This is a genomic window from Arthrobacter sp. efr-133-TYG-104, from assembly GCF_030208915.1.
In the GTDB taxonomy this organism is placed as follows: Bacteria; Actinomycetota; Actinomycetes; order Actinomycetales; family Micrococcaceae; genus Arthrobacter.
In genome coordinates, this window is the sequence record NZ_JARVTA010000014.1 from 1 (window position 1) to 49,241 (window position 49,241).

Annotated in this window: 43 protein-coding genes and 1 tRNA gene; 20 read left to right on the forward strand and 24 right to left on the reverse strand. The window is 63.0% G+C overall.

Annotated elements, in window-relative coordinates:
* Positions 1–39: 39 nt before the first annotated feature.
* The 3 genes from QRN04_RS11575 to QRN04_RS11585 form a co-directional block, all read right to left on the reverse strand.
* Positions 40–294, reverse strand: a complete 255-nt coding sequence (locus QRN04_RS11575) for a hypothetical protein (protein WP_284976185.1) — start codon at positions 292–294, stop codon at positions 40–42.
* A 151-nt stretch (positions 295–445) separates the two neighbouring features.
* A complete protein-coding gene (gene dcd, locus QRN04_RS11580; protein WP_284976186.1) occupies positions 446–1,021 on the reverse strand; it encodes a dCTP deaminase in 576 nt (191 codons plus the stop codon).
* Positions 1,022–1,201: 180 nt separating this feature from the next.
* Positions 1,202–1,429, reverse strand: coding sequence for a hypothetical protein (locus QRN04_RS11585; RefSeq protein ID WP_284976187.1), 228 nt, complete (start codon positions 1,427–1,429; stop codon positions 1,202–1,204).
* Positions 1,430–1,565: 136 nt separating this feature from the next.
* Here QRN04_RS11585 and QRN04_RS11590 point away from each other — a divergent pair, with 136 nt between their 5' ends.
* On the forward strand, positions 1,566–3,071 hold the full coding sequence (locus QRN04_RS11590) for a CAP domain-containing protein (protein ID WP_284976188.1): 1,506 nt from the start codon (positions 1,566–1,568) through the stop codon (positions 3,069–3,071).
* Between the two features lie 7 nt (positions 3,072–3,078).
* Here QRN04_RS11590 and QRN04_RS11595 read toward each other — a convergent pair whose 3' ends face one another.
* The gene (locus QRN04_RS11595) at positions 3,079–3,522 is read right to left on the reverse strand and encodes an SRPBCC family protein (protein ID WP_284976189.1); all 444 of its coding nucleotides are present in this window, start codon (positions 3,520–3,522) and stop codon (positions 3,079–3,081) included.
* A 284-nt stretch (positions 3,523–3,806) separates the two neighbouring features.
* On the opposite strand from QRN04_RS11595, the gene QRN04_RS11600 reads away from it, so the two are divergent.
* Entirely contained in the window at positions 3,807–5,189 is a 1,383-nt protein-coding gene (locus QRN04_RS11600) for a M15 family metallopeptidase (protein ID WP_284976190.1), read from the forward strand.
* 74 nt (positions 5,190–5,263) lie between these two features.
* Positions 5,264–5,334, forward strand: a tRNA-Gly gene (locus tag QRN04_RS11605).
* A 58-nt stretch (positions 5,335–5,392) separates the two neighbouring features.
* Here the strand turns inward: QRN04_RS11605 and QRN04_RS11610 are convergent.
* Positions 5,393–6,793, reverse strand: a complete 1,401-nt coding sequence (locus tag QRN04_RS11610; RefSeq protein WP_284976191.1) for an MFS transporter — start codon at positions 6,791–6,793, stop codon at positions 5,393–5,395.
* A gap of 157 nt (positions 6,794–6,950) precedes the next feature.
* Here QRN04_RS11610 and QRN04_RS11615 point away from each other — a divergent pair, with 157 nt between their 5' ends.
* A complete protein-coding gene (locus QRN04_RS11615; protein WP_284976192.1) occupies positions 6,951–7,805 on the forward strand; it encodes a LysR substrate-binding domain-containing protein in 855 nt (284 codons plus the stop codon).
* A gap of 22 nt (positions 7,806–7,827) precedes the next feature.
* Here the strand turns inward: QRN04_RS11615 and QRN04_RS11620 are convergent, their stop codons facing one another.
* From QRN04_RS11620 to QRN04_RS11630, 3 genes are all read right to left on the reverse strand, one after another.
* The gene (locus QRN04_RS11620) at positions 7,828–8,034 is read right to left on the reverse strand and encodes a hypothetical protein (protein WP_284976193.1); all 207 of its coding nucleotides are present in this window, start codon (positions 8,032–8,034) and stop codon (positions 7,828–7,830) included.
* Between the two features lie 30 nt (positions 8,035–8,064).
* A complete protein-coding gene (locus tag QRN04_RS11625; protein WP_284976194.1) occupies positions 8,065–9,126 on the reverse strand; it encodes a YihY/virulence factor BrkB family protein in 1,062 nt (353 codons plus the stop codon).
* A gap of 129 nt (positions 9,127–9,255) precedes the next feature.
* Positions 9,256–10,512, reverse strand: coding sequence for an ROK family transcriptional regulator (locus tag QRN04_RS11630; RefSeq protein WP_284976195.1), 1,257 nt, complete (start codon positions 10,510–10,512; stop codon positions 9,256–9,258).
* 143 nt (positions 10,513–10,655) lie between these two features.
* On the opposite strand from QRN04_RS11630, the gene xylA reads away from it, so the two are divergent.
* The 8 genes from xylA to panD all read left to right on the forward strand — a co-directional run bounded on the left by xylA (position 10,656) and on the right by panD (position 20,108).
* Positions 10,656–11,843 (forward strand): xylose isomerase, encoded by a 1,188-nt coding sequence (gene xylA, locus QRN04_RS11635; RefSeq protein WP_284976196.1) that lies wholly within the window; start codon positions 10,656–10,658, stop codon positions 11,841–11,843.
* An 81-nt stretch (positions 11,844–11,924) separates the two neighbouring features.
* Positions 11,925–13,355 carry a xylulokinase gene (gene xylB, locus QRN04_RS11640; protein WP_284976197.1) on the forward strand — a complete coding sequence of 477 codons (1,431 nt, stop codon included), beginning with the start codon at positions 11,925–11,927 and terminating at the stop codon, positions 13,353–13,355.
* Positions 13,356–13,424: 69 nt separating this feature from the next.
* Entirely contained in the window at positions 13,425–14,408 is a 984-nt protein-coding gene (locus QRN04_RS11645) for a LacI family DNA-binding transcriptional regulator (protein ID WP_284976227.1), read from the forward strand.
* Positions 14,409–14,561: 153 nt separating this feature from the next.
* Positions 14,562–16,343, forward strand: coding sequence for a ribulokinase (gene araB, locus QRN04_RS11650; protein ID WP_284976198.1), 1,782 nt, complete (start codon positions 14,562–14,564; stop codon positions 16,341–16,343).
* Positions 16,340–17,047 (forward strand): L-ribulose-5-phosphate 4-epimerase, encoded by a 708-nt coding sequence (locus tag QRN04_RS11655; protein WP_284976199.1) that lies wholly within the window; start codon positions 16,340–16,342, stop codon positions 17,045–17,047. Before araB ends, QRN04_RS11655 begins: the two co-directional genes overlap by 4 nt.
* A gap of 75 nt (positions 17,048–17,122) precedes the next feature.
* Entirely contained in the window at positions 17,123–18,652 is a 1,530-nt protein-coding gene (araA, locus tag QRN04_RS11660) for an L-arabinose isomerase (RefSeq protein WP_284976200.1), read from the forward strand.
* Positions 18,649–19,545, forward strand: a complete 897-nt coding sequence (locus tag QRN04_RS11665; protein WP_284976201.1) for an aldose 1-epimerase family protein — start codon at positions 18,649–18,651, stop codon at positions 19,543–19,545. The genes araA and QRN04_RS11665 overlap by 4 nt, the downstream gene beginning before the upstream one ends.
* A gap of 131 nt (positions 19,546–19,676) precedes the next feature.
* The gene (gene panD / locus QRN04_RS11670; protein ID WP_284976202.1) at positions 19,677–20,108 is read left to right on the forward strand and encodes an aspartate 1-decarboxylase; all 432 of its coding nucleotides are present in this window, start codon (positions 19,677–19,679) and stop codon (positions 20,106–20,108) included.
* On the opposite strand, the gene QRN04_RS11675 is transcribed toward panD, so the two are convergent.
* From QRN04_RS11675 to QRN04_RS11690, 4 genes are read right to left on the reverse strand one after another with little or no spacing between them, the layout of a single operon-like run.
* Complete coding sequence (locus QRN04_RS11675) at positions 20,105–21,454, reverse strand: flavin monoamine oxidase family protein (protein WP_284976203.1); 1,350 nt, start codon at positions 21,452–21,454, stop codon at positions 20,105–20,107. The two genes, panD and QRN04_RS11675, sit on opposite strands and share 4 nt — an antisense overlap.
* 10 nt (positions 21,455–21,464) lie before the next feature.
* Positions 21,465–21,797: a cupin domain-containing protein gene (locus QRN04_RS11680; protein ID WP_284976204.1), complete on the reverse strand. Its 333-nt coding sequence runs from the start codon at positions 21,795–21,797 to the stop codon at positions 21,465–21,467.
* Between the two features lie 28 nt (positions 21,798–21,825).
* Positions 21,826–22,617: a MoaF C-terminal domain-containing protein gene (locus tag QRN04_RS11685; protein ID WP_284976205.1), complete on the reverse strand. Its 792-nt coding sequence runs from the start codon at positions 22,615–22,617 to the stop codon at positions 21,826–21,828.
* A gap of 19 nt (positions 22,618–22,636) precedes the next feature.
* Entirely contained in the window at positions 22,637–24,097 is a 1,461-nt protein-coding gene (locus QRN04_RS11690) for an APC family permease (protein WP_284976206.1), read from the reverse strand.
* A gap of 199 nt (positions 24,098–24,296) precedes the next feature.
* Here QRN04_RS11690 and QRN04_RS11695 point away from each other — a divergent pair, with 199 nt between their 5' ends.
* Both QRN04_RS11695 and QRN04_RS11700 read left to right on the forward strand, forming a co-directional pair.
* The gene (locus QRN04_RS11695) at positions 24,297–24,896 is read left to right on the forward strand and encodes a TetR/AcrR family transcriptional regulator (protein ID WP_284976207.1); all 600 of its coding nucleotides are present in this window, start codon (positions 24,297–24,299) and stop codon (positions 24,894–24,896) included.
* Positions 24,897–25,005: 109 nt separating this feature from the next.
* A complete protein-coding gene (locus tag QRN04_RS11700) occupies positions 25,006–25,932 on the forward strand; it encodes an AEC family transporter (protein ID WP_284976208.1) in 927 nt (308 codons plus the stop codon).
* A 19-nt stretch (positions 25,933–25,951) separates the two neighbouring features.
* Here QRN04_RS11700 and QRN04_RS11705 read toward each other — a convergent pair whose 3' ends face one another.
* Both QRN04_RS11705 and QRN04_RS11710 read right to left on the reverse strand, forming a co-directional pair.
* Complete coding sequence (locus tag QRN04_RS11705; protein ID WP_284976209.1) at positions 25,952–28,588, reverse strand: trehalase-like domain-containing protein; 2,637 nt, start codon at positions 28,586–28,588, stop codon at positions 25,952–25,954.
* A gap of 100 nt (positions 28,589–28,688) precedes the next feature.
* Entirely contained in the window at positions 28,689–29,678 is a 990-nt protein-coding gene (locus tag QRN04_RS11710) for an LLM class flavin-dependent oxidoreductase (RefSeq protein WP_284976210.1), read from the reverse strand.
* 269 nt (positions 29,679–29,947) lie between these two features.
* Here QRN04_RS11710 and QRN04_RS11715 point away from each other — a divergent pair, with 269 nt between their 5' ends.
* Complete coding sequence (locus QRN04_RS11715) at positions 29,948–30,940, forward strand: ABC transporter substrate-binding protein (protein ID WP_284976211.1); 993 nt, start codon at positions 29,948–29,950, stop codon at positions 30,938–30,940.
* 44 nt (positions 30,941–30,984) lie between these two features.
* Here QRN04_RS11715 and QRN04_RS11720 read toward each other — a convergent pair whose 3' ends face one another.
* Complete coding sequence (locus QRN04_RS11720) at positions 30,985–31,914, reverse strand: threonine/serine dehydratase (RefSeq protein WP_284976212.1); 930 nt, start codon at positions 31,912–31,914, stop codon at positions 30,985–30,987.
* Between the two features lie 77 nt (positions 31,915–31,991).
* Between QRN04_RS11720 and QRN04_RS11725 the strand changes: the two genes are divergently transcribed.
* Positions 31,992–32,456, forward strand: a complete 465-nt coding sequence (locus QRN04_RS11725) for a GNAT family N-acetyltransferase (protein WP_284976213.1) — start codon at positions 31,992–31,994, stop codon at positions 32,454–32,456.
* A 315-nt stretch (positions 32,457–32,771) separates the two neighbouring features.
* Here the strand turns inward: QRN04_RS11725 and QRN04_RS11730 are convergent, their stop codons facing one another.
* Genes QRN04_RS11730 through QRN04_RS11750 form a run of 5 tightly spaced genes read right to left on the reverse strand, consistent with a single transcriptional unit; the run spans position 32,772 to position 38,085 of the window.
* Positions 32,772–34,118: an NtaA/DmoA family FMN-dependent monooxygenase gene (locus tag QRN04_RS11730; RefSeq protein ID WP_284976214.1), complete on the reverse strand. Its 1,347-nt coding sequence runs from the start codon at positions 34,116–34,118 to the stop codon at positions 32,772–32,774.
* Positions 34,119–34,126: 8 nt separating this feature from the next.
* Complete coding sequence (locus QRN04_RS11735) at positions 34,127–35,215, reverse strand: LLM class flavin-dependent oxidoreductase (RefSeq protein ID WP_502868792.1); 1,089 nt, start codon at positions 35,213–35,215, stop codon at positions 34,127–34,129.
* Positions 35,212–36,237 (reverse strand): ABC transporter substrate-binding protein, encoded by a 1,026-nt coding sequence (locus QRN04_RS11740; protein WP_284976216.1) that lies wholly within the window; start codon positions 36,235–36,237, stop codon positions 35,212–35,214. The genes QRN04_RS11735 and QRN04_RS11740 overlap by 4 nt, the downstream gene beginning before the upstream one ends.
* A 10-nt stretch (positions 36,238–36,247) precedes the next feature.
* Positions 36,248–37,123 (reverse strand): amino acid ABC transporter ATP-binding protein, encoded by an 876-nt coding sequence (locus QRN04_RS11745; RefSeq protein WP_284976217.1) that lies wholly within the window; start codon positions 37,121–37,123, stop codon positions 36,248–36,250.
* Positions 37,120–38,085: an amino acid ABC transporter permease gene (locus QRN04_RS11750; RefSeq protein ID WP_284976218.1), complete on the reverse strand. Its 966-nt coding sequence runs from the start codon at positions 38,083–38,085 to the stop codon at positions 37,120–37,122. The genes QRN04_RS11745 and QRN04_RS11750 overlap by 4 nt, the downstream gene beginning before the upstream one ends.
* Before the next feature lie 296 nt (positions 38,086–38,381).
* Here QRN04_RS11750 and QRN04_RS11755 point away from each other — a divergent pair, with 296 nt between their 5' ends.
* From QRN04_RS11755 to QRN04_RS11770, 4 genes are all read left to right on the forward strand, one after another.
* Positions 38,382–40,361, forward strand: a complete 1,980-nt coding sequence (locus QRN04_RS11755) for an FAD/NAD(P)-binding protein (protein ID WP_284976219.1) — start codon at positions 38,382–38,384, stop codon at positions 40,359–40,361.
* Positions 40,358–40,876: a GNAT family N-acetyltransferase gene (locus tag QRN04_RS11760; protein ID WP_284976220.1), complete on the forward strand. Its 519-nt coding sequence runs from the start codon at positions 40,358–40,360 to the stop codon at positions 40,874–40,876. The genes QRN04_RS11755 and QRN04_RS11760 overlap by 4 nt, the downstream gene beginning before the upstream one ends.
* 9 nt (positions 40,877–40,885) lie before the next feature.
* Positions 40,886–42,499, forward strand: a complete 1,614-nt coding sequence (locus QRN04_RS11765) for a helicase HerA-like domain-containing protein (protein ID WP_284976221.1) — start codon at positions 40,886–40,888, stop codon at positions 42,497–42,499.
* 104 nt (positions 42,500–42,603) lie between these two features.
* Positions 42,604–43,635 (forward strand): hypothetical protein, encoded by a 1,032-nt coding sequence (locus QRN04_RS11770; RefSeq protein WP_284976222.1) that lies wholly within the window; start codon positions 42,604–42,606, stop codon positions 43,633–43,635.
* 56 nt (positions 43,636–43,691) lie between these two features.
* Here QRN04_RS11770 and QRN04_RS11775 read toward each other — a convergent pair whose 3' ends face one another.
* The 4 genes from QRN04_RS11775 to QRN04_RS11790 form a co-directional block, all read right to left on the reverse strand.
* Positions 43,692–45,665 (reverse strand): NHL domain-containing thioredoxin family protein, encoded by a 1,974-nt coding sequence (locus QRN04_RS11775; RefSeq protein WP_284976223.1) that lies wholly within the window; start codon positions 45,663–45,665, stop codon positions 43,692–43,694.
* Positions 45,662–47,827, reverse strand: coding sequence for a bifunctional copper resistance protein CopD/cytochrome c oxidase assembly protein (locus tag QRN04_RS11780; RefSeq protein ID WP_284976224.1), 2,166 nt, complete (start codon positions 47,825–47,827; stop codon positions 45,662–45,664). Before QRN04_RS11780 ends, QRN04_RS11775 begins: the two co-directional genes overlap by 4 nt.
* A 204-nt stretch (positions 47,828–48,031) precedes the next feature.
* On the reverse strand, positions 48,032–48,319 hold the full coding sequence (locus QRN04_RS11785; RefSeq protein WP_284976225.1) for an HU family DNA-binding protein: 288 nt from the start codon (positions 48,317–48,319) through the stop codon (positions 48,032–48,034).
* A 182-nt stretch (positions 48,320–48,501) separates the two neighbouring features.
* Positions 48,502–48,687 (reverse strand): hypothetical protein, encoded by a 186-nt coding sequence (locus tag QRN04_RS11790; protein ID WP_284976226.1) that lies wholly within the window; start codon positions 48,685–48,687, stop codon positions 48,502–48,504.
* Between the last annotated feature and the right edge of the window lie 554 nt (positions 48,688–49,241).

Below are 49,241 nucleotides of genomic sequence, written 5' to 3' on the forward strand. Positions count from 1 at the left end.
AAACCAGCTGACCCGCACGGGGTCGAGAAACTCCACCACTCAGCGGGACGTGACCCATCCCCACAGCAACGCCGCGGTTTCCCGGCAACAGAGAGCACCCTCACTCATGCCGGTGAGGAGGCGGGCCGTATGGGCAAGGTCCTGCTCCTGACCCCACGGAACCCGGATACCCCTGCTCGCAACATGCAGGTCGCTGTTCCACGCGCGATGCTCCGGGATGCCTGCGGCACGTTGTTCGGGAAGCGTGAATGAGCGGCCGCGGAGCTCGTCCGGGAGTGGCTGCGGAATCCTCATCAGCCCATTGTTGGCGCGCTCGAGGAAGCCCGAGAGGTTACCCACAGTGTGGAGGAGAAGTGGAGCCTAGGAGGCTGCCGCGAGGGGCGACATCTCGGCCGAAAGAGCCCACCAAAGCGCCGAGAGCTAACCCCTCGGCAAAAGGGAAGGGCTAGATGGCGGTCCTGTGGAAGTTCTGGTGGCTGCGGCTCGCCGTGGGCCCACGTTGACCTTGGTATCGGTTGCCGTATTCGCCGGAGCCATAGGGGTGCTCGGCGGCAGAGGTCAGCCGGAAGAAGCACAACTGGCCGATCTTCATGCCGGGCCACAGCTTGATGGGCAGCGTAGCGACGTTAGACAACTCCAACGTCACATGCCCCGAGAAGCCAGGATCGATGAAACCGGCAGTCGAGTGGGTCAACAGTCCGAGCCTGCCCAAGGAAGATTTCCCTTCCAGCCGTGCGGCGATGTCATCGGGGAGGCTCACCATTTCATACGTGGAACCAAGGACGAATTCGCCCGGGTGCAAGATGAAGGGCTCGTCGCCGTCGACCTCCACCAGGCGGGTCAGTTCAGGCTGCTCCTCCGAGGGATCGATGTGCGCATATTTGTGGTTGTCGAAGAGCCGGAAAAACCGGTCAATTCGCACATCCACAGATGATGGCTGGACCATCGCGGGGTCGTACGGTTCAAGAACAATCCGTTGGGAGTCTATTTCGGCACGAATATCGCGGTCAGAGATCAGCACAGCATCAAAAATACCCCATCCATTGTCCGGGCCGTCCCGTGGGACTATAGTTCCGGGACGTAAACAACCGCGCCCGTACTTGGGGGCAACGAGCATTCGCGGGGTTATTGTGAAAAAACTGGCAGCGCCGGCCGCTATTGTGCTGGGCGGAGCGCTGGCCCTCCTGGTAGCCGCATCTGGTCAGCTCTTGCCTGCGACACAAGCAATTCCCTCCCCGGCCCCTCCCGCAAGTGCCGCGCCCACCGGATTGGCGGCGTCGAAGCCAAGCACGACGCCGGTTCCGGCACCTTCCGTCGCGACGCCCACAGCCGCGAGCACTAGCCCGGCCGTGGAGGCCGAACCGGGCCCAGAGACGAACAACGCTCCCGTGAGAAGTCGGCCGATTGCCGTGGACCCTGTGTACGACACCCCGCCTCCAGTGCCGAACATTGGGCCGTTGCGGGGGCCCGACGCTCCCTCCACTCCAGTAGCGGGCCCGGGCCAACCGCCTGAAACCGCCATCTCCGAACCTTCCCCAAACTTGCCCGCGAGCACGGCAACCCCCGTGCCCACGCCGTCGGCAGGAGCAGCAGGCCCGGCCGCCGTCGTACCTTCAGCAGGGCCAACCACGGCGCCCGCCACCCCCTCACTCAAAGCGGCAGCCCCGACCCCGGCCGGCGTCCCGACCACGTCACCGACCGCAACTACGTCACCAACGCCAACACCAACCAGCACTCCCTTCCCCGGCAAGGCGCCAAGCAGCCAACCGGACCTGGAGAACGGTGCCCTTGCCCTGCTTCCTGATGACAACCGGGCAGCAATCCTCACCGTTTTCAATGCCATCAACAGCTACAGGGTCTCCCTCGGGCTGACGGCGTTGAAGTTCAATGCCACCGTTGCGGGCATGTCCCAAGAGTGGTCAAACAACATCGCCTCGCGGGAAATCATCCAGCACCGTGCCAACTTTTGGACGGACCCGCGCGCCCTGAACCCGAACAATGGCGCAGGTGAGGTGATCGCCGTCCGTTGGGACCGGGACGCCGCGCAACTTGTGGAGTGGTGGAAGCATTCCCCTGGACACGATGCCTTGTTGCGCGATCCGCGGTTCAACGTCATGGGCATTGGGATTACCTACACGGACGGCAACCCGCAGACCACACCGAACCGGTACACCATCTGGGGGGTGGTGAACTTCTTCGGATACACCACCCTGCCGCCAGGAACCACCACCAGCCCAGGCGGTGGCGGCGGCGGTGGCGCTGTGACTCCCCCAGTGGATCCAGTGGGAGTCTGCGAACCCAGTGACAAATACCAGCCACCCACCGTGAACTTGAGTGCTGCATCGATCGGTAGTGCCGCGGACCTCGTGTCCGTCGCTTCCGACGGAACCGTGTACTCCTACCCTTCCACCGGCAACGCCACGTACGGTGCTCCCCGGAAAATCGGGGTGGGGTTCACAGGCCTGAAGGAACTCTTCGTCTCCGATTGGGATCGCGACGGCGTCTTCGACCTCATCGCCCAGCGCACGGACGGCACGCTGTTGGTATATCCGGGCAAGCAGTCGGGCGGCTTCGGATCGCCCGGCATCCTGGGGCAGGGCTGGCAGTCTTTGAACATCGCCGTCGGTAACTGGTGTGCCAATAACCGCCTTCCCCAGATCGTGGCGATGGACGGATCGGGCGGGCTGTGGCTGTACAAGAATTCCGGGCTTTCCTACATACGCTCACAAGCTGCGATCGGAACCGGAAATCCCGCCACGCGCCTCAGCATGGTCGATTACGACGCAGATGGGTTCCAGGACATCCTGACTGTGGAGGCCAACGGCTCGCTAAGGCTTTACCGGGGCAGCGGCTTGGGCACCCCGAAGCAAGAGAGTCGGCCGGTGGTTGGCGCGGCATGGACCGACTACACCGCTCTGCGTGCCCTGAAGGGCGTCTCCGGAGCCGGCTCCACCGGCGTCGCAGGCTTGGGCAGTAACGGCGTTTTGGAATATTGGGACCTCACCTCGGGCCGATTGACGACGCCGGTCACCGTGGGCGGAGGCTGGGGCGGCTTCAAGCTGGCACAGTAAAGAGGCGCTAATCCGCCGGGCGTGACTCGATCACCGTTTTTAGCTGCTCCAACTGTGCAACTTCTGACTCCATGGTTTTCTGGACCATGCTGTTCATCAGCTTTTGCAGGCCTTTGGGGTGATACTCGAGGGCGAACCGCAGCCGGGTCATGGCTCCCTCGGTGCTGAGGAAATAGCCGCCCGTAGGCCGGGCCGGACCTGCCACAACGTTGAACCGGATTTCAGCTCCGGGACGGGCCTCGGTAATTTGGAAATCCGCGGCGATCGGGCGCCCAGCGGGACCTGCCACGGTTTGCTTGTACACCGCGCCGTTTTCACCAAGGACTCCTGACTGGAGTGCCACGCTGCGGACGCCGGGGCGCCACAAGGAGTTGTTGGTTCCGTCCATCAGGAACTTGTAGACGGTCATGGCGTCCTTGCTAATCAACACTTCGTAGTCTGCAAATGCCACGGAAACCTCTTTCGGCGTACGGTTCGGGGAGGTAGCCGGGTCCCCCTCCACAGCAGCCATCACTCATAGAGTAGCCAGCGCTGAGCGGCAATCACCATATGATCCCCGAGCCTTGACCTAATGGTTATGTGCGGGCCTCGACTGGGAATGGCTGACAATCCCACGCTGACCGGGTAGAGTGCCTGCCGCTGGCTAAAAACAAATTGGGGGCGCCGTCCGTGCGAGTTCACATCCATCCACGAAATGCCCGACGCCGGATTGCCGCTTGCGCTGCTTCGCTCGTAATGGCGTTGATGTTTGCAGGCGGAGCCTTCGCAAGTGCTGCTGTTCCCCTCACTGCGAACCCGCTTCCGAGCCTGGATCCGATCAGCGATCCCGCGAGCACGTCAGTGCTCGTCAACAAATCCAGGCCATTGAACCCCGCAAATTACGCCCCGGCTGATCTCATCAACGTCCGCGGCACGGGTCAGTACATGCGCCAAGAGGCTGCCGCTTGGCTCAATGGGCTCTTCCAAGGTGCGGCCGACGCCGGAACTGGCGGCCTGGCCGTCGTCAGCGGGTACCGTTCCTACGCACAGCAGCAGCAGGTGTATTCGTCATACGTCAGCCAGTATGGACAGGCGTACGCCGACACCATCTCGGCCCGCCCCGGATACAGCGAGCACCAGACCGGCATGGCCATGGACATCGGAAACGCAGCGGGCTCCTGCGGACTGACCACCTGCTTTGGAGATACGGTCGCCGGCAAGTGGGTGGCGGCGAACGCCTACAAATACGGCTTCATCGTCCGGTACCCCAACGGCTATACGAACATCACCGGATACAGCTACGAACCGTGGCATCTTCGGTATGTTGGGGTTGCCCTGGCAACCGATATGAACCGGCGCGGATTTGCCACCCTGGAGCAGTACTTTTCAGGGAACCCCGCCGGCGCAGCCAGCATCAAGTCAGGGGCCGACCTGGTGGCTGCTGATGCTTCGGGCCGCTTGCTGCGCTATCCGGCGACGACGGCGGGAGGCTATGCGGCGCCCGTGCAGATCGGTTCGGGGTGGACCGGATTGAAGCAGGGCTTCGTGGTGGACTGGGACATCGACGGTGTTTACGACATCCTCGCGCAGTGGGACGACGGAACTTTGGGTGTTTATCGGGGCTTGCCGGGAGGCGGCTTCGCCAGCCAGGTCGTTGTGGGCAACGGCGGCTGGGACCGCATGACCATCACGGTCGGAAAGTGGACGCACGCAGATGCCCGGCCCGGCGTCGTCGGATATTTTCCCGATGGCGTGCTGCGCTATTACCCCAATACGTTCGGAGGAGCCCTCAGCGCCCCGCGGGCGATTGGAACTGGCTGGAACGGCTTGGAACTGACAATGGCTGATTGGGAAGGCGACGGAGCCAACGACATCTTGGCCCGGACGGCTTCGGGCTCCCTCATCAACTACCGCGGCGATGGCTGGGCCGGTTTCTACGGGCCTGCAACCACCGTGGGTACAGGCTGGCAGTACATGAACACCCTGCTTCCTGGCTTTGGCCTGACGGGCGCCGGCACCAGGGGAATCACCGCGCAAACGGTCGACGGGAACCTTTACAACTACGGACTCGGGGCTGGTTCTTGGACGACGTACGGGCAGGTGGGCTCCGGCTGGAACGGCTTGAAACTGTTCAAGTAGCCACATCGGTGGTCATCGGGAGCCCTTCAACTACGCTATGCTAAAACTCGCTCGGCGGAATTTAGCCGGGCTACGCGGGCGTAGCTCAATGGTAGAGCGCTAGCTTCCCAAGCTCGATACGCGGGTTCGATTCCCGTCGCCCGCTCAGAAAAAACCCCGGATCAAGCGATCCGGGGTTTTCACTTTGACCGGACGATAACCGATCAGGCCGCTTGCCTTCGCTCCACAATGCGCAGCACGCGCCGCCTGTCGCGGAGGTCAACCTCCAGGTGCAGCGATGACTTCCGGGCGAGTACGACGGCGACCACAGCGGCCGCTATTGCCGGCACCCCGCCTGCAACAAACAACGCCACGTGCGGCCCGACGTGTTCTGCCAGCCAGCCCATCATGGGACCACCAATGGCCTGGCCGCCAATGAGCACCACAAGGTAGAGGCTCATGACACGCCCACGAATGCTGAGATTGGAACTCGTCTGGACCATTTGGTTGGCCGCCGTGAGGAACATCAGGCACCAGAAGCCAGCCAAGACCATAGTGGCGCTGAACAAGGGCATGGACGGCATGGCTCCCGAGAGGCAGAGCATCAGCCCATACAAACCGGCCGCCACCACCACCGAACGCAGCCGCAGTTGCCGCCGCCGGGTGGATGCCACAGCTCCTGTGAGCGCCCCCAGGGCAACCATCGCGTTCAGTAGTCCGTAGCCGCCCGCACCGGCGTCGTACACGTGGTCCGCGACCGCGGCTAGCAACACCGGCAGGCTCATCGCGAAAACAGCAACGAATCCTGCCATCAGCCACGGCCAGTAGATGGTGGGCTTGCTGAGTGCGTAGTTCAGCCCTTCGCGCAGCATGCCCTTTTTGCGGGGCGTCGGTTGGCTGGTGTGGAGCTGGTCCTTATGCAAGAGCATCAGCATGGTCACCGTGGAGCAGCACGCAACGGCATTTGCCGCGAATGCCCACCCTGCACCTACTGCGGTGAGCAGCCAACCGGCCACCGCTGGTCCGATCAGCCCACCCAGCTGGAATGTTGTGCTGTTGACGCTGATGGCGTTGCGCAGGTACTTGGGTCCCACGAGTTCGTTCACGAAGACCTGCCGGGCCGGTTGGTCCAGGACGGTAACGAAGCCAAGGACGAAGGCAATGACATACACGTGCCAGACCTCGACGCGATGGGTCAGGGAAAGCGTTGCGAGCACCGCCGCGAGGACTGCTGCGGCCGATTGGCACATGATGAGGATTTTGCGTTTGACAAAGCGATCGGCGATCATCCCGCCCCAAGGACCCAAGAACAGGGACGGAGCGAACTGCAAAGCGACAGTGATCCCCACGGCGGTCACGGAGCCTGAGAGCTGCAGCACCATCCAGTCCTGGGCGATGCGTTGCATCCAGATGGCGACTACGGCAATGAAGTGACCGATTGCGAAGATCCGGAAGTTGGGAACCTTCAAGGAGATAAACGTGTGCCGCCACGGCAGCTTTTCACCGACGACGGCGAGTGGCTGGGTGACGGTATCCGGCTGGTTTGTGTCCGGCAAGGGACGGGCGGACGGGGAATCGACGACGGGCTGGCTGACGTGTGCCGCTGAAGGCGGTGGGGGTGCCAAAGGGAGTCCTCGGATCGAGAGTTTCGGTGGAATGTGATTAACGCTATGGTGGCCAGCAGCAATCATGGAAGCGTATTAGGCCTATAACTAACATTGCGAAACGCAATGACCACTTCCCGTACGGCACAGTTTTCCATCCCGGCCCCCGAGGAGTTCCGTGTTCGAACCCGTCCAACTCCGCACCTTCCTGGCCGTCGCCGAGACTCTCAGTTTCACAAAGGCAGCAGAGCGGCTCGGCCTGGCCCAGCCCACCGTTAGCCAGCATGTCCGCAAGCTCGAAGCCGCAGCCAAACGCGCGCTAGTCGCCCGTGATACCCGCGAGGTCAGGCTCACCGATAATGGCGACGCCATGGCCGGTTTTGCCCGGAACATCCTGGCGGCCCACGACTCGGCAGCCCGCTACTTTTCCGGATCGGCCATGCGTGGCCGCCTCCGCTTCGGCACGGCAGACGATCTTGCCATCACCGGACTCCCCCGGGTCCTGCGCGAATTCCGGCAGCTGTACCCCCAGATCAACCTGGAACTCACCGTTAGCCAAAGCGATCAGCTCTACAAACGGCTCAATGCCGGGCAACTGGATCTGGTCTTTGTAAAGTGGGTCGCCGGAGCCAAGGAAGGAGCCGTGGTCCGGCACGACAACTTTGCTTGGGTCGGCCTTGAACAAACCCAATTGGAGCCGGGAGCCCCTGTCCCGCTTATTGCTTACCCCGCGCCCAGCCTCAGCCGGAAGCTGGCCATTGACGCATTGGAGGCAGCGGGCAGGACGTGGCGGATCACGTGCAGTACCAAGCAGATCAGTGGCGTGCTGGCGGCGGTGCGCGCCGGCATCGGAGTGGCTGTGATGCCGGCGTCCCTGGTTCCCGAGGACTTGAAAGTGATCACCCAGCGCTTCGGACTGCCGCCAGTGGGTGACGTCGATTTCACCTTGATCCGGAATCCGTTGGCGAACGCCGAGGTGATCGATGCACTGACCCAAGCCATCATGGGACGCACACTGAGCAAGTCGACTTAGCCCACGGAGCCTGCCCGCCCAATCAGGGCGTTGCAGCCAAGGAAACTCTCGCCCCCGGGACCCCTATAACGGTGACCGAGCCGCCGTCGTTCCCTTGCAACTCCAGCTGGATATTCCGCGAATCTGCTTGAGGCCGCACCGAGCTGACCTGGAACACCTCGCCGCGAATGGCAACCCGATCGCCGTTCTTGATGCTCTTGAGTTTCTTGTTTTGAGTCTCCAACTTCACCGTTAGCAGCCTTCCTGGCTTGCGCCGGTTTCAGTCCCGGTGCGACTCGCGGAGTTCTTCACCTGCACGGATGCCTTCTTCTTCCTTCTTCTGCGCCTTGTCGCTCCGCTTGGTACCCCGCGGAGGCAACTGGAGGCTCTCTTCGGCTTCGATGCCTGACTGCAACTCGCGTCCGCGCTCCATTTCGGCGTCGAATTCAGCACCGAAGAGAAGGGACATGTTGAGGATCCAGAGCCACAAAAGCATGATGATGACCCCGGCCAAGGCCCCGTAGGTCTTGTTGTAGTTGCCGAAGTTGGCAACATAGAAGCCGAAACCAAGCGACGCCAGGGCGAAGATGACCAGGGCGATCAGGGACCCCATGCTCATCCAACGGAACTTGGGCTGCTTGACGTTGGGGGTGAAGTAGAACAAGACCGCGATGATGATGACCACCAGTACGACGAGTACGGGCCACTTGGCTATGTTCCATACAGTCAGGAACCCCTCAGACATGCCGATGGCTTTACCGATCGATTCCGCCACAGGTCCGGTGAGGACCAGCATGGCAGCAACCAGGGCGGCACCAACAACCGCGACGACGGTCACGGCAAGCATGGTGCCACGGAGCTTGATGAAGCCGCGGCCCTCATCCACTTCGTACACGCGGTTCATCGCCCGGCTGAACGCCGTCACATAACCGGACGCTGACCACAGCGCCACCAGTATGCCCAACACCAAGGCGAATCCCGCCGCGTTGGAGGTGGTCAACTCCTCAATGGGTTTACGCATTGCGTCCAGCCCGGGTCCCGGCGCGAATTGCTGGACGATGTCCAGCAATGACGACGTGGTTTTTTGGGCGTTTCCGAAGAGTCCCAACAGGGACACCAGCGCCAAGAGCGCAGGGAAAAGCGAGAGGACGGCATAGTAGGTGAGCCCGGCAGCAGCGTCGGGGCACTGGTCTTTGCCGAACTCCCGCAAGGTCCGCTTGGCGATGTACATCCACGTGGGCTTGGTAAGGTCCCTGGGACCATCGGCCTTGCGGGGATCATCGGGGGAAGGAGCGGTCTGCGCCTTCGCCGTGCTGGTTTGGGCTGAGTCTTGTGGTGTCATGGGGCACTCGTCCGTTGGGGTAGTTTGCGCGAACAACTGACCCCTCAATACTAAGCATCCTGATGAATCTATTGGAAGCGCCCACGCCGTTTTCCCTCGCGCCGTGCAAATCAGCGGGATCCCGTGCGACTAAGCGAGCTTGGCAGCCAACAGGAACTCAAGGGGCGATTCGATGACCGAACGAATGACCTGGCCGGCTGCGCCCAACAGCGTTCCGGAGTGCTCCAGCCTGGATACGGTGAGGTTCTTGGGATCCAGAAGCCCCGGAGCGTGTCGCTCGAGGCTTCCGGCCAGCGCGGGCATCAGCCACTGCCCCAAGACCGCGAAATGGCCCCCGAGAACGATCGCCTGCACATCCATCAGGCGGGCAGCAGAGGCGAGCGCCACGCCCAAGTACCGGCCGGCGTCGTCCACCGCCATGGACGCGGCCGGCGTTCCGGCGTCAAGAGCTCTCAGCAGCAGCTCGGTCCGTTCCTTGAAGGAGCCTTCGGCGATGCCCGCAGCTTGGAATATGGCCTCTTGGCCTGCAAAGGTTTCCAAGCAACCAGCGCCGCCGCAGGAACAGGGCGGCCCATCCGGGTGAACCACCATATGCCCGAGTTCGCCCGCATTGCCGCCGGGCCCCGTGTAAAGCTCGGACCCGACGACGACTCCCCCACCGACGCCAACCTCGCCCGAGACATAGAGGAAGTCCGGCCGCCCACCGCCGTACCAAAGCTCCCCGAGCGCGGCGCTATTGGCCTCATTGGACAACCTGACGCCCAGGGGCGCACCGTCCAACAAGGACTGGGGATCCAATCTTTCGTGCTGCCAGTGCAAGTTGGGGGCTGACAGGACGACGCCGCGTTGCTCATCCACCAGGCCCGGCACGGCGAGCCCGCCTCCCATGATGCTGATGCCATCGGCGCCCGCGGCAGCCCTTGCCTCGGCCGCCAACCCGGCCAGCCGGGCCATGACAGCGTCCGGCGCCAGCCCCCGGTTCCGGGATTCGATGCTGGCTGAGAACCTGAGGTTTCCTGCAAGGTCCACCAAACCGACCGACAAGTAATCCACATTGATCTCCATGCCCACCACCCCCCGCCGGGAACTGAGCTCAAGGCCTTGCCCCGGGCGCCCCCGCTCGCCATCGCGGTAGAGGCCTACCTCCGCGACCAGTCCGGATTCGACGAGGTCAGCGACAAGGCTGGACACTGCTGCCTTGGTTAGCCCCGTTCCAGCGGCTAACTGCGCCCGGCTTGGCTTCGAATCGCCCGTGCGGGCGATGGAGTCCAGCACCAACGAGAGGTTTCGACGGCGGACGTCCCCCACCCGGCCGGGCGCATGGGGCGCGGCTGGCTCATTCACGGGGCACCCTCCTTGCTGTTCGCACGATCCGGACGTTCGCATGCTCGGCCGTTTCGGCGCGCTTGGCTATTTCGGCGATGTGGTCATCGCCTATTGACCATGATCCATTATCAGCCATATAGTTCAGATTGAAAACTAAATCACAAGGTTTTTCACCCTTCCCCTGCTTTGCAAAGGAGCAATTCATGTCCCCGCAGCCAACCCCGCAGGATCGCTTCACTTTCGGCCTCTGGACCGTCGGCTGGACCGGTGCGGATCCTTTCGGTGTCGCCACCCGAGCCGCCTTGGATCCAGTGGAAGCCGTCCACAAGCTGAGCGAACTCGGTGCTTACGGCATCACTTTCCACGACAATGACCTCATTCCTTTTGATGCCAGCGCGTCCGAACGCGACCTTATCCTCAAGAACTTCAAGGGTGCGTTGGCCGAGACGGGCCTGAAGGTTCCCATGGTCACCACTAACCTGTTCAGCCACCCGGTGTTCAAGGACGGCGGTTTCACCTCAAACGACCGCTCGGTTCGGCGCTTTGCACTTAGCAAGATCCTGCGGAACATTGACTTGGCCGCAGAGCTGGGTGCGGACACATTTGTCATGTGGGGCGGCCGCGAAGGCAGCGAATATGACGGGTCCAAGGATCTCTCTGCTGCCCTGGACCGGATGCGGGAAGGCGTTGACACCGCCGCCGGCTACATCAAGGAAAAGGGCTACGGCCTGAGGATTGCCCTTGAACCGAAGCCGAACGAGCCCCGGGGTGATATCTTCCTGCCCACCGTCGGCCACGGCCTTGCATTCATCGCCCAGCTGGAACACGGAGACATCGTCGGCCTGAACCCCGAGACCGGCCACGAGCAGATGGCGGGGCTGAACTTCACCCACGGCATTGCCCAGGCCCTGTGGGCGGGCAAGCTCTTCCACATCGACCTCAATGGCCAGCGCGGCATCAAGTACGATCAGGACCTTGTGTTCGGCCACGGCGATCTCACCAGCGCCTTCTTCACCGTAGACCTGCTCGAAAACGGCTTCCCCAATGGCGGCCCTAGGTACGACGGTCCCCGCCACTTCGACTACAAGCCCTCGCGCACGGATGGTTACGACGGCGTGTGGGAGTCTGCCAAGGCAAACATGTCCATGTATCTCCTCCTGAAGGAACGCGCCTTGGCTTTCCGCGCCGATTCGGAGGTTCAGGAAGCCCTCGCCGCTTCTGGCGTCTTCGAACTGGGCGAGCCCACGCTGAACGCCGGGGAGACCACGGCGGACCTGCTTGCAGACGCCAGCGCCTTCGACACGTTCGACGCCGACAAGGCCGCCGAACGTTCGTTCGCCTTTGTGCGCCTCAACCAGCTGGCTATCGAGCACCTGCTCGGCGCCCGCTAAACCACACCCCACCGTCACGCCGTCACCGGCCGCGCCAACTTCACCTGGCACGGCCGGTGACGGTCCGCCAAAGGAAAATTCATGCCCCTTGTAGCAGGAATCGACAGCAGCACACAGTCCTGCAAAGTTGTCATCCGGGACTCTGACACCGGTGCCTTGGTGCGTCAGGGCCGGGCTTCCCATCCCGACGGCACGGAGATCCACCCGGATCACTGGTGGACCGCCCTACAGGAAGCCATTTCCCAGGCGGGCGGCTTGGACGACGTCGAGGCCGTTTCGGTGGGCGGCCAGCAGCACGGCATGGTGTGCCTGGACGAGTCCGGCGAGGTAGTCAGGCCCGCCCTGCTATGGAACGACACCCGATCGGCAGGCGACGCCGAAGAATTGATAGTGGAAGCCGGGAACGGCAACGCCAAGGCTGGGGCCGAGCATTGGGCGGCGAGGACAGGGACAGTGCCCGTAGCTTCCTTGACGGCCACGAAACTCCGGTGGCTTGCGCGCCACGAGCCGGAGAACGCAGCCCGCACCGCTGCAGTATGCCTCCCCCACGATTGGCTCTCCTGGCGGCTCGCTGGCCACGGACCTGGCACCGGGCCGTCGTCGCTGGGCCTCCTCCGGACTGATCGCTCGGACGCATCAGGAACGGGCTACTACGCGGCTTCTTCGGGCGAGTACCTACCCGAGGTCCTCGAAAGCACATTCGGACACGTGCCGGCGCTGCCCACAGTTGCGGGGCCGTTGGACGTTGCCGGGAAAATGCCGTCCGGTGCACTGATAGGGCCAGGCGCCGGGGACAACGCGGCCGCAGCATTGGGCGTGAGCGCCGGCGTGGGCGATGTCGTGATTTCCATCGGCACCTCGGGGACAGTGTTCGCTGTATCCGATGTTCCTTCAAAGGATGCGACCGGATTGGTGGCAGGTTTCGCTGACGCCACCGGCCATTACTTGCCACTGGCATGCACGCTCAACGCCACCCGGGTGTTTGATGCGACAGCGGCACTGCTGGCCGTGGACCTGCCCGAACTCAGCGAGTTGGCGTTGACCGCCCCAGAGGGAGCAGAGGGGCTGACACTCATCCCCTATTTCGAGGGAGAGAGGACACCGAACCTGCCGAACGCAACCGGCTCCTTGCACGGCATCACACTCACTAATTACACACGGGCCAACCTTGCCAGGGCCGCCGTCGAAGGCGTGGTCTGTTCCTTGGCGGACGGGCTGGCCGCGCTGCAGGCCCAGGGGGTCTCGGCGCGTCGCGTCGTCCTTGTGGGGGGCGGGGCCCAGTCGCCGGCGGTGCAGCATGTTGCCGGGGCCGCCTTCCAGTTGCCGGTATTCGTTCCTGAACCCGGTGAGTACGTTGCTAATGGCGCCGCACGCCAGGCTGCCGGCGTTCTCGAAGGCCGGTTCCCCGAATGGCCCATCGAGGGCACTGAAGTAGCACCGGCGCCCGCGGATGGTCCTGCCCCTTTCCTGACGAGGTATCGGGAGTGTGCCACTCGCGCAGCGATGAGCTGATCGGCGTCGCCAGTGCTCTATCGTGACAGGGTGAGCACTGAACAATCCGCACAAGGCCGGCCACCCGTGATGGAGGATGTTGCCCGCGTGGCCGGCGTCTCCCACCAGACCGTGTCCCGGGTGCTCAACAACCATCCCAACGTCAGCTCCACCACACGTGAGCGTGTGGAGCAAGCCATCAGTGATCTCGGATATCGGCGAAACACTGCCGCACGGAGCCTGGTGACGCGGCGCTCCCAAACCATAGGCGTCCTAGGAAGCGAAATGGCCCAGTATGGTCCTTCCCGCACCCTCCTTGGTGTCCAGCAGGCGGCGAGGGACTCCGGATATTTCGTCAGCATCGCCAGCTTGCGGGAGGTAACACCGGCTTCCATCAAAGATGCGATCGCCCATTTCATGGATCAGGGCGTGGATGGGATCGTGGTGATCGTTCCGCACCCGGGCACTTTTGAGGTCCTCCAGGATGTGACTGCCCATGTGCCGCTCGTTGCCGTGGGCTCAGCGGGAGATGAACGCCTCAGCGGATCCATGGTTAACCAACGCCAAGGGGCGCGCCTGGCGGTAGAGCACCTTGTGGAGCTGGGACACACCCGGATTGGGCACCTCTCCGGTCCCGCCGATTGGATCGACGCTGCAGCACGGATTGACGGTTGGCGGGATGCCGTGACCGAAGCAGGCCTGGAACCGGGCGCCATGATTGAAGGCGATTGGAGCGCCGAATGCGGCTACCGGGCGGGTTTGAGGATCGCACAGGAGCGGACTTTGACGGCACTTTTCGTAGCGAACGACCAAATGGCGTTGGGCGTCCTGCGTGCCTTCCACGAGTCAGGTGTGCAGGTACCGTCCGACATCAGCGTTGTGGGCTTCGACGATCAACCTGAATCGGCTTACTTCATCCCGCCGCTGACCACGGTTGCCCAGGATTTCGAAGAGCTCGGGCGCAGGTCCATCGACTTGCTGGTGGAACTACTCGAGGGCGGGAACCCTCGGCCGGCGGTCACGGTGGAGCCCTATTTGGTGGTCCGTTCCACCACGGCGGCGTTCTCGAATTAATTAGCCCCGCGGCAACCCGGCGTCACGAGCATCCATGACCGAAGAGCCCGCTCTTGACATCAAAGTTGTGAGCGCTAACAATTGCATCAGACCTAGTGTAGTTTTCCACCCCAACCCCCGGCAATGAGGCCCTGGCCAGCCGGATGGAGACCCATGAATACCTATGAAAACCTCCCGCTGGACCAGCAATATGTGATTGGCGTGGATTACGGGACGCTGTCCGGACGCGCCGTCGTGGTGCGGGTCTCGGACGGCGCCGAACTCGGCAGCGGCGTGTTCGAGTACCCGCACGCCGTCGTGACTGAAAATCTCCCCGGTACAGGCCAGCGGCTCCCGGCCGACTGGGCCCTGCAAGTACCCGACGATTACCGCGACGTTCTCCGCAATGCGGTGCCGGCCGCCGTCGTCGACGCTGGAATTGACCCGGCCGCGGTGGTGGGCATTGCTACCGACTTCACCGCGTGCACCATGGTTCCGACGACGGCGGACGGCACGCCGCTGAACGAACTGGAACGCTTCGCGGACCGGCCGCACGCATTAGTGAAGCTCTGGCGCCACCACGCAGCCCAGCCGCAGGCCGACCGGATCAACCAGCTCGCCGAGGAACGCGGCGAGTCCTGGATCCCCCGCTACGGTGGCCTGATTTCCTCTGAATGGGAGTTCGCCAAAGGCCTGCAGCTCCTCGAAGAGGATCCGGAAGTCTACGGCGCCATGGACCACTGGGTGGAGGCAGCAGACTGGATCGTCTGGCAGTTGTGTGGAAGGTATGTGCGCAATGCGTGCACTGCCGGGTACAAAGGCATCTACCAGGACGGTCATTACCCGTCGGACGATTTCCTGGCAGCCCTCAACCCGGATTTCAAGGACTTTGTCAGCGCGAAACTCGAACACACCATCGGCCGCTTGGGTGACGCGGCCGGCTACTTGACCGAAGAAGCAGCTGCGTGGACGGGTCTTCCTGCTGGAATCGCGGTAGCCGTGGGCAACGTGGACGCGCACGTCAGCGCCCCGGCGGCCAACGCTGTGGAGCCCGGGCAACTGGTCGCGATCATGGGCACATCCACCTGCCATGTCATGAACGGCGACGTCCTGCGCGAGGTCCCGGGCATGTGCGGCGTTGTCGACGGCGGTATCGTGGACGGGCTGTGGGGTTATGAAGCCGGCCAATCCGGCGTCGGGGACATCTTCGGTTGGTTCACTAAGAACGGAGTCCCGCCCGAGTACCACCAGGCGGCGGCAGCAAAAGGCCAGGGCATCCACGAATACTTGACCGAACTCGCCCAGAGGCAAGCAATCGGGGAGCACGGCCTGATCGCCCTGGACTGGCACTCAGGCAACCGCTCCGTGCTGGTTGACCACGAGCTGTCCGGAGTGGTGGTGGGGCAAACACTGGCCACTAAACCCGAAGACACCTACCGCGCCCTGCTGGAAGCCACGGCATTCGGGACGCGCACCATCGTGGATGCCTTCCGCGACTCCGGCGTCCCGGTGAAGGAGTTCATCGTGGCCGGTGGACTCCTGAAGAACAAGTTCCTGATGCAGATCTACTCGGACGTCACCGGGCTGCAGCTATCCACCATCGGATCCGAACAAGGCCCTGCCCTCGGCTCTGCCATCCACGCAGCAGTGGCCGCCGGGAAGTACAAGGACATCAGGGAAGCCGCTGCGTCCATGTCCGCTGCACCGGGAGCTGTGTACACGCCCATCCCCGAAAACGTCGCAGCTTACGAGGTCTTGTTCCAGGAATACAAAGCCCTGCACGACTACTTCGGCCGCGGGGAGAACAACATCATGCACCGCCTCAAGGCAATCCAGCGCACGGCAATCCAAGGGGCGGCACTCGGCCGCGCTGCATCTAACAGCCCAGCATCTGACGGCTCAGCGTCCGGCAACTCAGGGGACCAAACCAACTCCCTGGAAGGAGCCACCAGATGAGCGCGTTGCTGGACACCATCACAAGGGTTCGCAAGGAAGTTTGCGAGCTTCACGCCGAACTGACGCGTTACGAGCTCGTGGTCTGGACGGCAGGGAACGTTTCTGCCCGAATCCCGGGACACGACCTGATGGTCATCAAACCCTCGGGCATCTCCTACGCCGAGCTCACACCGGAATCAATGGTGGTCACCGACCTCTACGGCACCCCTGTCCGTGGCATCAACACGGGCAGCAACGGCACTGTGGATTGGGGAAACCCGGACCTGTCGCCGTCCTCGGACACAGCGGCGCATGCCTACGTTTACCGGCACATGCCCGAGGTTGGGGGCGTGGTCCACACGCACTCGACCTACGCCACGGCGTGGGCGGCCCGGGGAGAAGAAATCCCGTGCGTGCTCACCATGATGGGCGACGAATTTGGTGGGCCCATCCCGGTGGGACCGTTTGCGTTGATCGGAGACGACTCGATCGGCCAGGGGATCGTGGAAACACTTAAGGGCTCCAACTCCCCCGCTGTGCTTATGCAGAACCACGGCCCGTTCACTATCGGCAAGGACGCCAGCGCCGCGGTCAAAGCCGCCGTGATGTGCGAGGAAGTGGCCAAGACAGTGCACGTTTCCCGCCAACTCGGCGATCCGCTACCCATCAATCAAGCCCAGATCGAGTCCCTGTACGACCGCTACCAAAACGTCTACGGCCGCTAGCGCACTGAAGAAACCAACACTGAACAGCCAGCAACCGTACAGCAAGCCGAACACCCCACACTCCAGGAGCACCACATGCCCAACAAGACTGCCGCCAACAACACTTCGCTGGAGCAGTACGAAGTCTGGTTCCTCACCGGCAGCCAGCACCTCTACGGTGAGGATGTCCTCAAGCAAGTCGCAGCGCAGTCCCAGGAGATCGCCAATGCGTTGAACGCCGCCAGCGACGTACCGGTCAAGCTGGTCTGGAAGCCGGTGCTCACCGATTCCGATGCCATCCGCCGCACCGCGCTGGAAGCGAACTCAAACGATGCCGTCATTGGCGTAACGGCGTGGATGCACACCTTCAGCCCGGCAAAGATGTGGATCCAAGGCTTGGACGCACTGCGCAAGCCGCTGCTGCACCTGCACACCCAGGCCAACAGGGACTTACCGTGGGCGGACATCGACTTCGACTTCATGAACCTCAATCAGGCGGCCCATGGTGACCGGGAATTCGGTTACATCCAGTCGCGCCTCGGCGTGCCGCGGAAGACCGTCGTCGGGCATGTCAGCAATCCTGAGGTCGCACGTCAGGTGGGTGCTTGGCAGCGCGCTTCGGCCGGTTGGGCCGCCGTCCGCAGCCTGAAACTAACCCGCTTCGGTGACAACATGCGCAATGTCGCTGTCACCGAAGGCGACAAGACCGAGGCCGAGCTGCGCTTCGGTGTTTCGGTGAACACCTGGTCCGTCAACGAGCTCGCCGACGCCGTCCACGGCGCTGCAGAGTCCGACGTCGACGCCTTGGTCGCCGAGTACGAGCGCCTCTACGACGTGGCTGACGAGCTAAAAGCAGGCGGTACCCGCCACGAATCGCTCCGCTACAGCGCGCGCATCGAACTCGGCCTGCGCAGCTTCCTCGAAGCGAACGGCTCGGCCGCGTTCACCACCTCCTTCGAGGACCTGGGTGAGTTGCGCCAGCTCCCCGGAATGGCCGTGCAGCGCCTCATGGCCGATGGTTACGGATTCGGCGCCGAAGGGGACTGGAAGACCGCTATCCTGGTCCGCGCCGCGAAGGTCATGGGCTCGGGCCTGCCCGGCGGTGCCTCGCTCATGGAGGACTACACGTACCATCTGGAGCCGGGCTCGGAGAAGATCCTCGGCGCGCACATGCTGGAGGTCTGCCCCTCCCTGACAGCGAAGAAGCCGCGCGTCGAGATCCACCCGCTGGGGATCGGCGGCAAGGAAGATCCCGTCCGCATGGTGTTCGATACCGATGCCGGCCCCGGCGTCGTGGTCGCCCTGTCCGATATGCGCGATCGGTTCCGCTTGGTCGCGAACGTGGTGGACGTCGTGGACCTCGACCAGCCACTGCCCAACCTACCCGTGGCCCGAGCGCTCTGGGAGCCGAAGCCGAACTTCTCCACCTCGGCCGCAGCGTGGCTGACGGCCGGGGCCGCACACCACACAGTGTTGTCCACCCAGGTGGGCCTGGAGGTTTTCGAGGAATTCGCTGAAATCGCGAAGACCGAACTTCTCACCATTGACGAGGACACCACCATCAAACAGTTCAAAAAGGAACTCGCGTGGAACGCCGCCTACTACAAGCTGGCCGGCGGCCTGTGAGCCCCGAATTTACGCTGAGCGCGGGCGGTTACACGGCTGTTGTGACCGCCCACGCGGCTGCCTTGCGGGTGTTGCAGTTTGAGGGACGGGACCTCGTGGTTCCGTTCCCGGTCGGCGGTCCGATCCCGGATTTCCGCGGCATCATCGCCGCGCCGTGGCCGAACCGGATCGAGGATGGGAAGTACATTTTCGACGGCGTCGAGCACCATACGCCGGTCAACGAACCCGAGCGCGGCACCGCCTTGCACGGGCTGGCCTTCGCCCTCGACTGGACCTTGAAGGAGTCCGACGCCGCGTCGCTCACGTTATCGTGCACGGTCGGGCCGACCACGGGCTATCCGTTCGTGCTGGAGCTCTCGGCCAGCTACGTGCTCGACGAAACCGGGCTGCACGCGTCCGTCACCGCCCGCAACGCAGCCGATGTCACCGCGCCCTACGGTGTCTGCCCGCACCCGTACCTCGTCGCCGGGTCCTCGCCCCTGGATAAGTGGGTGCTGGAATTTGCTGCGGACACCTTCCTTGAGGTCACACCCGACAGGCTCTTGCCTGTTTCGCTGGCTCCGGTGGAGGGCCACGAGTTCGACTTCCGTTCCCCGCGTGCCATCGGAGCCACCGAGATCGACCACGCCTTCACAGGCATCACGTTCGACGGCGGCTTGGCCCGCCTCTCCGTACGGGACCCGGCGGGAACCGGCGTCGGAATGTCCTGGGACCAAAGCTGCCCGTGGCTACAGATCCATACGGCAGACAAACCTGCACCAATTCCGAGTCGGATTGGGCTGGCCGTGGAGCCGATGACGTGTCCGCCGGATGCGTTCAATAGCGGCACGGACCTGATCCGCCTGGCGCCGGGTGCCGAGCACACTGCGTCGTGGAGCATCTACGCGCTGTAGCTACCCAACTAGGGGACAGCACATGTCCTACTGAGCGCTCGTAGCGACGCGTGCTGTCCCCTAGTTGGGACGGTCGAACGTCAGATCCGTCACAGCGCTGGAACAGGGTGCCGCGCTAAACTGTAGGCACTATGATCCGCACAATGTTCAAGTCCAAGATCCACCGCGCAACGGTGACCCATGCCGACCTCCACTACGTCGGCTCCGTCACTGTCGATCTGGACCTCTTGGAGGCGGCCGACATCCTTCCCGGTGAGCTCGTATCCATCGTGGATGTGACCAATGGCGCCCGCCTGGAGACCTACACCATTGCGGGCGAGCGCGGCTCCGGCGTGATCGGTATCAACGGTGCTGCCGCGCACATGGTCCATGTCGGCGACACGGTCATCCTCATTACCTATGCCGAGATGACCACGGAGGAAGCCAGGGCCTACCAACCCAAGGTCGTTCACGTGGGTGCAGATAACCACATCGTCCGGCTCGGCAATGATCCCGCTGAGGCGCACACGCCCGGGCTCCTCCGCCCGCCGCACGCCCTCAGCAACGCCGCCCAGCTCAGCTAGCTTTTTTGCACTAACTCCTGGTCCCGTAAGCGCGCCTGGTCCCGTAAGCGCGCCTCCAGGAGCAGTTCGGCTTCCACGTGGCGGGCAGCGTCGATTCCGCTCTCGATGGCGCCGTCGATGAACCCGCCCCACCCGTTGGCGTAGTCCGAGCCGGCAAGGCGTATCCGGCCTTCGGAGCGTTGCAGCTCGGTCAAACACTTTGTGAGGTAGCCCGTGTAATGCATGGGCCACGTGGACTGGGCAAACTGGTCCGCAACCCAGTCGTGCCCGGCTACGTCCAGCACCTCCAGGCCTGGGACCAGTGCGTCCACATGCCGTTGTGCTGCAGCGAGGTCATCCACGTCCACGGCCCCGGCGTCGGGACCGAAACCCACCAATATCGTGGATTCGTCGTCGATGTACTCGACCTGGAGGAAGTTCAAGGCGCCTGCCTCCGGCCCAAGGGCAACGAAGCGTTCGTGGCAACCCTTCACCTTGATCCACAGTTTGGCACCGCGGCCCGCTTGGCCTTTCGCCGCTGCTTTCCTTTTTACAGGGGACAGGGGCGGCTGGATGTCGATATCGTTCAACACGCTTAGAGGCAGGCCGAGAATGAGTTGCCGTGCTGCGTAAGTCTTTCCGCACGTGGTTGTCACGCGCACTTCATCGCGGTCCTGTCGAACCGAGAGGACCTGTTGGTTCAGTTGTAGCTCCGCCCTTGAGTCAGCGAGCATCGCATCTATCAAGCGACGGGTGCCCCCTTCGATCTTGAAACTGGCACATGCTTCAAACATGAGCTGCCAATCGCCACTGGCTACCGCGCACCAGCGCAACGCCTGCGTATACGCGGCCTCGTCAAGCCTGCCATTGAAGTTCAGCGTCCAGAAGGACCTCAGCAGTTGCCGCTGGTCCTCGGGGAGGGCAAGCCGGTCAATGGCCTCGGAGAGCGTGGTCCCGTCGATGGCGAGCACCTCCGTGTTGGTCAGCGGCTGCCAAGGCAGCGGGAAATAGCGGCGGGAGTCAGCCAAGAGCGCTCGGTTGGGAGCATCGAGCAACTCCGTCAACTGCTCAGCGGGCCCCTCGCGCCGCAGACCATCGGCCACCCAGAAAGCCTTGGTGAAATCCGGTCCAGGGACGGCCGGGATCCCGTATCGGCCCAGTTCTGCCCAGACATATGGCTGGGTCCAATGCACCCAGGTTCCGCCCAACTCGAGGTCGCGCCCGAGGCGTTCCTCCAGATAGGTTCGGCCGCCAATCCTATCCCTGGCCTCCAGCACGGTGGTGGTGTGACCGCGCTGTGACAGCTCGCGGGCCGCGGTGAGTCCGGCGAACCCGGCACCAATGATCAGCACATCGGAAGTTTCCACGCGCGTGCTCCTAGCTGTAAACGAAGAATTCGACCGTGGGCTCAAGGACCGCCCATCGCGTCATGGCGCCTTTGGACAGGGACGCCATGGAACCTGCAGTGAGTTCGAAGGTCTCACCACGCGTGACATCGATGCGGAGGTGGCCCGAAATGATGTAAATTGTTTCGTCCTGGTCGATGGGGAGGTCAAACGGCTCAGGCGCTTGCTCAGGGGTGACTTTCCAGATACCGCTGCTGAGCGAATCGTTGCCGTCATCACCGGGACGGCGGAGCCATTGGACGCTTCCAAGCTCAAAAGGGTCGAAGCCTGTCTGGTCGAGGTGGGCGTGAAAAACTTGGGCCATGGGGTACTCCTGTCATCGGGAACCACGCTCAGCGCTTACGCGTGTCCTGTGGGTAGTTGGTGGTGTTCAGGATGCTGAGTCTTGAATCGAACGGCAGGCTAACCGGTTCTCCGGTCGGATTGTCCCAACCAAACATGCGCCCAATAGATCGTTTTTCGCTGAGGTCTATCAGGAGCACCGCTTCCACGGTCATGACCTTTTCGGTCCAAAAGAAGATGTACAAATCCTCCGCAACGTCCCACACCATGCAGCGATCCGTGTCAGCCAACCCGGCCTCTCCACCGCGGACGCAGTGCCATGTGAAGGTGCCTTGGTTCAGGTAGATGTGCTCGTAGGATTCGACGTCGCTGTAGCGGTAGAAAATCCGCTTTCCTACTAATGCCGAAGACCGTTGGTGCACCGTGGGGTGTCCGTTGATGTTCGTATGCGTGAAGTCTGTTGAGGCGCGCACGCTCCCCTTGGATGGCGTGAACTTGGAGACGGCCGTGGTGAGCGCACCGTTGGTGCGGTCAAAGATGATGGTGACATTTTCGGCGTCGGCACCCTGTCCGCGGACGAAGTCGATAATGAAAATGCCCTCGCGGGCCTCAATCGCCTTATAGGCGGCAGTCCCTCCCGAACTTCCTTCCGACCAGGAGAGGGTATCCGGGGTCTGAAACGCGTATTCGATGTGGGAACCGTCAGGTGTTTCCTGCGAGATCTTCGTATTGACCAGTGCAGGCGAGGCAGGCAGCGTCTGGTCGCCAAATCCGTCCACCATAGTGGAGACGGGCGGCCACTCTTCTTCTGGAACGTAGTCTTGGAGAGCTGTGGTAGTCATGCGTGGTCCTTTCGGGATGTCAGACGATTTCTGCTGCGTAGTTGATGGTTGGTTTTTGAGCTCCGCGGACCATACCTGCGATGAAGAACAGCGGGATACCGAGGAGCAGCCATCGGGCTACCCCTCCCGCCCCTCCGAGCAGGGCGTCGTAGTTGTCCAAAGTCAGGTAGGCGACCACCACAAAGGCCAGAAGCGACAGGGCCGGCGCGATGGTGGTGACCCAGAGGTTGTCCCTCAGCCCTGATCTGGCGAAGTACACCAGGATGGCCGCTGAGGTCAGAAGCAGGATGGAAATGAAGCCCGCTGTGCCCAGGGCCACGAACCAGGCGAAGACCGTTGCCATCGGATCGGCGCCGGCGATGAGGAAAGCGCTGATCACTACCAGGACGACCAAAGAGTTGACCAGGCCGGCGAAAGACGGCGCACCTGACCGGGAAACCGAGGACAACTTGGCCGGAAGTGATCCCGCGCGCCCAAGAGCGAAGAGATACCGGGAGAACATGTTGGCCAATCCCAGGAGCATTGCGATAAAGCTTGTGACCACCAGCACCTGCATGGCGATGCTCAGCCACGAGCCCGCACTGGCGGCAGCGAGGTCGAAGATCATGCCGGAGGGGTTTTCGGTTGCCGCCGCTTGGATCCCGTCAATTCCGATCGAACCACTGATGGCCCATGTGGACACCGCGTAGAAGACGCCCACAAACGCAATGACCAGATAGGCGGCGCGCGGGATGGTGCGACGCGGATTCTTTGCCTCCTCGGCGAACACCACCGTGGCTTCAAAACTGGTGAAGCAGGCGAAGGCGAACAGCAGTGAGATGCCTAGGCCCGGGCCTACGATGCTTCCCGCCGTGAACCCTGCGAACGTAAAGATGCCGATGCCTTTTTGGGCGATGAGGGAGGCGATCAGTGCGGCAACCACCAGGGTTTCGCCAAGAATTAGGACGCCCAAAACCCTAAGGCTGGCATCCACGCCTTTCATGGTCAGGAACGTAGTGAGCGCCAGGACGGCCACGATCCAAAAGTAGACAGGTACTGCGAGGCCCGTGAGGCCTTGGACCAACTGGGCAGCGAAAACGCCAAACTGCGACCATAGACCAATTTGCAGGCTGAGGTACGTGAGGATGGCTATGCCGGCCCCGCCTGTGGCCCACTTAACTCCGAGTCCTTTGGCTATGTAGGCCACGAATCCGCCAGCGTTTGTGATGTGCTGGCTCATTCGGAGATATCCCACTGAAAAGAGGGCTACCAGGAGGGCGGCAATGACGTAGACCACCGGGGTTCCGGGGCCGCTCGCCGCGAAGATCACCGGACTTGCTCCCACGACGGCGGCCATGGGCGCCGCTGCGGCGATGGCGAAGAAGGCTATGGCGATGACGCCAAGCTTGTTTGCCCCGAGCCGCGCGTTGCTGCTGCTACGGGAAGGCTGTGCAGATTGAGTTTCGGCCGGAGCCGCTGTGGTGGGGCTGGGTTCGTTCATGAGGCTGTTCTTTCCGAAATGCAGTGGCTCCATCGCCAGTGCGGAGGGATAGGGTGCCTACGCCCACGGTCACTTCCGGGGCGTCAAGGCTGAAGCTGCTCTTGATGTGCGGCTAGTGATGCCGGCCACACTCAGAACTATACGTTTGTATAGTTCTGAGTGTCAAGAGTGGGTGTGCTGCCGCCGATAGACTCACTTCATGGCTCAGGAATCACACCGGTTGCCGTACGGAGACGGACGGGACGCCCTCTTGTCTGCCGTGGTGGAGGTGGTAGCGGAAAAAGGCCTGCGCGGGGCGACCTACAGATCGGTCGCAGCGCGTGCCGGTGTCAACCATGCCCTGGTCACGCACCACTTTGGCTCCATGGAGGGCCTTCTGGTAGCCACGATGGAGTGGTCCGTCCGGCGGTCCATTCAAGAAACCGGACTGACCGGCGTCGCGGACTTTGAGGGCAACTTCGCAGATTCACTCATCGAGAGCGTTTCTGCCGAACCGGAACTTCAGCTGTTCCAGTTTGAGATGATCCTCGAATCACGGCGCAACCCCCGCATCCGTGCCATGGTGGAGCATTTGTACGCGAGTTACGTCGAAACCGTTGAGGATGCCCTGAAGCGCCGCGGTTTGGATACGGGCAACGAAGCATCCCTCGCGATATTTGCCGCACTCGACGGGCTGATGCTGCAGTTCGTCACTTTTGGCAACCCCGCCAAGATCAGGGCGGCGGTAAGCCAGGTGGGCCAAATGGTTTCCGTCCTCGGCCCGGCTAACGGGGCCGCTGGAGAGCCCACCGTTCATTGACCCCAGTGTCCGCATAACGGGACACCACCGTGAAAACGCTTACTCGCCGCCCAGGACTGATTAGGCTGGAAGTCGTGACCCGTCGATTCCCTGCCCCTTCGCCGCTGCGATGATCGGCGTCCTCTCGGGTTTTTTCGTAGTGTGGGCCATCATTCTGGTGGGCATGTTCGTTGGCCGCCGCGGGATTTTGGGCGAGAACGCACGCTCGGTCCTGAGTTCCCTGACATTCTTCGTTGCCAGCCCGGCGCTGTTGTTCGAGACCCTGAGTAAAGCCAACCTGCACGACGTCTTCGCTGCCCCTCTTCTTGTCACTGCGGTGGGCGCTGTGATCACCGGCCTGATCTTCTTCCTGATCGTGAAGTTCTGGCTGGGGCGCACCATGCCTGAGGCCCTGATGTCCTCCATGAGTGCATCCTTGGCCAACTCGGCAAACCTCGGCATCCCCATCGCGGTTTTTGTCCTGGGCGATGCCAGTTACGTGGCGCCCCTGCTTATTTTCCAACTGGCCTTCTACACACCGATGTACCTGATGGCCCTCGACGCCAGCACCAGCGCCCACCGCACCACTCCCCTGCGCTTCCTGCTGATGATCGTCAGGAATCCGATGATTGTGGGCTCTGCGCTGGGCCTGGTCGCGGCCGGCACGGGATTCCAGGTTCCCTCGCTCATCCTTGAACCGATCCACCTGATAGGTGGGGCCGCGATCCCGGCCATGCTGATGTCCTTTGGCATGAGCCTGAACAGCTCCAAACCACTTCAGAGGGACGCCGGACGCCGGACGGACACCCTGTTGGCAAGCGGCTTCAAGCTGGTGGTCCACCCCTTGGTGGCATATCTCTTTGCCAGGTTCGCCCTGGGCATTGACGGGCATGCACTCTTCGCCGTGGTGGTGACATCGGCGTTGCCCACGGCCCAGAACGTGTTCGTGGCCGCGAACCGCTACCAGGCCGGGCTCACGGTAGCCAAGGACACGGTGCTCATCACCACGGTTGTGGCAGTGCCCGCAATGATCGTGGTGGCCCTGCTTCTGACATAAACGCCGCCCCCAAGTTGGCCTATTCGACGTCGGCCCGGGCCAGGTAGTGGTCCAGGAGTTGCGCGCAGCGGATGAAGCCCAGATGCGAGTACGCCTGCGGGTGGTTCCCCAAGTGGGTTTCCGTGGAAGGATCATATTCCTCGGGCAGCAAACCGGTGGGTCCGAACAACGCCACCAACTGGTTGAACAACTCCAAGGCATCGTCCAAACGGCCAACAGCGAGGTAGGCCTCGATCAGCCACGTGGTGCAGATGTGGAACCCGCCCTCCAACCCCGGCAGGCCGTCGTCGTACCTGTAACGGAAAACCGTAGGCCCCACGCGTAAATCCCGCTCAACTGCGGTCACGGTGTCCAGGAAACGTTGGTCCTGGACATCCAGGAGCCCGGACAACCCGATGTGCAGGACGGCGGCGTCGAGGTCGGGACTGTCGTACGCAACGGTGTACGACGCAGCAGAATTGTCCCAACCCTCGTGGAGGACTTGTTCCCGGATAGTCACCGCCGTGGACGCCCAGTCGGCGTGCGCCTCGCGGCCGTGCAGGGCTGCGGCGCGGACAGCCCTGTCCAGGGTCACCCAGCACATGACCTTGGTATAAACGTGGTGGCGCGGCGCGCGGCGGGCTTCCCAGATGCCGTGATCCGGTTCATGCCAGCGGGCAATGACTGCGTGGGCCATCTGCTCCATGAGGAACCAGTGCTCGTCCGGCATGAACCCGCGGCGCTCGGCCAAATCATGGATCAGTTCGGCAATGGGCCCAAACACGTCCAATTGCACTTGGTGGTCCGCGGCGTTCCCGATCCGCACCGGCCGCGACCCGGCATAGCCGGGCAGGCTCTCCACAATCGCCTCGGTGGACAGCGGAGCGCCTGTCACTGAGTAGAGCGGATGCAGCCACTCAGGCCCGGGCGCATCCTCCAGGATGCGTCCCAACCAGCTCAAAAACCCGTCGGCTTCATGCGTGGAGCCAAGGCTGACCAAGGCGTTGACGGTCATGGACCCATCCCGCAGCCAGCAGTACCGGTAGTCCCAATTCCTCGTTCCGCCGACGCCTTCGGGCAGGGACGTGGTGGGCGCCGCAAGTACAGCGCCCGTGGGCTCATGAACCAGCGACTTCAGCACCAGCGCCGAACGGCGCACCAGCGACGGTTTCATGCTGGGAAGCTGGAGCGTCTTGACCCACTCCCGCGCAACCTGCCCGACGGCGGCCCGCCGGTGGGGTTCTCCGTCGGGGTCCGCGCGGGGCGGCTCGGTGTCACCGCAGCGCAGGTTCAGGACCACAGGACCCGCGTAGAGAGGAACGTCGGCCGTCGCAGTGGCATGCTTGCCGTCACTGGTGACGCGGAAGGTAACTCCCGGTGCGGAGAGGATGATCGGGTCGGAGGTCCCCACTACATGGACCTCGTCGCCGCGGATTTCCATGCTGAAGGGCGCGCTGGCGTAGTCCGGCCGTGGCGCGAAGACCACCCGGGCCGTACCAGTCCCGGAGAGCACGCGGACCAAGCTGGTGATACCTTCCGGAGCAGGTTCCAGGTAGTCCGTCACCGTGACATCAGCCCAACGGGTCTCCACGATCATGGTGTTGTCCACGTATCGCTGGGCAAGCACGGGCGACGTCTTCACGGGTTCGATGCTGAAGTGCCCGGCCGGATCCCCACCAAGGATGTGGGCAAACAGTGAGCCCGAGTCAGGTAACGGATGGCTCATCCAACAGATTTTCGCATCCGGAGTGAGCAACGCCGTGGAGCTCCCGTTGCCGATCATGGAATGCCGTTCAAGACCTACCGCGTCTTCGCCGAACAACCACGCCCGGCGCATCTCGAACAACAAGGCCAGCACCCGCGCAAAGGCCTCCGGGTCCGGGATGGTGTGTGCCGCCGTCGTATTCCCCGATCCGACGTGAAGGCCGAGGTCGGGACCCCGAAGGGTGGCGAGCGCCTTCTCGTCGCTTTCGGCATCACCGGCGTAAAGAGCCGCGCTCACGCCCAGGCTCGCTCGAAGCTGTTCCAGGGCGCGGCCCTTGGCTGGCTCCTCCACCGTCAGGTCCAGCACAGTGCCGTCCACGATGAAGAACAATCCGAATTCCATGGCGATCTGTTGGGCACGATAGATGACGCGTTCCCTGACCTCCGGCGTCGCAGGCCGGGTGTGAACGCCGACGCCCACAGGCTTGCGCATGATCCTGATGCCCTTTTCAAAGGCGACGGCCTCGGTGAGGGCCGTTACCACCTCCTGAAGCAGCGCGTCCGTGGCCAAGGACTGGTTGTAGGCGTAACCCATGTCGAACTCGACGCCGTGCGAACCCACCAAATGAACTTCCGCGGGCAGCCTGGAGACCGCTGCCAGATCCCGCAAGGAGCGTCCGGAAATGACGGCCGTGTGGGTATTGGGCAACGCGGCCAAGGCCCGCAGTGCCACGGCTGCGCTGTCCAGTGGCAGGGTCTCGGTGGACACTCCTTCGGCTGAGCACAGGGTGCCGCCGTAGTTACAGGCCACAAGCAGACCTGGAACACGGGACAGGACCCTTAGCTCGGCGAGCAACTCCGGGGTTATTCCCTGATCCGCATTCGACTGGACGAACGTCCGCAGCAATCCCAATGGCAGGGACTTCATGAGCAGTGCGGAGGCCGCGACTGTTTGGTTCAGCGGTGTGGGCATAGCGAATCCTTCCGGTGCGGACTATCCCAGTGTCCGCCCGGCCGGTTTCGCTTGTATAGCTCCGCCGTTGCGAATGCGTTACCGACTTACGCTGGGAGACTTACGCCGGGACCAGCCCGGTAACCTCCGCTACGAGTTCCACGGACCGGAGCCGCTCTTCGGTTCCTGTGCTTTGGTGGGCAACAATGAGCTCATCAGCGTCCGCGTGCCGGGCGAATTCGTCCAGGTAATCGCGCACCACCTCCGGTGTGCCCACGGCCGAGTACTTCATCATCTGGGCAATGTGCTGGCCCTGCGGGGAGTCCAGGACCATGTCCGCCTCGTCATCAGTGAACTCCCGGCCGCCACCAAAGAACAAGGAGACGCGGGCGCGCTTCACAGCGAGGTGGATGGCCTGGGCCTCCGCGTTGTTGTCCGCTGCGGTGACGTTCACGCCAGCGATGACGTGCGGCTCTGACAACTGGGCGGATGGTTTGAAGTCGCGGCGATAGATCGCCACGGCGTCCCGCAGTGCGGCAGGGGCAAAGTGTGAAGCGAACGCATACGGCAGCCCCAGCTGTGCGGCCAGTTGGGCTCCAAAGAGCGAAGACCCCAGGATATACAGCGGCACGTTGGTGCCTTTACCCGGCGTCGCCTCAACACCCTGGATGCGGGTGGGTCCGGTCAGGTAACCCTGCAACTCGAGAACGTCCTGCGGGAAGGTGTCGGCGGCCATGTGGTCCCGGCGCAAGGCACGCATAGTGTTCTGGTCACTGCCGGGAGCGCGTCCCAAACCGAGATCGATCCGCCCCGGGTGAAGGGTCTCCAAGGTGCCGAACTGCTCTGCAATGGTCAACGGGGAGTGGTTGGGCAGCATAATGCCGCCTGCCCCCAGGCGGATGCTCTTGGTGTGCGCGGCAACATGGGCGATCAGTACGCTCGTGGCCGATGAAGCGATAGCGGACATGTTGTGGTGCTCGGCGTACCACACACGGCGGTATCCCAGCTCCTCGGCTTTCTGCGCCATGGCAACGCTGCCCGCAAGGCTTTCCCCTGCCGTCTGGCCCTTTCCGATGGTCGCCAGGTCGAGGATGGAAAGAGGAACAGTCACGGGGAATGCCTTTCGGTACGTTTCGCGGCCCAGCGCTTTGCTTAGCGGGCACTTAATCGACAACGACGGCGGCACCCGCCTTATTTCTGTGAGTTGCGTCGCGCTTGGGTTACCTCTGTTTCCCGGGACGGTTTTATGACGTTGCCCGACCTCCGATTAACCGCTGTGACCCCTTGTATCCCAGCGTTTCAGAGCGCTTTGACCCTCCTTTAGGGTCTGCCGGATAGTTGCAGCCACAAGCACGCATCAGAGATAACTTAGGGGTTTACATGGCACGTTTCGCAGCCAGGACCGGCGTCACCGCAGCGCTGGCCGCCACTGCTCTTCTGGGCCTCGCGGCCTGCTCGGATCCAAGCGCGACGGCGGCAGCCGGGCCGGCGGCCTCGGCGCCGAACGCTTCAGCCAGCTCAACTGCGCGAGCCTTCAACCTGACACCGCAACAGGACCGGATCAAGATCAGTGTTGATTCGGCGGCTGCGGCCCTGGTACCGGACGCCATCAAGGCAGACGGCAAACTGACGGTGGCCTCCACCGGCGGCACACCGCCGCTGACGTTGTTCGCCACGGACAACAAGACCCTTATCGGCAACGAGGTGGACCTCGCCTACGCGATTGGCGAGACCCTCGGCCTGCAGGTGGAAGTAGTCCCCGCGGCGTGGGCCGACTGGCCGCTCGGCGTCGAATCCGGGAAGTACGAGGCAGTCCTGTCCAACGTCACGGTCACCGAAGCCCGCAAGGAAAAGTTCGACTTTGCTACCTACCGCAACGATCTTTTGGGCTTCTACGCCAAGTCCGACTCCGGTATTTCCAGCATCAAGGAAGCCAAGGACGTGGCGGGCAAGCGGATCATCGTGGGCTCCGGCACCAACCAGGAGGCTATCCTGATCCGTTGGGACCAGGAAAACAAGAAGAACGGCTTGAAGCCGGTCGACTTCCAGTATTACGACGACGACTCCGCCTCCCAGCTCGCCCTGCAGTCCGGGCGCGCGGACCTGACCTTTGGCCCCAACGCTTCCGCGGCCTACAAAGCGGCCAAGGACGGCAAGACCAAGCAGGTGGGTACCCTCAACGGCGGCTGGCCGCTGCAGGCTGACATCGCTTTCACCACCAAGAAGGGCAACGGCTTGGCGGCCGCTGCACAGGCTGCGATCAACCATCTGATCAAAGACGGCGATTACGGCAAGATCCTTGACCATTGGGGGCTTTCTTCCGAGGCCATTCCCGCCTCTGAACTGAACCCGGCCGGCCTGCCTAAGTCCTAGGCCCGCACCTTGAGTGGCAGGCCTGTACCCGAAGTGGCAGGCCGTTAAAAGTGGGATGGGTCGGTGTTGGCGCCGCAGAGAACTACCGCAACGGTCTCGCCGTCGTGCGGCTGATAGGTCCGTGAAAGCAGGGCCGCGTAGGCAGCTGCGGCACCATGTTCCACCACTATCCGGTATTCCTCCCACAGGGAACGCCTGGCGTCGATGATGTCCTGGTCGGTGACCAGGACGCTCCGGACGCCGGTGCGACGCGCGACGCCAAAGCCGATCTCGCCAATGCGACGGGCACCCAGGGAATCCGCGGCGATTCCGGACACCGCCACATCCACGGGCCCACCCTGCGTCAAGGCCGTGTGCAGGGTCGGGACCGTCTCAGGTTCGACGCCGACAACACGCGCTTTGCCCTCTGCCGCCGCTGCGATGCCGCCCATCAGCCCGCCTCCGCCGACAGCGACGAGGATAGTGTCGACGTCGGGCAGTTCGTCCAGCAGCTCAAGGCCCACACCCCCGGCACCTGCAACAATTTCCGGCTGATCGTAGGCATGGCAGTAAACCGCGCCCTTGTCTTCGGAAAAGCGAATGGCCGCAGCGTAGGCTTCGGCGTACTCGGCCCCACCTTGGACTACCCGGGCACCAATGGCGTACAGCTTGTGGACCTTGTTGGCTGGCGCGGATTCCGGGACGAAGACGGTGGCGGGGACTCCCAGCTTGGCGGCAGCATAGGCGTTGGCCAGGCCGGCGTTGCCACCGGAGGCGACCACAATGCCGATCTCGGGGTCCAGCTCGCCATTTTCCCGGGCTGACAGCAGGCGGTTGAACGCACCGCGGGCCTTGAAGGAGCCGGTGTGCTGCATGTACTCGCACTTGAACCAAAGGTTGTAGGGCTCCCGGTTGCCGCTCTCGGCCAAGGGCGTGTGGCGGACCCAGCCTGCCGTCCGTGAGTAAGCCGCTTCCACTTCTTCGCGCGTGACCATCCGTGCACCTTTCGTCCGACTTTCATCCTAGGGTGCCTTGGAGCGGCTGTGCAGACCCGCGGACTAGGCTTGTTCCCATGCCAGACTTCACCCGCCGCCCCGCCGTAGCCACCGACGCCGCCTGGATCGCCGAGCTCAGGGCAGTGGTGATGCGTCCGGACCTGGAGCGGCTGGATCGGTATGACCCTGTGCGAGTCCGCGAGCGCTTCCTCAACGGTTTCCAACCGGAGCACGCCTATGTGATCCACACCGATGGCGTCGATGCGGGGGTGATTGCGGTTCGTCCTGAGCCGGACGCGCGGTGGGTTGAGCACTTCTATGTGGCCCCGGCGCATCAGGGCAAAGGGCTCGGCAGCGCGGTGCTTCGGCACGTCATGGAAGCTTCCGTGGATGAGCGACCCTTCCGATTGGATGTCCTCCAAGGAAGCGCCGCCCGCCGTCTCTATGAAAAGCATGGGTTCGTGCTGGAATCCGAGGATCCGATCGACATCTTCATGGTGGCGCCCGCAGCGCCCGTGAGCATTCCGCCGAAAGTACGGTAGCCTCATCAGCTACACCACCGGCGCCGACATCACAGCCCTGTACGGGCCCTACGGACCCATCAGCAACGGCTGGGACATCTTCAGTTAATTTCTCTAGCTGCCCTGACGACTACAGCGGCTGGCCCCACACAGTCATGTGAAGGTTCAGCGTCCCGCGCGAGGGGTCGCTGAACTGGGCACGAGTCCGGCCCGCCGGCGTCGCAGGCAAGGAATTCTGCTGGATCATTCCCCGGTTCAAGGAGAAAAGCCCGCGTGGCGGCTGGCCTCCAAACCTGCGACGAAGGAATGATCCAGCAAAAGTCTTCAGCCACTCCCTCACGAAGCCTGCACCGGCCCTTCTGACCGCACCGGTGTCTCCAAGCCCAGGTTTTCGCGCAGGGTGGCGCCCCGGTATTCGGTGGGGTACACGCCGCGTTCCTGGAGTTCGGGGACCAGGTGGTTCACGATGTCGTCCAAGCCGGTGGGGATGAGCCACGGTGAAATGTTGAAGCCATCCACGGCCCCGACGCGGGCATACTCGGCGAGGTGGTCGGCCACTGCGGTGTAAGAGCCGGTGAACGTGGCATCCACCCTGGCGGTGCGGGAAGTCACGAATTGCCGGATGGACAGGCCCTTGTCCTTGGCCTCAGCGCGCCACTGATCTGCCAGCTGCCGGGCCTTGGCTCCGTGGAAGCCACTGCCGCGGGTTTCGGAGGTCTCCTCGACCACGGGGGCGATCTCGGGAAGCGGGCCATCGGGATCGTAAGAGGAAAGCTCGCGACCCCAGAACTGCTCCAGGTATGCGAGAGCCTGCTGGGGACCGATCTGCAAACTGCGGACCCAGGCCTTCTTCTCCTGGGCTTCGTGGTCGGTGGCGGCCAGGATGAACTCGCTGGCCGGCATGATCTTCACAGCATTGGCACCCCGGCCAGCCTCCAGAGAGCGGGTAACGATGTCTCGGCGGAACTCCACGGCGTCATCGAGCTTTGGGTGCGCCGAGAAGATCACGTCAGCTTGGCGGGCAGCAAAATCGCGGCCTTCCGGGGAGTCGCCGGCTTGGAAAAGCACGGGGCGGTATTGGGCGCTGCGCGGCAGGCGGGGTGTGACGTCCACGGTGTAGTGCTGGCCCTCGTGACGGACGGGGCGGGCTGGCCCGGAGGGCGTCTCCCATGAATCCCATATGCGCTTGACCGTTTCAACAAATGCCTCAGCGTGCTTGTAACGGTCAGCATGGTCCAGGTACCCACCTCGGCGGAAGTTCGCTCCGGTCCACGCGTTGTCCGTGGTGACGATGTTCCAGGCGGCGCGGCCCGCTGAGATCAAATCCAGCGAGGACAGCCGATGCGCCAGGTCTGCGGGATCGTTGTACGTGGTGTTTTGGGTGGCAACCAGGCCGATGTTTCGGGTGACGGCGGCGAGCGCAGCGAGCATGGTCTGCGCGTCCGGGCGTCCTACCACGTCCAGGGCATGCGGCCGTCCCAGATGTTCGCGCAGGCGCAGCCCCTCGCCGAGGAAGAAAGCTGCAAACTTCCCGCGTTCGGCCGTCTGGACGATATGACGGAACGACTCGAAGTCGGTTTGCGAGCCCGACTCCGGAGCCTTCCAGATGGTGCCTGAGTTGACGCCTTGGAAGAAGATGCCGAACTGGATCTGCCCCGTGGGCTGGAAAACGTCGCGTGACATGGTGGTTCCTACTTTCCAGCCGCAGCGGCGGCGGTTATCGAATAGCGGTTTTCCGCCGGCGCCAAGCCCAGCACGTCGCGGAAGGTGCCGCCCTGGATGGGTGCCCGCAAAGCGCCCCGCCTGCGCAGTTCCGGGAGGACAAGGCGCGAAAGCTCCTCGAGCTCCACGTCCACAACACCCGGGTGGAGGCGAACGCCGTCGGCCTCCTTCAACAAGGCCTCAAGCAGATCGGTCAGGCCGGAGGCAGAACCGACAAAACGCGCATGTTCCGGCTCCGTTTGGGCGCAGGAAACCGCTGTCTCGCCGCGCGAGTCCAGAACGACGTCGAGCTCCGCAACAACCGCCACCGACGCACCGAGCCGGGCACGCACGTCCCGGACCTCGGCGGCAAGCAACTCCGGCGTGGGCGCGGAAACCAGTACAGCGTCCACGGCCTCGACCGGAACCAAGCCTTCCCCCACCAATGATGCTGCCGCCAGCACAGGCAACTGCCCCTGGAGCGGCCGGGGGATGATGGAGGGGCCCTTCACGGAATAGGGTGTGCCCCTGAAGTCGGCAGGCGTTTCGAAGTCGACGTAGTGCAGCTTGTCGACATCGATGTAACGGCCCGTGGCGACGTCGCGGATCACAGCGTCGTCCTCCCATGAGTCCCACAGGCGACGGCCCACCTCAATCGACGCGGCGGCCTCCTGGCCGAGCGCCGCACAGGTAACGAAGGAACGCCCGACAGCGGCAGCGGCCTCCGGTGACTCTGCTGCGGTCGCGATCCATCCGGCGCGCCCTCCGGACACGTAGTCCAGGCTCGCGAGCTGCGTGGAGATGTGGAACGGCTCGGTGTAAACGGTGTCCACTTCCGGAACCACAGCGATGGCACGGGTCACCGGTCCGGCAAACGCAGCGCGTTGCAGGGCGTTCACCCGGCCGGCTTGGGGCGAGTCCTTGAAAGTTGCCACATGGAAGCCGGCGGATTCTGCGGCGAGGACGGCAGCGGCGAGGTTCTCATACCCTGCTCCGTCGAGCTCAATGGCCAGGAACCCGGCTCGGTTGTTGTTGCTGCTCACTTCTGGTCCTGACGTTCGTAGGGCTTGAAAGTTCATGCGCCGGCCCCGAAGGTTGCTTCTGTGACGGTCTTGGATTCCGGCACAGCTTCTTCGGAAAGGCCCCAGCGTTCCAGGACCTTGCCGTAGGAGCCGTCCTTGATGGCGGAGTTCAGGGCGTCCGTGATGGCAGGAGCCAAGCCGTTGCCCTTCAGCGTGGTCGCTGCGACCAGCGTTTCAGACGGCCAACCGGCGTTGACCTTGCCAACCACCTTGAGGTCGTCCCGGGTGTTTTCGCGGTACGTCACCGACGGGTAGGGCGCCAGGTTCAGGTCCGTGCGGCCCGAGGAGAGCGCCAGGATGGTGTCGGCGTCGGAAGAGTAGTACTGGAGTGTGGCAGGCGCCCTTCCCTTCGCCTCAAGTGCCTTGTTCCACGCCAGCAGGATCTTCTCCTGGTTGGTGCCCGAGCCAACGGAGATTTTCAAGCCGGTTATGTCGTCCGGGCCCTTGATGTCGTAGCTGGCGCTCTTTTTGGCTTCGAAGCCCATGTACGCTGCGCGGTACGTGGAGAAATCGAAGAGTTTCACCCGTGCTGCGTTGATGCCCACGTTGGAGAAGACAGCTTCGAAGTCGCCCGACTGGGTCTTCAGCGGCCAGTTCTCCCACGATGTCACTTGAAGGTCCAGGGCGAGGCCGAGTTTGTCGGCCACGAGCTGGGCGATGTCCGCCTCAACGCCGATCGGCGTCTTGTCGTCCGTGGCATGGAAGGACAGCGGGATAGCGCCGGCGGTTGTCGCGACGGTCAGCTTTCCGTCCTTGGAGATGGCCGCGGGAACCTTGGCCGCGGCGGCTGCGTCCTTTTCATCGCGGATACGGTTCTGGTTTACGGAGGTGTTGTACACCACGCCGTTCTTCGCCGCTTGGGAGGCCGGTTTGGCGGCCGACGCACCGGGATCGGAGCACCCCGCCAGTGCAGCGAGCACGACGGCGGGAAGTACAGCAAGTGCCGGGAGCCGGGTTTTGCGTGCTGCGGCGAAACTGGTTTTGCGTGCTGCGGCGGGGATACGGGTGATGCGAAGCATGGAGGGTGTCCTAGATGTTGAAAGCCGGTTCGATGACTTTGGAGAAGAAGCTGCGGGTACGTTCCTCGCGAGGGTTGGTGAAGATCTCCTGCGGTGTGCCGGACTCGACAACCAGCCCGTTGTCCATGAAGACCACGGTGTCCGCGACATCCCGGGCGAAACCCATCTCGTGGGTAACCACGATCAATGTGGTGCCGGACTTGGCGAGTTCCCGGATGACGTCCAGGACCTCGTTGACAAGTTCAGGGTCCAACGCGGAGGTTGGCTCATCGAAGAGCAGGATCTTGGGATTCAGGGCGAGCGCCCGGGCAATCGCAACACGTTGTTGTTGGCCCCCGGAGAGCTGGCGGGGGTACGCGTGTGCCCGGTCCTTGAGACCCACCCGGTCCAGCAGTTCCAGTCCCCGCTTGCGTGCCTCCGCTTTGGAACGTCCCTGCGCCACGATAGGCGCTTCGATGACGTTCTCCAGCGCCGTGAGGTGCGGGAACAGGTTGAAGTTTTGGAACACCATGCCAATGTTGGTGCGCTGCTTGAGGATGTCCTTTTCGCGCAGCTCATGCAGCTTGTTTCCGCGGACTTCGTAGCCCACCAGGTCGCCGTCGATAGTGATGTAGCCGCCGTCCACCTTTTCCAGGTGGTTGATGGTGCGCAGCAGGGTGGACTTGCCCGAGCCGGAGGGGCCGACGATCACCGCAACGCCGCCGGGCGGCACGGATAGGGATACGCCTTTGAGGACTTCGGTTGCACCGAAGGACTTCCGGACGTTGGTGATGTCGACCTGGCCGCCGGAGGCTGTCCTGGAACCGACCAGCGGCGGAGCCAGGTGGCCGGCACCTGCCGAAGCGGCCGCCGTCGTCGATTCTTTGCGTGCAGCGGTGATGCTCATCGGGCGTCCTTCGTGGGAGAAGCGGCAACGTGGGTGGCGAAGAATTTCCGGGCCTTTTGCAGTGGCGTGAGTGGCAGGTTCCGCAAAGCGCCCTTGGAGAAATGGCGCTCGATGTAGTACTGGAAGACGCTGAGCACCGAGGTGATCACCACGTACCAGAGCGTGGCAACGAGCAGCAGCGGCAACACTTGCTGCGTCCGGTTGTAGATGACCTGGACGGTGTAGAAGAGCTCGGAGTAGGCCAGAACGTAAACGATCGAGGTGCCCTTGACCAGGCCGATGATCTCGTTGAAGGCGTTGGGCAAGATAGCGCGCATGGCCTGTGGGAGCACGATCCTCGTGGAGCGCTTCCAGGCCGGAATACCCAGCGCGGATGCGGCCTCCAGTTGGCCTTGGTCCACCGAAAGGATGCCGCCACGGATGATCTCCGCGGAGTACGCGGCCTGATTCAGGGTAAGTCCCAAGACTGCGGCGGCGAACTGGCTGATCAGCGTGGTGGTCTGCGCCTCGAAGAAGCGAACGTCCGTGAACGGTATGCCCACGCTGACTTTCTCGTAAAGGTAGCCAAGGTTGTACCAGAGCAGGAGCTGGACCAGCAGCGGCGTAGAGCGGAAGATCCAGGAGAACGTCCAAGACACCGAGACCAACAGCGGAGACGCGGATAGGCGCATGAGGGCCAGGATGAACCCGAGCACAAAGCCAAGGACACCGGAAATTGCCGTGAGCTTGAGGGTTTCGATCAGCCCGTTGACTACCGACTGAGCGGTGAACCATTCAGCCACCACGCCCCACTCCCAGCGGGGATTGGTCACCAAGGACCACGCGATCGCGGCGACGCCGGCAGCCACCACCACGGTGCCAACCCAACGCCATGGACGCCGGGCGGGGACCAGCTTGTACTCGGAGTAATCCGGGGTGGGCGGTGCAGTGTCCGCCGTGGCAGGCGATGCTAGTGCACTCATGCGCCACCTCATTTCAGATCGGTTGTTCGCTATCGGATGGCTGCCAATCTAGGGCCGCAGGAAAGCGCCCAGCAAGGCGGGAATTTGCACTTCTTCACCGGACTTAGCGTGACTTCTTGTAGCTTCCCGGAACGTCACACTTCGCTCCGGTGACCGCTGATTGCGTCCCTCTTTTGCGCTCATTGACGCGGCATGACGCGCAGTTAACGGCAGTTACCAGCTCCTCGACCAGCGCGGCCCATCCTTCCTACATTGGGTGCACCACCCTCCCTTTGCCAGGCCGTTCAGGAGATCCCATGCCGTCACGAGTTCCCGCCATCGCCTTCATCGGCGGCGGCCCGCGTACGGCTGGAGTCCTCGAAAGGCTTGCCGCCAACCGTCCGTCGTTGTTCGACGGTCCCTTGCACGTCCACGTCATCGAACCCCACCAGCCGGGGTCCGGGAGGATCTGGCGCTATGACCAGAGCCCGGGCCTGCTGCTGAACTCCACCGCGGCTGACGTCACCATGTTCACGGACGGTTCGGTGGTTTGCGACGGTCCCGCAGTGGACGGGCCGGGGCTTTCCACGTGGGCCGCGGGCGTGTTGGACGGCAGCATCCGGGACGTTCCGGTGCTGGAGCCGCATGTGCTCGAGCAGCTTCGCGCCCTCACACCCGCTTCCTTTCCTACGCGGCAGCTTCAGAGTAAGTACTTGGAGTGGTTCTTCCGCCGCGCCGTTTCGGCTCTGGGCACGGACGTCACAGTCACCGTGCATCGCGACACCGCAACCGCCGTTTCGCCTGCTTCAGCCTCGTCCGGCACCCATCGCGGGCACGACGACGGTACGCACCGCATCCGGTTGGCAACAGGTGCGGAGGTGGTTGCCGACGTCGTGGTTTACGCACTGGGCCACACCGATTCCCTGCCGGATGACGAGTCTGCCGGGCTCAGCGATTTCGCCGCCCGGCACGGCGGGTTCCATGCACCGCCGTCGTACACCACGGACGTGGACTACTCCGCTATTGGGGCTGGCCAGGACGTGATCGTCTCCGGTATGGGCCTGGCGTTCGTGGATCTGTTGGTGCTGTTGTTCGAGGGCCGCGGTGGCCGCTTTGAAGAGGGGCCCGACGGCGAACTCGCCTACCTGCCATCCGGAGCCGAACCGCGGGTCTGGGCAGGGTCACGACGAGGCGTGCCGTACCACTCCAAGATTTCCTCCACACTCCTCGGTGAGCCAGCCGCACGGCCCCGGTACTTTACGGCATCCGCCATAGAATCTTTGCTCGGCTCACATGCGGAACTCGACTTCCGTGCGCACTTGTGGCCGTTGATCGCCAAGGACGCGGGCTACGCATATTACCGCGAGCTCTTCACCGGCCATCCCTTCCGGGTACGGGGTACGTGGGCCAGTTTCGAGGCCCGGTTCGATGCCCTGGACTGGTACAGCCCCGGCCGCGAAGACCTGGTAGCCGCGTCTGTGCCTGATCCGGCATCGTGGCTGGACCTGGAAAGGCTGGACCACCCGCTGAGCGGTTGCGCTTTCTCCGATCACGGCGCGGTGCAGCGATCCGTGTCCGCGTATATCCAGCGCGACCTTGACCTGCGTACCAGCCCGGAGCACTCCGAAACTTTGGCGTTGTTCACTGCGCTTTTGTTTGTTTACATGGATCTGGGCCGGCTGGTTCCACAGGAGCGGTTGAATGCCCGCTCCCAGCAGGCGATCCATGGTTGGTGGCACGGCTTCTTCAGCTTTGTTGATTCCGGTCCCCCGGCGCACCGGCTCCGCGAGATGCTCGCGCTTCAGCGTGCCGGTTTCCTGAAATTCCTTGGGCCGGGCATGTGGGTGCGCGCGGACGAATCGGCTGGCCGGTTTGTGGCGGGCTCGTTCCAGTCACCTGTGGTGGTGGGCGCCGCTGCCTATATTGTGGCCCGGTTGCCTTCGGCCTCGGTGGAGCGTTCAGCGAATCCTGCGTTGACCGACCTGCACGACGCCGGACGAGGTACAGAACAGAGACTGCTCACCTCCGAGGGGACCCACTCAACCGGTAAACTTCTGGTCTCCGGGAATCACGAGGTCCTCTCCCCAGTTGGTACACCACAGAAGGGTTTGTTCGCGGTCGGTCCGTGGACGTCCGGTTGGGGCGCGGGAGCTTTCGCCCGTCCCAATACCAACGCTGCCCCCTTCCGGGAAAATGATGCTTTGGCTCGCCGGGTCCTGTCCACTATCGCCGCGGGTGCCGCATCCCGAGTCCCAGCAACCCAACTCGGGGACGCAACCACGAAAGGTTTGATATGACCACGACGCCTACCGTGCCGCCGTCGGGCCTTACCGTCCTCAGCCTGCCCATGGGCGACCCCCGCGTCCGGCCACTCCTGGATGAACTCGCCGTTGAATACGCCACACGATACGGAGACTTTTTCAGCAGCGGGGGCGCATCCGAGGAAATGAACAGGTACCCCGCCGAGGAATTTGAGGCCCCACATGGAGCGCTGATGATCATCCAGGAAGCGGGTGAATCGGTGGCCGGGGGCGCGTTCCGCCGCTACGACGAGGACACCGCGGAGCTCAAGCGGATCTGGACCCACTCGGCACACCGCCGCCGCGGGCTGGCACGCCGGGTGCTGACCGAACTTGAGGACGAGGCGCGACGTCGCGGGTACAGGAAGCTGTACCTGACCACCGGTCCGCGCCAGCCCGAAGCCAAGAATCTGTACCTCGCCACCGGCTACCAAGCACTGTTCGACCTCCATGAGGACCCCGAGAAAATCAAGCATCTGGCGTTCAGCAAGGATCTTGCACTGCCCAGCTAAGCTATGCCCATGGCCAACAAACCCACTGCTGAAAAACTCGCCACCATCCAGCAGGGGTACACCCTGCAAGGTGCCACCATTGAGCTGGGTGCCGCGATCGTGGACGACGTCGTCCACAAAGAAGCCCAGGTCCGGCTGCCCCTTGCCATGATGAACCGGCATGGCTTGGTGGCTGGCGCCACGGGCACAGGCAAGACGGTTACGCTGCACATGATGGCAGAACAGCTCTCGACGGCGGGGGTGCCGGTTTTCCTCGCGGACATCAAGGGTGATCTTTCCGGACTGGCGACGGCGGGCACCCCCAGTGAGAAGCTCACCGCTCGCACCGAATCCCTGGGCCAGCAGTGGCAAGCAAAGAACTTCCCCGTGGAATTCCTTTCCCTTGGCGGTGACGGCAACGGAATCCCGGTCCGTGCCACCATTTCTTCGTTCGGGCCCATCCTGCTCTCGCGCATCATGGACCTCAACGACACACAAGAGTCGAGCCTGCAGCTGATCTTTCACTTCGCGGACCAGCGACAACTCGAACTCGTAGACCTCAAGGACCTCCGCGCCGTCATCCAGTACCTCACCTCCGACGAGGGCAAAGCAGCACTGGAGGATCTCGGCGGACTCTCCAAGGCCACGGCCGGGGTGATCCTGCGTGAACTGGTCAACCTGGAAGCCCAGGGCATGGAGAAATTCTTTGGTGAACCGGAGTTCGATACCGCCGAGCTTCTGCGCACCGCCCCCGATGGCCGCGGCGTGGTCAGCTGCCTTGAGCTTCCCACCCTCCAGACCAAGCCGCTCCTGTTTTCCACCTTCCTCATGTGGCTCCTGGCGGACTTGTTCGAAGACCTCCCCGAAGCCGGCGACCTGGACAAGCCCAAACTCGTCTTTTTCCTCGACGAAGCCCACTTGCTGTTCAACGGCGCTTCCAAGGCGTTCCTCGAAGCCATCACCACCACGATCAGGCTCATCCGCTCCAAAGGCGTGGGCATCTTCTTCGTCACCCAAACACCCAAAGACGTACCGGCGGACGTCCTCGGGCAACTGGCCAACCGCGTGCAGCACGCACTCCGGGCCTTCACCCCTGAGGACGCCAAGGCGCTCAAAGCCACAGTCTCCACGTTCCCGGTCAGTGATTACGACCTCGAAAAAACCCTCACCTCGGCTGGGATCGGCGAGGCCGTCATCACAGTCATGAACGAGAAAGGCGCTCCCACCCCCGTGGCCCTGACGCGCCTGCGTGCCCCCGAATCTGTTATCGGACCCAGCGCAGATGACCTTGTCCGCAGTTCTGTGGCGGCATCCTCACTCCTGGCCAAGTACGGCACGGCAGTGGACAACATCTCCGCCTACGAGAAGCTCCGCGATCAAGATGCGGTGCCCACTGGCGACGCAGCCCCCGGGCAACCCCCGGTTCCGATATCTAACGAGCCCCTTCCGGCACCCTCCGCACCCCTTCCGGCACCCCTTCCCGAGCAGGCTTCGCCGCAGGAGGGTATGTTCGGTGACATTGCCGGCGCCCTCGGTGGTGTCCTGGGTGGAGGCCTGAAGAGCATGGCCCGTTCCATGGGCAATCAACTTGGCCGCGACCTCATGCGGGGCGTCTTCGGCACGTCCTCAAGGCGTCGCCGCTAGCCGTACTTTCCAGCCCGACGGCGGGTGGCGGCAGCCCTGGCTGCCACCCGCCGTCGGACTTCTCCACACGGTGGAGAAAACCCGCTCTGACGTCATCCTGCGCGATGGTTGCGCCCTCTGCAGGTAACGTAAAGGGCGTGCAGGTGAGCCAAGCGATAGTCAAGACCGCAGCCGGGTGGCTTCTCGGTCTGATGCTTGCCGTCGCCGGAGCCATAGTTTGCATCAATGTGGTCAGCTCGTCGGTGGCCAGTCCGCAACAGCCCGTCAAGGAATACCTTCAAGCCTTGCAGAGCGGCAAAGGCGAAGAAGCCTTGGGCCTCCTACGGGCCAAAGTGCCGCCTGCAAACGCTGCCATGCTGGACGGAACTGCCCTGCAAACGGCCGCTTCCGCATTGGCCGACATCAAGGTGGGCACCCCCCAGTCCCGTGACGGCAACCGGATGGCGGTTCCGGTCGACTACACCTTGGACGGCAAGCGGCTTCACACCGAGTTCCTGGTGGAACGGGTGGACACTCAATGGTTGTTCTTCGCGAAATGGGCGTTCGTCCCCACCACGCTGCCCACCATCGACGTCACGGTGGTCAACGCCAGCGAGGTGGCACTCAACGGTGTCCCGGTGAACATGCCCAACGGCCGGAACACCTTCGCCGTCTTCTACCCTGGCAAGTACGAGGCCAGCCTCAACGGGACCTACTTCGAAGCGCCACCGACGTCAGCCCTCGTTTCAACCCGCGATACTGCGCAGGCACCGCTGAACCTGCAAACCCGCTCCACCAAGGCCATGAACGACGCCGTCCAAGGCAAAGTCAAGGAGTTCTTGGACACCTGTGCCGCTCAGGCAACAGCGCAACAACGGCTTCAGCCGGACTGCCCGTTCTACCACGTGAGTAACGCCCGCGTAGTGGATGGAACCATCAAGTGGGCTATCACTGAGTACCCCAAGGTCACCATCGAACCGTTCAGTGGCAGATGGGTGGTGGCACCGCTCAACGGCAAAGCCAAGCTAACCGCCCGCGAGATAGACCTGTTCACCGGGGTGGCGCACGACCTCAGCGTTGAGCACGATTTCAGCTTCACCACGCAGCTGGATGTCTCAGGCGGCAAAGTGACCGTGACGCCGATGCTGACCTTCTAGATCGGTCCGCTCCGGGCACTTCGGCCCCTGATGCCTCGCTTTTAGTGCATGGGCTTTTAGTCCATGCCCCGCAGGTCCAGCACGAGCTCCGATTCGCCATCCGCCTGCAACACAACCGGGATACCCCAGTCCTGCTGGTAGAGGTGGCAAGCTGCGTGATCCGGGATCTCCCCGTCTTCAGTCTCGGGTCCGTCGCAGGCAGCTGCGCGCGCGGTGATGTGAAGGATGCCCTCGGGAACATCGCTCGACAACTCGAGCGTGCGCAACAGGCCCACCGACGTTCCGCCTCCGGAAACCAGGAGTTCAGCTGGCGTGGATGAGATTTTCAGCTGCGTGGGGTCGCCCCAACGGTCATCCAGCTTCTGGCCTGTGGGGGCCTTGAAACGGACGGTCAATTCCAGCGCTCCTGGGGTCACCGGACTCTTGGGCCGGTGCGTCTGCGATGCGCCCTCGTCAACCTGCTGGGCTTCCTTGGGGATCGGCACCAAAACCAGCTGGTGCTTGTTGGACTCCACCACAACAAGCAGCGGCTCGCTGCCCTCCACCTGAACCACGACGACGTCGCTCGGCTCTGCGAGACCCCGCGCCAAAGTGGAGACGGTCTTCGTCGTGGGGTCGTATCGACGTACAGCACCGTTATACGTGTCCGCGATGGCCACGGAGCCGTCCGGGAGAACCGTGACTCCGAGGGGGTGCTGTAGGCGGGCGTCATCAGCCGCGCCATCACGGAACCCAAAGTCGAACAGGCCCTTACCCACTGCTGTCTCCACGGTCACCCCGGAATCGCCGATCACGAGGCGGCGCAACGAGGATGTTTCGGAGTCAGCCACCCAGATGTTGTCGTCGGCATCGATGGCCAAACCGGACGACTGGGCAAACCATGCTTCTTCGGCTTTGCCGTCCAGGAGCCCCTCCAAGCCTGAACCTGCCAGGATGGACACGCCATTGGTCAACGGATCGAAAGCAAAGATCTGGTGGGTTCCTGCCATGGCAATTACCACGCGCTGCAGCTTTTCGCTCCAGACCACGTCCCATGGCGAGGAGAGCGAGACACCGGTACCAAGGCCGAGCACCCCGACGTCGACGGCGTCGGCAGCGAAGTCGGCAGGGCCGCCGTCGTGGTGTTTGGACCAATTGCCCGCGCCGGAGTCCGTCACGCGGGCGGGACCAGCGTCCAGCAACCGCTGAACACCGTTGCCCGCCACGGTCTGAACGTAACCGGAGCTCAGGGTCACACCGCGGAGGCGGTGGTTGACGGTGTCGGCCACGACGGCGTCGTAGCCGAGCTTCCACGCGAGTTCAGGCGGCAACAGTGCCACGCCCTGGGGTTCGTTGAATTGCGCGATCTCTGCCTGGCCGTCCGCGTATCCCTTGGTACCCGACCCAATGACGCGCTCGACGGTTTCCAAATCGGGACGCAACTCAACCAATCGGTGGTGGCCCGAGTCCACAACCAAGTAATTGCCATTGGCAAGTTGGGTTGCCTTGCCGGGGAAGCGCAAAGTGCCCGACGTCGGTGTGGGCGCCACGTAGGGGCCGTCTCCACGGTGGAGGGTTCCCTTGGCTTCATGCTCGGCCACGAGTTCCTCGAGCAGGACGCCCAGGCCGCCAGCGTGGCCTTCACCGGAGAGATGGGCAACGATGTAGCCCTCAGGGTCCACCACCACCAGGGTGGGCCAAGCGCGGGCTGTGTAAGCCTTCCACGTGGCCAAGTCGGGGTCATCCAAAACCGGGTGGTGGATTTCGTAGCGCTCGACGGCTGACGCCAACGCCACGGGGTCCGCTTCGTGCTCGAACTTGGGCGAATGCACGCCCACTGTCACCAGGACGTCGGAGTACTTCTCCTCCAACGGCCGGAGCTCGTCGAGGACGTGAAGGCAGTTGATGCAGCAGAAAGTCCAGAAGTCCAGCAGCACGATCTTGCCGCGAAGAGACTCAAGATCCAAGGACTTACCACCCGTGTTGAGCCATCCACGGCCCTCCAGTTCCGAGGCCCGGACCCGCAGTTGGGTGCGTACGGTATCGCTCATGAGCGTCCTTCCAGCTTGGTGTTTCGTTCGGGCTGACCCGTTGAGTCGTCTGTGGCTTCCGCGTTCGCTGAGTTACCGGGTGCGGTTCGGCTGGTCATTTTGGCATCGCTGGTCATTTTGGCATCGCGATCGGCCAGCCGGGCAAACATATCGTTGTAAGCACTGAGGTCGGCGTCATTATTCCTGTCAGCTGCACGGTCGACCCTGCGGGTTTCCCGTTCGTCCGAGCGGGACCACATGACCGCCACTCCGATAGCGACAAGAAGGGTGGGCACTTCACCAATGCCCCACGCCACAGCGCCGCCGAGTTGCTGGTCGCCGATGGCCGACGCACCCCAGGTCCGGCCCAAGTTCCCGAAGTAGTCCGCTGCCAGCAAACCGGTGCCCCCCATGATCGCGACGCCGAAGAAGGCGTGGAAGGCCATGGTGGCCAGCAAGAGAAGCAAGCGCATGGGATACGGGGCACGCCGCGGCAAGGGATCGCTCCCGATCATGCTCAGGACAAAGATGTAACCCGTGAGGAGGAAGTGAAGGTTCATGAGCTCATGGCCCACATGTTGGCGCATCGCCAAGCCGAAGAGATCCGAGTAATAGAACAAAACGATCGAGCCAGCGAAGTTCGCCGCAGCAAACAACGGGTGGGTCACCACTTGGGAGAACCGTGAATGGACGAAAAGCAGCAACCACTCCCGCAGGCCCCTCGAACCGTGCGTGCCTTCACCCCGGCTCGAAAGTGCACGTAGGGCGAGCGTCACGGGTGTGCCCAGCACCAAGAAGATGGGTGCCACCATGGTCAATGCCATGTGGTCCACCATGTGGGCCGAAAACAGGACCCGGCCATACACCGATGGGGGTCCGGAGGTGATGTATGTGAGTGCCGCCAGGCCAATGAACCAGTTCACCGACCGGAACCAGGACCACTTGTCCCCACGTTTCCGGACCTTGGCGATGCCGAGGATGTACGTCACGGCACCAAAGAGCGCCACAGCTACCCAGAGCCAATCAAGCCGCCATTCGGTCAACCAACGTACCGGAGTCAGCTCGGGCGGCAGCTCGTAGCCGGAAAGAATGAAGGCCGGGGAGGCATCCGCGGCGTATGTGGTGGGTTGCGGCGGGGCGGAGCGCCCTAGAGCGACCGCGAGTCCCGACGTCGCACCCATGACCAGCAGTTCAACCAAGACCAACTGCCACAGCACGCGGCGTGCGGAGAGTGAACCGCTTTTGCTGAGCTGGGGAATCACCCATTTCCGGTGCATGAAGCCGATACCGCCCAGCACCAGCGTGGCCAAGGTCTTGGCCACGATGATCTGGCCGTACGCGGAACCGAACAAGTCGCCAAAACTGGTGACCCGGATTGCCGCGTTGATGACGCCGGATCCAAACACCAGCACGAACGCAAAGCCGGCCAACGACGAGAACCGACGGAGCGTTTGGTCCGTGATATCCGTGGTCCCTTTGCTCTTGGACCCCGCGAGGAGACTGGACAGCACAGCGAGCATGATGATTCCGCCGACCCACGTGGAGACGCCGAGGAGGTGCAACCCCAAAGAGTTGATGGCCCCCTCGTGATCACTCGAACTCGAGGAGTGGCCAATGAGGGCCGTCGGAATCAGACCTATAAGCGCGAGGACCAACGTGAATGCCAGCCCGGTCAGTGACCGAACGCCAAACAGTGCAGTAGTGACCACGGCGGCAATGATGGTGACGGCGAGCCATGCTTTTCCGGTATCAATATCCGTCATGAAGTAGACCAGTGACCGCGTGAACTGCGCGTCCCCGGAGATACCCAAACCCGCCACGTCCGAGTAGGTTAGGACCAGAACCGCGACGGCAGATAGGGTCCATGCAGCGCCCGCGCCAGCCGCCACGGCGAGGGCCCGTGTGAACGCGGGATGCTCGGGGGCGTCAAGATCCTTTTCACGGGAGCGGGAGCCGCCGAGGTTCTTGGGGAGAATCCCAACGGCGAATAGTAGCCCTCCCACCACAGTGGCCAAGGACATGTCCTGGACCGCTTTGGCAATCGGAAGTCCCCAACGGACCAAAGCCCCGGGGTCTGAGACTTGGCGCGCCGCCGCTGCGCCCGAGAAGACGAGGGCCAGAGCCATGGCCACGAAGAGTACGGCCAAACCGGCAAGCTGCCAGGGAACCGAGATTCCCATCATGGCAGTACCTCCACGCCCTCCCGGCTTGGGGGCTGTGGAGGGGGCAGTTGCTGAATTTCTTGCTAGTGGCACTCATCCATTGTCCGCTACGTAGTGCCGGGCGGCGAATCGGGACGCCATTGGGGAGGGGTAGTGGCATTAACGGCAGAAGGGACGGCAACCAAGCCGGCCGCCGTCCCTTCCATGGCTTACGCCCAAAGGCAATTACTTCTTCTTGGCGACAGCAGCCTTCAGCTTGGAGCCAGCGGTCAGCTTGACGCTGTGGCCTGCGGCGATCTGGATGGTTTCGCCCGTCTGCGGGTTGCGGCCCGTGCGTGCGGCGCGGTCGGTGCGCTCAACGGCGAGCCAGCCCGGGATGGTGATCTTCTCGCCTGCGGCGACAGATGCCTCGAAGACCTCGAAGAGTGCATCGAGCACGGAGTTGACGGCTGCCTGGCTGGTGCCGGCCTTGCCTGCTACCTCTGAAACGAGTTCACTACGGTTCTTAGCCATTTACGTCCTCCTGGACTCATACGTTTTTGAACTTACAAGCGGACTGCGAGCAAGCCACTGTTCGAAAACTTACCAGCTTGGGCCCACATGGCCAGCAACTTCCGCGTGTTTCCGCGCTTTTTTGACGCAAATCACCGTTTTTTGGGGGTTTTTGGACCCTATTCATGCCGCTGGCGTATCGCTCAACGGCGGGCAAGCCCACCTTGGATTACCGGATCGGGAGGTTGGAGAAGCACCGCCGAACGGTAGCCGACCCTGTTCTGGTCGTTTTCCTTACCAACGACGTCGACGGCGTGGGGCGGGAAGTAGAGATCTCCTGTCAGCGGTCCCGGGATGTTTATCGCATCAACCCTTTTTGTCGGAGGCACCCATGCTGCATGCCGGTCCGCCAATTCCTTGGACCAGGATTCCGTCTTCGCGGAGTTGGGCTTCTGCGCAGTCGCAATAGCACACGAGGTGGCCAGCGCAGACGGGTATTCACCATCGCCGATGCTAACGGCAGGATCGTGGTCGCATGGGCGACAAGACAACACGCTCTATTGCCACCGAGAGCGGCCTGGCGCCGTGGTACAGCTGGTCCGGCCGTGGTACAGCTGGTCCGGCCGTGGTACAGCTAGTCTGACCGTGGTACAGCTAGTCTGAGAGCACAGTGGGGACGAACGGCAGTGGCAGCCCTAGCAACCAGGCCGGCAGTGATGAATAAGCAATCCGAGCACTGGCTCCAGGCCTTCGACCGTTGGTCTTGCGTGGCCCCAGATCGGCCCCACCATAACCAACTTCATCCCGTTCATTCGTACCGATCTCCTGACCGGTGCACTGTCTTTGGCGATCTACCGCGGGGGGTGCGGTGGTTGGTGTGGGTGGTGTTTAAATGCGGGGAGCCCCGACCGTGTGGTCGGGGCTGCCCGGTTGAATGGTTGTC

Excerpts from the sequence above, each read along its gene's own strand:
- QRN04_RS11575 (WP_284976185.1), bottom strand. The coding sequence starts at position 294 with ATGAGGATTCCGCAGCCACTCCCGGACGAGCTCCGCGGCCGCTCATTC.
- QRN04_RS11600 (WP_284976190.1), top strand. The coding sequence starts at position 3,807 with ATGGCGTTGATGTTTGCAGGCGGAGCCTTCGCAAGTGCTGCTGTTCCC.
- QRN04_RS11625 (WP_284976194.1), bottom strand. The coding sequence starts at position 9,126 with ATGACACCACAAGACTCAGCCCAAACCAGCACGGCGAAGGCGCAGACC.
- QRN04_RS11630 (WP_284976195.1), bottom strand. The coding sequence starts at position 10,512 with ATGCGAACGTCCGGATCGTGCGAACAGCAAGGAGGGTGCCCCGTGAAT.
- xylA (WP_284976196.1), top strand. The coding sequence starts at position 10,656 with ATGTCCCCGCAGCCAACCCCGCAGGATCGCTTCACTTTCGGCCTCTGG.
- xylB (WP_284976197.1), top strand. The coding sequence starts at position 11,925 with ATGCCCCTTGTAGCAGGAATCGACAGCAGCACACAGTCCTGCAAAGTT.
- QRN04_RS11645 (WP_284976227.1), top strand. The coding sequence starts at position 13,425 with ATGGAGGATGTTGCCCGCGTGGCCGGCGTCTCCCACCAGACCGTGTCC.
- araB (WP_284976198.1), top strand. The coding sequence starts at position 14,562 with ATGAATACCTATGAAAACCTCCCGCTGGACCAGCAATATGTGATTGGC.
- QRN04_RS11655 (WP_284976199.1), top strand. The coding sequence starts at position 16,340 with ATGAGCGCGTTGCTGGACACCATCACAAGGGTTCGCAAGGAAGTTTGC.
- araA (WP_284976200.1), top strand. The coding sequence starts at position 17,123 with ATGCCCAACAAGACTGCCGCCAACAACACTTCGCTGGAGCAGTACGAA.
- panD (WP_284976202.1), top strand. The coding sequence starts at position 19,677 with ATGATCCGCACAATGTTCAAGTCCAAGATCCACCGCGCAACGGTGACC.
- QRN04_RS11680 (WP_284976204.1), bottom strand. The coding sequence starts at position 21,797 with ATGGCCCAAGTTTTTCACGCCCACCTCGACCAGACAGGCTTCGACCCT.
- QRN04_RS11685 (WP_284976205.1), bottom strand. The coding sequence starts at position 22,617 with ATGACTACCACAGCTCTCCAAGACTACGTTCCAGAAGAAGAGTGGCCG.
- QRN04_RS11690 (WP_284976206.1), bottom strand. The coding sequence starts at position 24,097 with ATGAACGAACCCAGCCCCACCACAGCGGCTCCGGCCGAAACTCAATCT.
- QRN04_RS11695 (WP_284976207.1), top strand. The coding sequence starts at position 24,297 with ATGGCTCAGGAATCACACCGGTTGCCGTACGGAGACGGACGGGACGCC.
- QRN04_RS11700 (WP_284976208.1), top strand. The coding sequence starts at position 25,006 with ATGATCGGCGTCCTCTCGGGTTTTTTCGTAGTGTGGGCCATCATTCTG.
- QRN04_RS11705 (WP_284976209.1), bottom strand. The coding sequence starts at position 28,588 with ATGCCCACACCGCTGAACCAAACAGTCGCGGCCTCCGCACTGCTCATG.
- QRN04_RS11715 (WP_284976211.1), top strand. The coding sequence starts at position 29,948 with ATGGCACGTTTCGCAGCCAGGACCGGCGTCACCGCAGCGCTGGCCGCC.
- QRN04_RS11720 (WP_284976212.1), bottom strand. The coding sequence starts at position 31,914 with ATGGTCACGCGCGAAGAAGTGGAAGCGGCTTACTCACGGACGGCAGGC.
- QRN04_RS11725 (WP_284976213.1), top strand. The coding sequence starts at position 31,992 with ATGCCAGACTTCACCCGCCGCCCCGCCGTAGCCACCGACGCCGCCTGG.
- QRN04_RS11730 (WP_284976214.1), bottom strand. The coding sequence starts at position 34,118 with ATGTCACGCGACGTTTTCCAGCCCACGGGGCAGATCCAGTTCGGCATC.
- QRN04_RS11735 (WP_502868792.1), bottom strand. The coding sequence starts at position 35,215 with ATGAACTTTCAAGCCCTACGAACGTCAGGACCAGAAGTGAGCAGCAAC.
- QRN04_RS11740 (WP_284976216.1), bottom strand. The coding sequence starts at position 36,237 with ATGCTTCGCATCACCCGTATCCCCGCCGCAGCACGCAAAACCAGTTTC.
- QRN04_RS11745 (WP_284976217.1), bottom strand. The coding sequence starts at position 37,123 with ATGAGCATCACCGCTGCACGCAAAGAATCGACGACGGCGGCCGCTTCG.
- QRN04_RS11750 (WP_284976218.1), bottom strand. The coding sequence starts at position 38,085 with ATGAGTGCACTAGCATCGCCTGCCACGGCGGACACTGCACCGCCCACC.
- QRN04_RS11755 (WP_284976219.1), top strand. The coding sequence starts at position 38,382 with ATGCCGTCACGAGTTCCCGCCATCGCCTTCATCGGCGGCGGCCCGCGT.
- QRN04_RS11760 (WP_284976220.1), top strand. The coding sequence starts at position 40,358 with ATGACCACGACGCCTACCGTGCCGCCGTCGGGCCTTACCGTCCTCAGC.
- QRN04_RS11765 (WP_284976221.1), top strand. The coding sequence starts at position 40,886 with ATGGCCAACAAACCCACTGCTGAAAAACTCGCCACCATCCAGCAGGGG.
- QRN04_RS11770 (WP_284976222.1), top strand. The coding sequence starts at position 42,604 with ATGGTTGCGCCCTCTGCAGGTAACGTAAAGGGCGTGCAGGTGAGCCAA.
- QRN04_RS11775 (WP_284976223.1), bottom strand. The coding sequence starts at position 45,665 with ATGAGCGATACCGTACGCACCCAACTGCGGGTCCGGGCCTCGGAACTG.
- QRN04_RS11780 (WP_284976224.1), bottom strand. The coding sequence starts at position 47,827 with ATGATGGGAATCTCGGTTCCCTGGCAGCTTGCCGGTTTGGCCGTACTC.
- QRN04_RS11785 (WP_284976225.1), bottom strand. The coding sequence starts at position 48,319 with ATGGCTAAGAACCGTAGTGAACTCGTTTCAGAGGTAGCAGGCAAGGCC.